Annotated in this window: 49 protein-coding genes (1 of these 49 running past the window's edge); 37 read left to right on the top strand and 12 right to left on the bottom strand. The window is 67.2% G+C overall.

Features of this window, described 5'->3' with window-relative positions:
• On the bottom strand, window positions 1-394 hold the 5' portion of the coding sequence (locus GQ57_RS14285) for a YciI family protein (RefSeq protein ID WP_031399910.1). The gene continues 38 nt to the left of window position 1, outside the view; the window shows 394 of its 432 coding nt (coding positions 1-394); the start codon lies at window positions 392-394; its stop codon lies beyond the left edge, outside the window.
• 205 nt (window positions 395-599) lie between these two features.
• Between GQ57_RS14285 and GQ57_RS14280 the strand changes: the two genes are divergently transcribed.
• On the top strand, window positions 600-830 hold the full coding sequence (locus GQ57_RS14280) for a hypothetical protein (RefSeq protein WP_031399909.1): 231 nt from the start codon (window positions 600-602) through the stop codon (window positions 828-830).
• Window positions 831-871: 41 nt separating this feature from the next.
• Here the strand turns inward: GQ57_RS14280 and GQ57_RS14275 are convergent, their stop codons facing one another.
• The 4 genes from GQ57_RS14275 to GQ57_RS14260 all read right to left on the bottom strand — a co-directional run bounded on the left by GQ57_RS14275 (window position 872) and on the right by GQ57_RS14260 (window position 5,044).
• Window positions 872-1,570, bottom strand: a complete 699-nt coding sequence (locus GQ57_RS14275; protein ID WP_031399908.1) for an MBL fold metallo-hydrolase — start codon at window positions 1,568-1,570, stop codon at window positions 872-874.
• A gap of 192 nt (window positions 1,571-1,762) precedes the next feature.
• Entirely contained in the window at window positions 1,763-3,181 is a 1,419-nt protein-coding gene (locus GQ57_RS14270; RefSeq protein ID WP_031399907.1) for an MFS transporter, read from the bottom strand.
• A 150-nt stretch (window positions 3,182-3,331) separates the two neighbouring features.
• On the bottom strand, window positions 3,332-4,093 hold the full coding sequence (locus GQ57_RS14265; RefSeq protein ID WP_021160316.1) for an ABC transporter permease: 762 nt from the start codon (window positions 4,091-4,093) through the stop codon (window positions 3,332-3,334).
• A gap of 3 nt (window positions 4,094-4,096) precedes the next feature.
• Window positions 4,097-5,044 carry an ABC transporter ATP-binding protein gene (locus GQ57_RS14260; protein WP_034198185.1) on the bottom strand — a complete coding sequence of 316 codons (948 nt, stop codon included), beginning with the start codon at window positions 5,042-5,044 and terminating at the stop codon, window positions 4,097-4,099.
• Between the two features lie 434 nt (window positions 5,045-5,478).
• Between GQ57_RS14260 and GQ57_RS14255 the strand changes: the two genes are divergently transcribed.
• The 11 genes from GQ57_RS14255 to GQ57_RS14210 all read left to right on the top strand — a co-directional run bounded on the left by GQ57_RS14255 (window position 5,479) and on the right by GQ57_RS14210 (window position 15,525).
• On the top strand, window positions 5,479-5,775 hold the full coding sequence (locus tag GQ57_RS14255) for a cupin domain-containing protein (protein WP_031399905.1): 297 nt from the start codon (window positions 5,479-5,481) through the stop codon (window positions 5,773-5,775).
• A gap of 617 nt (window positions 5,776-6,392) precedes the next feature.
• Window positions 6,393-8,006, top strand: coding sequence for a DUF2957 domain-containing protein (locus GQ57_RS14250; RefSeq protein WP_034198184.1), 1,614 nt, complete (start codon window positions 6,393-6,395; stop codon window positions 8,004-8,006).
• 71 nt (window positions 8,007-8,077) lie between these two features.
• Window positions 8,078-9,331 carry a DUF2957 domain-containing protein gene (locus GQ57_RS14245; protein WP_031399903.1) on the top strand — a complete coding sequence of 418 codons (1,254 nt, stop codon included), beginning with the start codon at window positions 8,078-8,080 and terminating at the stop codon, window positions 9,329-9,331.
• A gap of 74 nt (window positions 9,332-9,405) precedes the next feature.
• Window positions 9,406-10,230 carry an OmpW/AlkL family protein gene (locus GQ57_RS14240; RefSeq protein ID WP_031399902.1) on the top strand — a complete coding sequence of 275 codons (825 nt, stop codon included), beginning with the start codon at window positions 9,406-9,408 and terminating at the stop codon, window positions 10,228-10,230.
• Window positions 10,231-10,351: 121 nt separating this feature from the next.
• On the top strand, window positions 10,352-10,855 hold the full coding sequence (locus tag GQ57_RS14235) for a hypothetical protein (RefSeq protein ID WP_031399901.1): 504 nt from the start codon (window positions 10,352-10,354) through the stop codon (window positions 10,853-10,855).
• A gap of 181 nt (window positions 10,856-11,036) precedes the next feature.
• Window positions 11,037-11,540, top strand: a complete 504-nt coding sequence (locus tag GQ57_RS43055; RefSeq protein WP_031399900.1) for a hypothetical protein — start codon at window positions 11,037-11,039, stop codon at window positions 11,538-11,540.
• Window positions 11,541-11,773: 233 nt separating this feature from the next.
• Window positions 11,774-12,865 carry a hypothetical protein gene (locus tag GQ57_RS14225; protein ID WP_034198183.1) on the top strand — a complete coding sequence of 364 codons (1,092 nt, stop codon included), beginning with the start codon at window positions 11,774-11,776 and terminating at the stop codon, window positions 12,863-12,865.
• A gap of 73 nt (window positions 12,866-12,938) precedes the next feature.
• A complete protein-coding gene (locus GQ57_RS41630) occupies window positions 12,939-13,214 on the top strand; it encodes a hypothetical protein (protein ID WP_152603251.1) in 276 nt (91 codons plus the stop codon).
• A 79-nt stretch (window positions 13,215-13,293) separates the two neighbouring features.
• Window positions 13,294-14,436, top strand: coding sequence for an MGDG synthase family glycosyltransferase (locus GQ57_RS14220; RefSeq protein WP_031399898.1), 1,143 nt, complete (start codon window positions 13,294-13,296; stop codon window positions 14,434-14,436).
• Window positions 14,433-14,927: a hypothetical protein gene (locus GQ57_RS14215; protein WP_031399897.1), complete on the top strand. Its 495-nt coding sequence runs from the start codon at window positions 14,433-14,435 to the stop codon at window positions 14,925-14,927. The genes GQ57_RS14220 and GQ57_RS14215 overlap by 4 nt, the downstream gene beginning before the upstream one ends.
• Before the next feature lie 13 nt (window positions 14,928-14,940).
• Window positions 14,941-15,525: a dual specificity protein phosphatase family protein gene (locus tag GQ57_RS14210; protein WP_052001316.1), complete on the top strand. Its 585-nt coding sequence runs from the start codon at window positions 14,941-14,943 to the stop codon at window positions 15,523-15,525.
• Window positions 15,526-16,160: 635 nt separating this feature from the next.
• Here GQ57_RS14210 and betA read toward each other — a convergent pair.
• From betA to betI, 3 genes are read right to left on the bottom strand one after another with little or no spacing between them, the layout of a single operon-like run.
• Complete coding sequence (betA, locus tag GQ57_RS14205; protein WP_034198182.1) at window positions 16,161-17,861, bottom strand: choline dehydrogenase; 1,701 nt, start codon at window positions 17,859-17,861, stop codon at window positions 16,161-16,163.
• Window positions 17,862-17,886: 25 nt separating this feature from the next.
• Window positions 17,887-19,356, bottom strand: coding sequence for a betaine-aldehyde dehydrogenase (gene betB, locus GQ57_RS14200; RefSeq protein WP_034198181.1), 1,470 nt, complete (start codon window positions 19,354-19,356; stop codon window positions 17,887-17,889).
• 32 nt (window positions 19,357-19,388) lie between these two features.
• A complete protein-coding gene (gene betI / locus GQ57_RS14195; RefSeq protein WP_031399893.1) occupies window positions 19,389-19,973 on the bottom strand; it encodes a transcriptional regulator BetI in 585 nt (194 codons plus the stop codon).
• 721 nt (window positions 19,974-20,694) lie between these two features.
• On the opposite strand from betI, the gene GQ57_RS14190 reads away from it, so the two are divergent.
• The 8 genes from GQ57_RS14190 (at window position 20,695) to fdhA (ending at window position 30,550) form a co-directional block, all read left to right on the top strand.
• Window positions 20,695-21,600 (top strand): alpha/beta fold hydrolase, encoded by a 906-nt coding sequence (locus tag GQ57_RS14190; protein ID WP_031399892.1) that lies wholly within the window; start codon window positions 20,695-20,697, stop codon window positions 21,598-21,600.
• 76 nt (window positions 21,601-21,676) lie between these two features.
• Window positions 21,677-22,246 (top strand): methyltransferase family protein, encoded by a 570-nt coding sequence (locus tag GQ57_RS14185; RefSeq protein ID WP_034198180.1) that lies wholly within the window; start codon window positions 21,677-21,679, stop codon window positions 22,244-22,246.
• Between the two features lie 16 nt (window positions 22,247-22,262).
• On the top strand, window positions 22,263-23,546 hold the full coding sequence (locus GQ57_RS14180; RefSeq protein ID WP_034198179.1) for a glycosyltransferase: 1,284 nt from the start codon (window positions 22,263-22,265) through the stop codon (window positions 23,544-23,546).
• Window positions 23,543-25,138, top strand: a complete 1,596-nt coding sequence (locus GQ57_RS14175; RefSeq protein WP_034198178.1) for a DHA2 family efflux MFS transporter permease subunit — start codon at window positions 23,543-23,545, stop codon at window positions 25,136-25,138. The genes GQ57_RS14180 and GQ57_RS14175 overlap by 4 nt, the downstream gene beginning before the upstream one ends.
• 10 nt (window positions 25,139-25,148) lie before the next feature.
• The gene (locus GQ57_RS14170) at window positions 25,149-26,087 is read left to right on the top strand and encodes a glycosyltransferase family 2 protein (RefSeq protein WP_034198177.1); all 939 of its coding nucleotides are present in this window, start codon (window positions 25,149-25,151) and stop codon (window positions 26,085-26,087) included.
• Window positions 26,088-26,095: 8 nt separating this feature from the next.
• A complete protein-coding gene (locus GQ57_RS14165) occupies window positions 26,096-27,922 on the top strand; it encodes an efflux transporter outer membrane subunit (RefSeq protein ID WP_034198176.1) in 1,827 nt (608 codons plus the stop codon).
• A complete protein-coding gene (locus GQ57_RS14160) occupies window positions 27,922-29,112 on the top strand; it encodes an HlyD family secretion protein (RefSeq protein WP_034198175.1) in 1,191 nt (396 codons plus the stop codon). Before GQ57_RS14165 ends, GQ57_RS14160 begins: the two co-directional genes overlap by 1 nt.
• A 241-nt stretch (window positions 29,113-29,353) precedes the next feature.
• On the top strand, window positions 29,354-30,550 hold the full coding sequence (gene fdhA / locus GQ57_RS14155; protein WP_034198174.1) for a formaldehyde dehydrogenase, glutathione-independent: 1,197 nt from the start codon (window positions 29,354-29,356) through the stop codon (window positions 30,548-30,550).
• 374 nt (window positions 30,551-30,924) lie between these two features.
• On the opposite strand, the gene GQ57_RS14150 is transcribed toward fdhA, so the two are convergent.
• Window positions 30,925-31,950: a GlxA family transcriptional regulator gene (locus tag GQ57_RS14150; RefSeq protein WP_031399884.1), complete on the bottom strand. Its 1,026-nt coding sequence runs from the start codon at window positions 31,948-31,950 to the stop codon at window positions 30,925-30,927.
• 448 nt (window positions 31,951-32,398) lie between these two features.
• Between GQ57_RS14150 and GQ57_RS14145 the strand changes: the two genes are divergently transcribed.
• From GQ57_RS14145 to GQ57_RS14085, 13 genes are all read left to right on the top strand, one after another.
• Window positions 32,399-33,673 carry a serine hydroxymethyltransferase gene (locus GQ57_RS14145; protein ID WP_031399883.1) on the top strand — a complete coding sequence of 425 codons (1,275 nt, stop codon included), beginning with the start codon at window positions 32,399-32,401 and terminating at the stop codon, window positions 33,671-33,673.
• Between the two features lie 31 nt (window positions 33,674-33,704).
• Complete coding sequence (locus GQ57_RS14140; RefSeq protein ID WP_031399882.1) at window positions 33,705-34,676, top strand: dipeptidase; 972 nt, start codon at window positions 33,705-33,707, stop codon at window positions 34,674-34,676.
• A gap of 141 nt (window positions 34,677-34,817) precedes the next feature.
• A complete protein-coding gene (locus tag GQ57_RS14135) occupies window positions 34,818-35,351 on the top strand; it encodes a DUF5943 domain-containing protein (RefSeq protein WP_031399881.1) in 534 nt (177 codons plus the stop codon).
• Window positions 35,352-35,418: 67 nt separating this feature from the next.
• Window positions 35,419-37,482: an NADH:flavin oxidoreductase gene (locus tag GQ57_RS14130; RefSeq protein WP_031399880.1), complete on the top strand. Its 2,064-nt coding sequence runs from the start codon at window positions 35,419-35,421 to the stop codon at window positions 37,480-37,482.
• A gap of 3 nt (window positions 37,483-37,485) precedes the next feature.
• Window positions 37,486-39,411: a (Fe-S)-binding protein gene (locus tag GQ57_RS14125; protein WP_034198173.1), complete on the top strand. Its 1,926-nt coding sequence runs from the start codon at window positions 37,486-37,488 to the stop codon at window positions 39,409-39,411.
• Window positions 39,412-39,420: 9 nt separating this feature from the next.
• Entirely contained in the window at window positions 39,421-40,590 is a 1,170-nt protein-coding gene (locus tag GQ57_RS14120; protein WP_034198172.1) for an electron transfer flavoprotein subunit alpha/FixB family protein, read from the top strand.
• The gene (locus GQ57_RS14115; protein ID WP_034198171.1) at window positions 40,587-41,372 is read left to right on the top strand and encodes a drug:proton antiporter; all 786 of its coding nucleotides are present in this window, start codon (window positions 40,587-40,589) and stop codon (window positions 41,370-41,372) included. The genes GQ57_RS14120 and GQ57_RS14115 overlap by 4 nt, the downstream gene beginning before the upstream one ends.
• Before the next feature lie 52 nt (window positions 41,373-41,424).
• The gene (locus tag GQ57_RS14110) at window positions 41,425-42,681 is read left to right on the top strand and encodes an aromatic ring-hydroxylating oxygenase subunit alpha (RefSeq protein WP_034198170.1); all 1,257 of its coding nucleotides are present in this window, start codon (window positions 41,425-41,427) and stop codon (window positions 42,679-42,681) included.
• Window positions 42,682-42,713: 32 nt separating this feature from the next.
• Window positions 42,714-43,862: a hybrid-cluster NAD(P)-dependent oxidoreductase gene (locus GQ57_RS14105; RefSeq protein ID WP_034198169.1), complete on the top strand. Its 1,149-nt coding sequence runs from the start codon at window positions 42,714-42,716 to the stop codon at window positions 43,860-43,862.
• Between the two features lie 134 nt (window positions 43,863-43,996).
• The gene (locus GQ57_RS14100; RefSeq protein ID WP_031399874.1) at window positions 43,997-44,860 is read left to right on the top strand and encodes a glycine betaine ABC transporter substrate-binding protein; all 864 of its coding nucleotides are present in this window, start codon (window positions 43,997-43,999) and stop codon (window positions 44,858-44,860) included.
• 225 nt (window positions 44,861-45,085) lie between these two features.
• Window positions 45,086-46,741: an APC family permease gene (locus GQ57_RS14095; protein WP_034198168.1), complete on the top strand. Its 1,656-nt coding sequence runs from the start codon at window positions 45,086-45,088 to the stop codon at window positions 46,739-46,741.
• A 207-nt stretch (window positions 46,742-46,948) separates the two neighbouring features.
• On the top strand, window positions 46,949-47,560 hold the full coding sequence (locus tag GQ57_RS14090; RefSeq protein ID WP_034198167.1) for a TetR/AcrR family transcriptional regulator: 612 nt from the start codon (window positions 46,949-46,951) through the stop codon (window positions 47,558-47,560).
• A 167-nt stretch (window positions 47,561-47,727) separates the two neighbouring features.
• Window positions 47,728-48,720 carry a DMT family transporter gene (locus tag GQ57_RS14085; RefSeq protein ID WP_034198166.1) on the top strand — a complete coding sequence of 331 codons (993 nt, stop codon included), beginning with the start codon at window positions 47,728-47,730 and terminating at the stop codon, window positions 48,718-48,720.
• Window positions 48,721-48,753: 33 nt separating this feature from the next.
• On the opposite strand, the gene purU is transcribed toward GQ57_RS14085, so the two are convergent.
• Entirely contained in the window at window positions 48,754-49,638 is an 885-nt protein-coding gene (gene purU, locus GQ57_RS14080) for a formyltetrahydrofolate deformylase (protein WP_034198165.1), read from the bottom strand.
• A 170-nt stretch (window positions 49,639-49,808) separates the two neighbouring features.
• Window positions 49,809-50,714, bottom strand: coding sequence for a choline sulfate utilization transcriptional regulator (locus tag GQ57_RS14075; protein WP_031399869.1), 906 nt, complete (start codon window positions 50,712-50,714; stop codon window positions 49,809-49,811).
• A 239-nt stretch (window positions 50,715-50,953) separates the two neighbouring features.
• Between GQ57_RS14075 and betC the strand changes: the two genes are divergently transcribed.
• The 4 genes from betC (at window position 50,954) to cysS (ending at window position 56,696) form a co-directional block, all read left to right on the top strand.
• A complete protein-coding gene (betC, locus tag GQ57_RS14070) occupies window positions 50,954-52,489 on the top strand; it encodes a choline-sulfatase (protein WP_034198164.1) in 1,536 nt (511 codons plus the stop codon).
• A 47-nt stretch (window positions 52,490-52,536) separates the two neighbouring features.
• The gene (gene choX / locus GQ57_RS14065) at window positions 52,537-53,502 is read left to right on the top strand and encodes a choline ABC transporter substrate-binding protein (RefSeq protein ID WP_034198163.1); all 966 of its coding nucleotides are present in this window, start codon (window positions 52,537-52,539) and stop codon (window positions 53,500-53,502) included.
• 258 nt (window positions 53,503-53,760) lie between these two features.
• Window positions 53,761-54,900 (top strand): porin, encoded by a 1,140-nt coding sequence (locus GQ57_RS14060; protein ID WP_031399866.1) that lies wholly within the window; start codon window positions 53,761-53,763, stop codon window positions 54,898-54,900.
• A 383-nt stretch (window positions 54,901-55,283) separates the two neighbouring features.
• Window positions 55,284-56,696: a cysteine--tRNA ligase gene (gene cysS / locus GQ57_RS14055; protein ID WP_034198162.1), complete on the top strand. Its 1,413-nt coding sequence runs from the start codon at window positions 55,284-55,286 to the stop codon at window positions 56,694-56,696.
• Window positions 56,697-56,714: 18 nt separating this feature from the next.
• On the opposite strand, the gene GQ57_RS14050 is transcribed toward cysS, so the two are convergent.
• Window positions 56,715-57,671, bottom strand: a 957-nt coding sequence (locus GQ57_RS14050; protein ID WP_034198161.1) for an inorganic phosphate transporter, incomplete at its 5' end; no start/stop codon positions are given.

Below are 57,671 nucleotides of genomic sequence, written 5' to 3'. Positions count from 1 at the left end.
GCGCTTTCAGCGCCTGCAGTTCGTCCGTGAATGCCGGGCTGAAGTCCTCGGCTTCCAACAGCGGGCGGATCTCGATGTCGGAGTCGCCGGGCATCGGGTTCGGGCAGCGCCTGACCCATTCCACGGCCTCTTCCATCGATTTCACCTGCCATAGCCAGAAGCCGGCGACGAGTTCCTTCGTCTCGGCGAACGGGCCGTCGACGACGGTGCGGCCGTTGCCGGCGAAGTGCACGCGCTTGCCGAGCCGGCTCGGGTGCAACCCGTCGGCGGCGAGCAGGATGCCGGCGTGCGCCAGTTCCTCGTTGAACCGGCTCATCGCGGCGATCTTGTCGGGGTCGGGCATCCGGCCGGACTCGGAATCGGCGGTGGCCTTGACGATTACCAGGACGCGCATGGTCGTATCTCCTTGAACGGAAGGGGGCGCCGCGGGCCGCGCCGCGGCGAAGCGTACGGCTACGACGACACGACGGTCGAGGGTGGCGCGAATCGACATCGGCCGGCGAATGACGTTCGACGGCGGGCGCGGCGGCCGGCCTCGCTGCGGAACGGGCGGTCAAAACTGGTATGCTGGTCCTCACCACGTTCACGCGGAGGGTGCCATGGCTGCCAAGGAAGTCTCGAAGAAGAAATACCTGAAAATCCTGAACAAGCGCTTGCGTGCCGAGCCGACGGCGCCGGCCGGCGCGTCGTTCGTGTTTTTCCCGCTGGGTGCGAAGGCCAAGCACGCGACGGGTGTCGTGTCCGGCGACACGCTCAGCAAGCGCGAACTGGCGGTGATGGCCGCCGTTCAGCGCAAGGCCGCCGAAGAGTTCGTCGTCGCCGGCGCCTGACCGGGCCCGGCTGCACCGCCGTCGAGGGCCGCCCGCGCGGCTCAGGCGGCGGCCTCGCAATGCGCGATCGCGCCGGCCAGCACGCGCGGGATGTCGTGCGTGATGGCCGGGCCGTGCATCGGCAGGATCAGGTCGAGATCGAGCGCCTGGATCCGGCGCAGCGCGCTCGCCATATGGGCGAGCGACGGCAGGTAGTCCGAGCGCCGGATCGAATCGAGGATGGCCGGCAGCGGGTCGTCCGCCGGGTCGTCGCCGAAGCGCATCAGGATGTCCGACGACAGCAGCGTCCGGTACGCCGGCAGGTACACGACCAGCGCGTCCCACTGATGCACGTGCTTGGTGAAGATCGGCACGATGTCGACGCCGCCGATCGTCGTCGGCTCGCCGTCCTTCAGCGGCTTCGCGCGCACGCCGAAGATGTCGGCCAGCCCGTGCGTGCAGATCGGATGCGCATACGCGACGAGCGCCGGATTGGCCGCGAGGAAATCGGGCAGCGCGCCCATTTCGTCGACCTCGAAATGCGGCACGATCACGCTGCTCACCATCGACGGCGAGAGGCCGACGGTCGCGAGGCTCGCGCTCAGTTGCGGAAAATTGGAACGCGTGCCGGTTTCGATGCAGACGACGTCGCCGTTCGGCGAGCGGACGAAGAACTGGCTGAAGCCGAGCTTCAGCTTGTCGATGTAGGTCGTGGCGCGAAACAGGCCGCTGCGGATTTCTTCGATACGGGCGTGGTCCATCGATGCGGTCCTTGCGCGGGCAGTGGGGAAAGGCACCGACGTCGCGCGATCGCCGCGGCGCACCGGGGGTGCGCGTCGCGGTGCCTCCGCGCAGTCTAGCAGCGCCGGTCCGGGCGCGAATCCTGTCAGTTCCCGCAGCAGCCGGGCAGCGCACGCCGTCCCGGCCGCACTGCCCCGCGCCCGGCGCGGCGCTCAGGACATTTTGTCCGCGGCCGCGTACCGGCCGCCGCCGCCCGTCTCGTCACCCGCCGCGAGCTGTTCCAGTGCGAGGCCCTTGGTCTCGATCCCGAGCGTCCACACGGCGAGCGCGGCCGCGACGAACGACAGCGCGCCGAGCGTGAACACGCCGCCCTGGCCGAACACGGGCAGCACGACGCCGACCGCGTAAGGCCCGATCAGCGAGCCGACCCGCCCGATCGCCGACGCGAAGCCCGAGCCCGTCGCGCGCGCGCCGGTGCCGTACAGCTCGGGCGTGTACGTGTACAGCGCGGCCCACATCCCGAACAGGAAGAACTGCATCGCGAGGCCGGTGCCGATCAGCAGCGCCATGCTGCCGCCGTACAGCGCGCTCTGGCCGTACGCGTACGCCATCGCGCCGCCGCCGATCAGCGACGCGATGCAGGTCGGCTTGCGGCCCCAGCGTTCGACGAGCCATGCCGCGCACAGGAAGCCCGGCACGCCGCCGAGCGAGATCAGCACCGTGTAGAACACCGACTTCGTCACTTCGAAGCCGGCCTGCTGCAGCAGCGCGCCGAGCCACGACGTGAGGCCGTAGAAGCCGAGCAGCGCGAAGAACCACAGCAGCCAGACCATCACCGTGCGGCGGCGGTACGCGCCGCTCCAGATTTCACGCAGCGCGCCGCGGCCGCGCGCGGCGGCCGGCTCGGCGAGCCGCGACGGCGGCGGCAGCGTCGTGACGCCGGCCGAGCGCATCACCTTCGCCTCGATCACGTGCATGACGGTGTCGGCTTCCGCGTGCCGGCCCGCATGCTCGAGCCAGCGCGGCGATTCCGGCACGATGCGGCGCACGACCAGGACGAACACGGCGGGAATCGCGAGCAGCGCGAACACCGTGCGCCAGCCGAACTGCGGCAGCACGAAATACGCGACGATGCCGGCGGTGATGAAGCCGAGCGGCCAGAAGCCGTCCATCAGCGCGATCAGGCGGCCGCGCTTCTCGGTCGGCACGAATTCGGACAGCAACGTCTGCGCGACGGGGAATTCCATCCCCATCCCGATGCCGAGCAGCACGCGGTAGACGATCAGCGCGTCGACGCTCTGCGCGGTCGAGCACAGGTAGGAGGCCGCGCCCCACAGCACCATGCTCCACTGGAACACCGGCCGGCGGCCGAAGCGGTCGGCGAGCAGGCCGGCCACGGCCGCGCCGAGCACCATCCCGAAGAAGCTCGCGCTCGCGACGAGGCCGGCGGCCGCGGTCGACAGCCCGAACTCCTTGCGGATCGAGCCGAGCACGAAGGTCATCGTGCCGAGGTCGACCGAATCGAAGAAGAACGCGATCGCGATGATGAAGAAGATCCGCTTGTGATAGCCGGAGAACGGCAGGCGTTCGAGCCGGGCGGCGGCGGAGGCGGGAGCGGTGGCGGCGGGCATGGCGTCCTCTGAAATGAAAAGGGGCCTCGCAGCGCATGCTCCAAGGCCCCGATGCTTCGGTATTCAGTAGACGCGACCACAAACTGCCGCATCAGAGGAAAAGCGCCGCCTGCTTGCGCAAATGCGCCATGGGCGGCGGCGCGCGCCGCCTCAATTCTTCAGCTTGTAGCCGGTGCGGAACATCCACGCGACGATCGCCAGCAGGATCACGAGGAACAACCCGGTCGCGGCGAGGCTGATCCACACGTGCACGTCGGCGAGCCCGTAGAACGACCAGCGGAAGCCGCTGACCAGGTACACGATCGGGTTGAACAGCGTGATGACGCGCCATGCGGGCGGCAGCATGTCGACCGAGTAGAAGCTGCCGCCGAGGAACGTGAGCGGCGTGATGATCAGCAGCGGCACGAGCTGCAGCTTCTCGAAGCTGTCGGCCCAGATGCCGATCACGAAGCCGAACAGGCTGAACGTGACCGCCGTCAGCACGAGGAACAGCACCATCCAGAACGGATGCAGGATGTGCAGCGGCACGAACAGGCCGGCCGTGGCGAGGATGATCACGCCGAGCAGGATCGACTTCGACGCGGCCGCGCCCACATACGCGATCACGATCTCCCAGTACGACACCGGCGCGGACAGGATCTCGTAGATCGTGCCCGTGAAGCGCGGGAAGTAGATGCCGAACGACGCGTTCGAGATGCTCTGCGACAGCAGCGACAGCATCACGAGCCCCGGCACGATGAACGAGCCGTAGCCGATGCCGTTCACGTCGCTGATGCGCGAGCCGATCGCGGAGCCGAAGACGACGAAGTACAGCGACGTCGAGATCACCGGCGCGATGATGCTCTGCATCAGCGTGCGGCGCGTGCGGGCCATTTCTGCGCGGTAGATCGCGCGGATTCCATGCAGGTTCATGCGTCAGGCTCCTTGCTGCACGCCGTTGCGGCGGTTGTCGATCAGGCTGACGAAGATGTCCTCGAGCGAGCTTTGCGTCGTATGCAGGTCGCGGAAGCCGATGCCGGCCGAGCCGAGCGCGTTGATCAGCTTCGCGATGCTCGCGTCGTCGCGCTGCGAGTCGTAGGTGTAGACGAGCGCGGCGCCGTCGTCCGCGCGTTCGAGGCCGAACGGCGCGAGCGCGGGCGGCATGTCCGCGAGCGGGTGCTCGAGCTGCACGGTGAGCTGCTTCTTGCCGAGCTTGCGCATCAGCTCGTGCTTCTCCTCGACCAGCACGAGTTCGCCGCCGAGGATGATGCCGATCCGGTCGGCCATTTCCTCGGCTTCCTCGATGTAGTGCGTGGTCAGCAGGATCGTCACGCCGCTTTCGCGCAGCGAATCGACGAGCTTCCACATGTCGCGGCGCAGCTCGACGTCGACGCCGGCCGTCGGTTCGTCGAGGAACAGGATGCGCGGCTCGTGCGACAGCGCCTTCGCGATCATCACGCGGCGCTTCATGCCGCCCGACAGCGTCATCAGCTTGTTGTCGCGTTTGTCCCACAGCGACAGCGCCTTCAGCGTCTTCTCGATGTACGCGGGATCGGGCGCCTTGCCGAACAGGCCGCGGCTGAACGACACGGTCGCCCAGACGGTCTCGAACGCGTCGGTCGTCAGTTCCTGCGGCACGAGGCCGATCATTTCGCGGGCTGCGCGGTATTGGTCGCGGATGTCGTGGCCGCCGACCGTCACGCGGCCGCCGGTCGGCGTGACGATGCCGCAGATCGAGCCGATCAGCGTCGTCTTGCCGGCGCCGTTCGGCCCGAGCAACGCGAAGATCTCGCCGGGGCGGATGTCGAGGGTGACGTGCTTCAGCGCCTGGAAGCCGGACGCGTAAGTCTTGGAGAGGTCGGAGACGGACAGGATCGGTTGCATGCTCACGGATGGCATGGCCGGCCGGCGCGACGGCGTGTGCCGCGCGTGCCCGGCGTCGCCGCCGCTGCGAAGCGGCCGGGACCGGGGACGGCATGGCGAACGGGCGTCATGTCGAACGGCGTTGTGGTGCGGGATCGCGGGATCGCCATATTAGCAATCGGTAGATGGAAATGCATTGTTGTGGATAGGGCGCGCGTTGCCGGTGCCGGATTGGCGCGAATTGACGGGGCATCGTGCAATAACGCGGCGCTTTATTTGTCGAGAACGAACAATTGGCGCCGTTTTCGGCGAACCGGGCCACGAGCGCGTTTTCGCTCGGCGGCGGCGTGGCCGGCCGGCCCACTGTGCCGCCCGAAGGCCGTCGCGCCGTACCGGGACGGCGTGTGCCGCGCTCGCGATAATGCGTTCCTTTCATCGTTCACGGAGCGGAGTGCATGTCTTTGATCGATTTCAAATCCGTGGCGGCGGCACAGGCCGTCGCATGGAAATCCACGATCGTCGGCGAGGTCGGGCCGGCCAGGATCAAGGTGCTGCGCATGGATGCGCAGGCTTACGAAGCGGAAGTGCACGACTACAACGAGGGGCTGCTGGTGCTCGACGGCCGGATGCTGCTCGAGGTCGGGGGCGAGACGATCGTCGTCGAGGCCGGGCAGATGTATTTGGCGCTTGCCGGCACGCCTCACGCGGTGCTGCCGGGCAGCCACGGCACGCTCGCGATCGTCGACGTGTAAGGTTGCGCCGCAGCATGCGCGCGACCGGCGCAGGCCCGCCTGGCTTGGCTCGGCGCGGGTCGGGTGCCATCGTTCAAACGCGTGTTGCACCGCCCGGGTATTTGTCTGAGCAAATAAATTGAAGGCTGTTTGAAAATCTGTCAAATCCCCTGCACCCGCTAGGATTGCGCGGTTTCGGCCGTTTGGAACTCTGCATCCATTTACTTGTAGGTATCGTCCGATCATAGTCTCGACAAACGACGCATCACGATAACGAATCAAGCGTACGGATGGAGACCAATTCATGAGACGCCTATCCGCGGGGCCAGCCGGACTGCCGTTTCCCGTTTTTTCGCTGAACGCAGGCGCGATGCAGATCGCGTACCTGCGTCGTCATATCGCCGTGTAGCGGCGAACCACTTCCCGTTTCGATCGTTCTCACGGCGCCGTGCCGCATGACGGCGCCGCGGGAGAGCGCTCGTCTGCCGCCGCGGCGCGTGCCGCATTTGCCTGACCGGCATCGCGGCGGCCTTGCGCGTACTGTCATGCGCCACGCGTCCATGCGGCGGCGCGATACCAACCGGCGGGCCATGCAGCCTGTCCGGACGAGACTTGTCGTACCTCAAAAGGAGGGGTTGATGATTTGCATTCCTGAATGGCGGAAAGCGATCCTGTCGTGCGCGGTAATCGCTTTGCCGTTCGTCGCCGGTTGCGGCGGCGGCGACGATCCGGGGCCGATCAACGTGCCGCAGTGCTCGGGGAGCGCATGCGGGCCGAGCGGTTCGGAAACGACGCAGCCGGTCGTGACGAAGCTGTGTCCCGATGCGCTCGACTACACGACGACGTATACGGGCGGCGCCGGCAGCGGTGAGTACATCAAGGTGAAGTTCGACTCGACGAAGATGACCTACCAGATGCAGTTCATCGAATCGTCGGTGCCGACATCGGCAGGGCAGGTCAACAACACGCGCGCAGGCCTGACGATCAGCGGCGCGTTCCATCATCCGACCAATCTCCCGACCGCCGAGCAGAACCGCTGCGCGGCCGTGCTCGACAGCGGCGCGACGAGCGACGGTACGTATGCGGTGACGATCAACCGCGCGGATCCGCCGATGCTGTTCATCGGCAATGGCGTGGTGGGGGGCGGGATTCCGGGGGCGACGATCGGGTTCGCGGGCCTCAACCTCGGGGGCATGGCGATCGGCTATGTGCCGTCGCGCACGTTTGATTTCTATCCGTTCATCGGCTTCATCGCCACGGAAACCGACTTTTCGAAGGTGGCGGGCAATTACAACGAGGTCGGCATCCATCTGTCACCGCTTGGCGGAGCGGGGCAGAGCCCGGCCGGACCGGTCGGTTGGGAGCCGGATGTCGTCAACTGGAACCAGACGTTCAACGCGGACGGTACGTGTACGATCACGCAAGGCAGCGACTACTCGTGCCAGACGACTGGAGCCCCCTGGACGCTGCGCAAGAATGCGGACGGGTCGGCCGACAACGTGTTCGTGAGCAACGGGTTGCCGAACGCGTTTGGCGTGCTCTCGTATCCGATGGCGGGGCAGGCGACGTCGCTCATCCTCCTCGCGTCGAGTCAGGCCAAAGGCATCATGATCGTTGGCAAGCTGAACGGCGTACGGATACCGGTCGTGATTCGTGTCGGCTATACGAATGTCGATGCGGCCAATCCGCTCATGTCGGTCGCCGACGCTGAAGTCGGGATCTCGATGCTGTCGTCGGCCACCGCGATTGGCGCGAATTCCCTGAAGGGCGGTTACATCGGCGCGACCAGCGCATCCGCGTGCGGCATCGTGACGTCTCCCGGCGTGACGCCCTTCAACCAGACGCCGGCGGGCCCGAGCTTCAATCCAAACGTACCGCACCCGGAACTGCCTGGTGAGTTCATCAATAACACCTTCAATTCGATAGCGGGCAGTTGCAACGACGGTACTGCTGTCTCGACGATGGCCGCGAACTACACGTCGACGCTGTTCCAGGGCAGTACCGCGGCGTTCATCGATCCGCAGACCTCGGGGGTGACCTCGCAGTTCGGGCTCGACTATACACAGGCGACGCCCGGCAAGATCAAGGTCACGGCCACGCAGGACTTCAACGCGAAGGGCGCGAGCGGCAACGTGGCGATCTTCAAGAAGGGCGATACGGGCTGGCTCGTGACGGCCGGCAACGTCTACGCGATGGTCGTCAACAACAGCCAGGTCAACCCGTTCTTCACCGTCGGCGCGTTCGTCCAGTAACCCTGCATTGAACACGTAACACCGGCGGCGCATGCGTCGCCGCCGGCGAATCGAATTTCAAGAGGATTCCTATGAATTTGAAGAAATGGATGGCCGCGGCGTCGCTCGCGCCCGTGCTGGCTGCGTGCGGCGGAGACGGCGACCCGCCGCCCGCGCCGGTGGTCCGGCTGTGCCCGCAGACGATCGACTACAACACGGTGTTCATCGGCGGGTCGGGCTCGGGCGAACTGGTGAAGGTGCAGCTCGACACGACGAAGATGACGTACCGGATGACCTATCTCGCGTCGCCGGTGCCGACCACCACCGGCACCGTTCAACCGACCCGCGACACGGCGCCCGCGAACGTGGTCGACGGCACGCTGGCCGACGAAACGGGGCTGCCGACGGTCAAGCTGAACCAGTGCACGTTCCGGATGCAGAACGCGAGCCTCGACCCGAGCCGGCCCGCGCGGCTGTTCCTCGGCGAAGGCGTGCTCGGCGGCGCGATTCCCGGCGCGACGATCCAGTTCAACGGCGTGATCGGCGTGGGCAAGATTCCGCAGACGACGTTCCCGTACTACCCGTTCATCAGCTTCTCGTCGGTGGAAACCGACCTGACGAAGATCGCCGGCAAGTACAACCAGCTCGGTTATCACCAGGTGCCGTCGCAAAGCTTCCAGCCGGTCGCACTCGACCAGCAGGTGACGATCAACGCGGATGGCAGCTACGTCGAGACCGACAACTTCGGCAAGAAGAACGGCGGGCAGCCGCTCGCGTCGAGCGCGACCGTGAACCAGCCGTTCACGCTGCGGTCCGATGCGCCGGCATTCCAGTCGCTCAACTACCTGCCGCAGATTCCGCCGACGCTCGCGGCGGTCGATCCGGCGAAGGCCGGCAAGGGGATCCTGATCGTCGGCAAGCTGCGCAACCAGCTCGTGCCGATCTTCATTCGCACCGGCGCGGCGAATGCAGACCTGACGCAGGGTTCGCCGAGCGCGGACGACGAATCGGGCATCTCGATCCTGAGCCCGCAGACGGCAATCGCGCAGGGTTCGCAGAACGGCGAGTACACGGGTGTCGACAGCGCGTTCAACTACCGGGCCACCGCACTTATCGGCGCGCAGGCCACGCTGCTCGATCCGTTCAACGCGTCGCAGGCCGCGCTCGCCCGCGCGCTGAACCTCGATTTCACGCAGAAGGTGCCGGGTGTCGTCACGACCGTGCATGCGGATGCGGCGTCGGGGCCCGCGACCGGCAAGTTCGTGTTCACCGGCGGCGTGTTCGGGTTCCTCGACATGAACGATACGAGCAATCCGTACTTCACGGTCGGCGCATTCGTGCAGTAACGCAAGCCTGGATGGAGACACGGCGGCGCCGCGCGAAAGCGCGCGGCGCCCGGACAGAATGAGAAGGAGACTTCATGAAGAAGCTGATTGTCGCGGGTGTCGTCGCAGGCGTATCGACGCTCGCATCGGCCCAGCAGGCGGGCGACAACGTCGCGACGCTGGGCTGGTTGCACATCATGCCGCAGGATTCGACCAACGGGCTCACGACGAATCTCGCCAGCATGCCGATCAACGGGCCGCTGCGCCTGCCCGGGTCGTTCACGTCGCCGGGCACGAGCCTGACCGTCAACAACGCCGATACGGTTGGCCTGACGCTCACGCACTTCTTTACCGACCACATCGCGGTGACGTCGGTGCTCGGCGTGCCGCCCGAGTTCACGCTGACCGGGCACGGCACGATCAAGCCGCCCGGCCCGGCCGGCGCGCTCGGCAGCGTCAACATGGACGATCCGGCGAACCAGCCGGCCGTGAAGAACGCACGGCAGTGGAGCCCCACGATCATTCTGCAGTACTACTTCAATTCGTCGACGGCGCGGTTCCGGCCGTTCGTCGGGATCGGCGTGGCCTACAGCTGGTTCAGCAACATCGAACTGAACGGCAACTTCGCGAGAGACATCAACCAGAACCTCGGCAGCGTGCTTGCGGCCGGCGCCGGCAAGCCGGGGCCGACTTCGGTCGAGGGCAAGGCGTCGTCGTCGTTCACGCCGGTCTACAACGTCGGCGCGAGCTACGCGATCGACAAGCACTGGGGGCTGACGGCGACGCTGACCTACATGCCGCTGAAAACCTATTCGTCGCTCGTGATCAAGGCGGCCGACGGCTCGACGCTCGCCACCACGCGCACAAAGCTGAAGGCCGATCCGCTGATCACGTTCGTCGGGATTTCCTACAAGTTCTGAGCCGTCCGGTTCGCATGATGCGCACCGGCGGCTTCCTGCGACCGTCGGGCCGGAATATTCCGGCCGGGAGGTCGCGTTCCTGGCGGCATGCCGCCATTTGTGAAGAGAGGGGGCAGTTCAAATGAGCATTCGCAAAATCGTATCGCTTGTTGCTGCAGTGGCTTTCACCGCGGTTTCGGCCGCGCCTGCTTTCGCAGTGACCGTTTCGCGGGCCGACGGCCAGCCGATGAACCCGAATGGCGAACCGTTCTCGGCGACCGGGCTGACAGCCCTTTCCAAGGGGGCGATCAGCGCGAACTGCAACGCGACGTTCAACGGCACGATCACGTCGACCGGCATCGTCAACATCACGTCGACCACGTTCTCGGGCGGCGCGACGTGCGGCCTGATCAACGGTAGCGCGAGCAGCGCATCGCCGTGGACGGGGCAGGCCGATAGCACGACGCAACTGTCGATCAACAACGTGAAGGTGAACGTCACGCTGCTCGGCACCTGCGGGCCGAGCAAGGTCGTCACGACGTGGAGCGATCCGAACTCGTCGCTGACGTTCAACAACTCCACGCTGACGCCGGACTGCACGGTGGGCGGCACGGTCGCGACGTCGCCGAAGTTCCACGTGCAGTAAGCGCCGCGGATCGAAGCGGGTACCCGCCGTGCACGAGGGCCGTGCGGTAGGTGCGGCGGGTATTTGCGGTTTCGATGGGTTCGTGCCGTCGCGTGTATGGGCGCGACGGCCGGATTCATTCGGCAGAGCGGTCGTGTTTCTCGTGGAAGGCCGCCATAAATCAAGAGAGAGGGCCGGACAGATGAAAATTCGTCAAATTGCATCGCTTGTTGCTGCAGTGATATTGACTGCGGTTTCGGCCGCACCCGCATTGGCGGTGACCGTGTCACGCGTGGACGGCCAGCCGATGAATCCGAATGGCGAGCCGTTTTCTGCAACGGGGGTCACGGCGCTCGGCAAAAAGTCGATCAACGCCAATTGCACCGTCACGTTCAACGGGACGATTACCCCGACGGGCATCGTCAATATCACGTCGGCCCAGCTCAACGGGGGCGGCTGGTGCCCACTGATCAGCGCTTCAGCGAGCGGTGTTTCGCCGTGGACAGGACAGTTGGATAGCGCGACCCAGCTTTCGATCAACAATGCGCAGGCGACCTTCATGGTGCTTGGCCCTTGCGGGCCGAGCAAGCTCGTGGCGACGTGGAATGATTCGAATTCGTCATTGACGTTCAACGATACCGACTGGGCGCCGGATTGCAGGTTGTTCGGCACGTTCATGGCGTCGCCGAAGCTTCACGTGCAATAAGTGTCGCAGAACAACGCCGGGTGCCTGCCGCGTGCGAGGGCCGTGCGGCACGCGCGGGTATTTCCGCTTTCTCGTTGCACTCGTGTCGTCGCGCGTATCGGCGCGACGGCCGGCTGACCGCCCGTGTCGCGATCCGATCCGGGCGGACAGGCAGGACTGGCGCGGCGTGCCGCGCTGTCCGATTTGGTTGAAACAACACCATTCCAATTGGCCAGAACTATCCCGGAAGACCCATGCTTACCGATCCAGCAAAGTATGGAGATGCCCGCGGCGCGACGCCTGACCGGCTGCGCACCGCCGCGTGGCTGCAGTACCTGATCGAACATCTCGACGCCGCCGCTTGCGTAGCGATGGCGGCCGACACGGGCGACACGACCGTCGCCGCGTCGCAGGCGATACGTATGCGGACAGGCGCGAACCTGTCTCGTGACGCAGCGGCCGATCTTCAAGGACTCGCGCCGTGGATTGAATCGGACGGCGGCGCCTGCGCATGCGACCTGACCGATCCGCGCGGCGCGTGCTCGCATGTGCCTTCGATGCAGCAACTCGCCGAAGCCGAACGCCGCTGCCCCGGTTCGCGTGCCGCGTTCGACACCGCGCACGGCGTGATCGAGGCATGCGCGTTCGACGACCCCGATGTCGGCTGGGCCGCACTCGAGCGGATTGCCGGCGGTGCCGAATACAGCCGGAGCGATGCCGGCGGAAGCCTCGCAGATGAGACGGGCGCGCAGGGCGACACGGCGCCTGCGAAGAACCCGGAAGACAGGCTTGCCGTCGCCGCGGCGGCGAGTGGAGCAACGTCGGCCATGCCTGGCGCCGTCATCGATGCGATCGTGCTGCGCGTGTGCGGGCCGCGCGACGATGCATCGCGCATCGACGAGATGACTGCGCTCGTGACGTTCTCGGCCGTGCTCGCTGCCGGCAACGGGACCTCCATGGCCGCGTATGGCGGTCAGCACAACCTCGTCGCGCGGGCGATCCGCACGCGTCGCGCCGATCTCGCGTCGGTGGACGGGCTGCTCGCGGCGCTATCCGTGTGCAGGCTCGATCGACTCGTCGGTGCGGGCAGCTTCTGGGCTTACTACGTGCTGGCGGGCATCGTGATCGAAGCACCGGACGTCGTGCGCGAAATCGGTCGCCGCTTTCACGGCGACGAGTGGCAGGCGTGGCTCGACCACGTGCTCGCGTGGCCGGCGGTCAGCCGCTTCGGGCCGACAGAGGACGTCGCATTCGATCACCTGCGAGGCGCAATGAGCCTGACGTCGCGATGGAATCCGATCGTGCGCGGGAAGCGGATGCGGAAGCGGGGCGTCGTAGCGCCCTGATTCGGCGAGCAAGGGGACAAGGCCGGCAGACGAGCCGGCTTTGCGGAAGCCTCTTCCGAAGTAATCAGAAAGGATGCCGAACGATTCGCTCACGCGCATCCTGATTCGCGCCGCCATGCCGGGTCCCGGTCGCTCACGCAAACTGGCATCGGGCGAAAGCGGGCCGAGCCGTCATGACGTCACCGTCCACACTGGCCACACGCCACACGCCACCCCATCCATCCTGTCTACGCGCCGCCCGATTCGATCGCCATCGACCGAACGCAGTATGATGCCGCAGACGATGCCGGCGATTGCTTCGATGTCACTGCCCGCCCGCACCGCCGAAGATCTGCCAAGCTTGTTGTAAGCCGGACGCAAACAGCCGCCGCGTGAGAGTGCGGCCGCGAACCTGCCTCCGGACCCTCTTCATCGAAACGGTCAGTCAGATGTCAAAGCAACACAAGAAGATCCTCCTCCTGAGCGTCAGCGCCGGCGCCGGCCATACCCGGGCGGCGGAAGCGATCCGCGCGTTCGCCGACCACCATCCCGCCGGCATCGAAGCCACCCACCTGGACGTGATGGATTTCGTGTCCACCGGCTTCCGCAAGCTGTACACCGATCTCTACATCAAGCTCGTCAGCAGCCAGCCGGCGCTGTGGGGCTACCTGTACCAGAAGACCGACGAAGTCGATCCCGCCGCGCCGTCGCAGAAGATCCGGCGCGCGATCGAGCGGCTCAATTGCCGGAAGTTGCTCGCGGAGATCGAACGGCAGCGCCCGGACGCGATCATCTGCACGCACTTCCTGCCGGCCGAACTGTTGTCGCGCGAGATCCGCAAGGCGCGCGTCGATACGCCGGTGTGGGTGCAGGTCACCGATTTCGACCTGCACAGCATGTGGGTCGTGCCGAACATGCGCGGCTACTTCGCGGCCAACGACGAGATCGCGTGGCGCATGCATGCCCGCGGCATGGCGCCCGAGACGGTGCACGTCAGCGGCATCCCGATCATGCCGGCGTTCGGCCAGCCGCTTGATCGCGCGGCCTGCGCGGCCGAGTTCGGCCTCGATCCCGCACGGCCGACGTTCCTGATGATGTCCGGCGGCGCGGGCCTCGGCGGGCTCGACGTGCTGGCGGCGCGGCTGCTGGCGATGGATGCCGACTTCCAGCTGATCGCGCTGGCCGGCAAGAACAAGGCGATGCTGGCGTCGTTGCAGGCATTGGCCGCGCAGCATCCGGGCCGGCTGTTTCCGCAGGGCTTCACGCAGCAGGTCGAACGCCTGATGGCCTGCGCCGACCTCGTCATCACGAAGCCGGGCGGCCTGACGACGTCCGAATGTCTCGCGATGCAGTTGCCGATGATCGTCAACTCGCCGATTCCGGGCCAGGAGGAGCGCAATGCGGATTTCCTGCTCGAACAGGGTGTCGCGCTGAAGGCGATCGACGACGATGCGCTCGTCTACCGGATCCGCGCGCTGCTGCAGGCGCCGGAGCGTCTCGCCGACATGCGCCGCCGTCTCGCGCCGCTCGGCCGGCCGCTCGCCGGCCGCTTCGTGCTCGATCGCGTGCTGGGCCTGGAGCCCGCCGCATGAGCGTCGCGCGCTTTGTGCCGACGCGCCATACGTTGTTCGTCGTCGCGTGGGTCGTGTTGCTCGCGTATTTCTTCGCGAACGTGGAGATCCAGATCGAAGGCAGCGCGGGCTGGGCGGCCAACCTGCCGACGTGGCGCATCGAGCATCACTGGCTGCTCGACCTGTTCTGGGGCGGGCGGCCGATGACCGGCTACCACGCATGGGTGTTCCCGTTCGTCGCGCTGTTCTTTCACTTGCCGGCCGTGTTCAACGGACGGTGGTCGTGGCGCATCGAAGGGCGGACCATCGCGTGCATCATGGTGTTCTGGCTGACCGAGGATTTCCTGTGGTTCGTGCTGAATCCGGCCTACGGCCTCGCCCGCTTCAATCCGGCCAACGTGCCGTGGCATATCCACTGGCTGGGTGTGGCCCCGACCGACTACTGGACGATGAGTGCCGCCGCGATCGTGCTGTTCATGCTTTCCCGCGAGCGCAAGCGCGCATTCCATTGACCCCTGAACCGACATGAGAGTCGCCTTCATTGCAGCGCTTGCCGTCACGCTTGCCGGGCTCGTGCAGCCGGCGCATGCGGACCCGGCCTCCGCGGTGTCCGCCCGGCCGATCAAATGGGCGCAGAGCGTGACCGATGCGCATGTGAACAACCTGCATCGCATCACGCCGATGCTGTACCGCAGCGCCCAGCTGTCGCGCGCGGATGTGCCGGAACTGCAGAAGCTCGGCATTCGCAAGGTCATCAGCTTCCGCTCGTTTCACGCGGACGACACCATCCTGGCCGGCACGCAGATCGAGATGCAGCGCATCCGGATCAACACATGGGACATCCGCGACGAAGACATGGTCGCGGCGCTGAAGGCGCTGCGTACGGCCGACCGGGATGGCCCGGTGCTGATCCACTGCCAGCACGGCGCCGATCGCACGGGGCTCGTGTCGGCGTTGTACCGGATCGTGTACCAGGGCTGGACGCGCGAGCAGGCGCTCGACGAACTGCAGCACGGCGGCTACGGGTTCCATCCGGTCTGGCAGAACATCACGAATTACCTGAAGCGCGTGGACGTCGAGCGGCTGCGTCAAGAGGTCAACAACGGCTGAGCCGGACCCGGGAGGACTACCTCCCGGCGTCACCGTAGCGCTCAGCGCTCGTCTGCGCGGCAGCAGCAGAATCCCGACTTTTCTGGCATGTAGCAGGTTCTTCACCTGACGAGCTGCAGCAAAGTCCAAGCAGCCAGTCGGCTCCACCACGATCTTCGACGAGGCGCAAACAAGGTCGCGTGCTCGTGCAACACGGGATCCGGCCTCCGTACTGCCCCGGATAGTTCGCGTAGCCCCGAGGCGGTCTGATCGACCGCATCTTTGACGCGAAGCTACTTAACTCCAATATATTGTGGCTAAGTGGGTATTTTTGCCGATAAGACACAGAATTAAGGAGTTAAGCTCCTTGAGCCAAGGCGTTCGCCCGGTAGCGCGTACTGCACCCGCTGGTACAGCGGCAGCACTGTGGCGTGTCCTGCCAGGTGCGGAAACACGTACATGACCGGATCGGGATTGGGCAGCCGATGGAACGGGTGGTCGATCTCGTTCTGCGCAGCACGGATGCAGGCGCTGCTGTCGATCGGTGGGCCCTGAAGTGAACAGCGGTTGACGAAGGCACGTAAAAACGCCGCCGACAATCCCTGTCGGCGGCGTTTCGTCAGTACATGGATGAGTGGGCAGCACGCCCGCCGTCGTCAAACCGTTTCCGGTTGCCTCACCGCCTTCGCGACATTCCGCGCCATCGCCCCGTTCGCGACGAAATAAGGCACGTCCACGCGCGCGAGCGGCTTGCGGCCGCGAATCCTGTCCGCGATCTTCTCGGCGATCATGATCGTCGGCGCATTGAGGTTGCCGGTCGTGATGATCGGCATGATCGACGCATCGACGACGCGCAGCCCTTCCAGCCCGTGTACGCGGCCTTCTTCATCGACCACGGCCATGTCGTCATAACCCATCTTGCACGAGCACGACGGATGGAACGCCGTCTCCGCGCGAGCCCGCACGAACGCGTCGAGTTCCTTGTCGCTCCTGCAGTCGGCGCCCGGGTTCAGCTCGCGGCCGCGATAGCGGTCGAGCGCAGGCTGCCGCATGATTTCGCGCGTCGCGCGGATCGCATCGCGGAACTCGCGCCAGTCGAGCGCCTCGGCCATGTAGTTGAACAGGATGCTCGGGTGATCGTTCGGATCGCGCGAGCGCAGCTTCACGCGGCCGCGGCTCGGCGAGCGCATCGAGCCCACGTGCGCCTGGAAGCCGTGCATCTCGATCGCGTTCGAGCCGTTGTAGTTGATCGCCACCGGCAGGAAGTGATACTGGATGTTCGGCCACAGGTCGTCGTCGCGCGTGCGGATGAAGCCGCCCGCCTCGAAGTGGTTGCTCGCGCCGAGGCCGGTGCCGTTCAGCATCCATTCTAGGCCGATCTTCGGCTGGTTCCACCACTTCAGCGCCGGATACAGCGAGACGGGCTCCTTGCACTCGTACTGGATGTACATCTCCAGGTGATCCTGCAGGTTCTGGCCGACGCCGGGCAGGTCGAGCACGACCGGAATGTCGAGTTCCTTCAGCCACGCGCCGGGGCCGACGCCCGAGCGCTGCAGCAGTTGCGGCGACGCGATCGCGCCGCTGCACACGAGCACCTCGCGGCGTGCATGCACGGTCGCGCGTTCGCTGCCGCGCAAGTACGTGACACCCGATGCGCGCTTGCCGTCGAACAGGATGCGATCGGCGAGCGCATGCGTGACGATCTCGAGGTTCGGCCGCACCTTCGCCTGGTCGAGATAGCCGCGCGCGGTACTGGCGCGGCGGCCCTTCGGCGTGACGGTGCGGTCCATCGGGCCGAAGCCTTCCTGCTGATAGCCGTTCAGGTCGTCGGTGCGCGGATAGCCGGCCTGCACGCCCGCGTCGACCATCGCCTCGAACAGCGGGTTCGCGCCCGGCTTGCTGGTCGTGACCGATACGGGGCCGTTGCCGCCGTGATAGTCGTTCGGGCCCACGTCGCGCGTCTCGGCTTTCTTGAAGTACGGCAGGCAGTCGAGATACGTCCAGTTCTCGAGCCCCTGGTGCGTCGACCAGTTGTCGTAATCGAGCGCGTTGCCGCGGATGTAGCACATCCCGTTGATCAGCGACGAGCCGCCGAGCCCCTTGCCGCGGCCGCACTCCATGCGGCGGTTGTCCATGTGCGGCTCGGGGTCGGTTTCGTATGCCCAGTTGTAGCGGCGGCCCTGCAGCGGATAGGCCAGCGCCGCCGGCATCTGCGTGCGGAAGTCGAAGCGGTAGTCGGGGCCGCCCGCCTCGAGCAGCAGCACCGTCACATCCGGATCTTCCGTCAGGCGCGTTGCGAGCACGTTGCCCGCGGAACCTGCGCCGCAGATGATGTAGTCGTATTCGCGTGTCGTCATGACGGTCAATCTCCTTGTCTGATTCTCAAAACACCGGGTTGTAGCGGCCGAGCTCGACCTGCACCGACTTGATCCGAGTGTAGTGCTCGAGCGTCGTGATGCCGTTCTCGCGTCCGACACCGGATTGCTTGTATCCGCCAACCGGCATTTCGGCCGGCGATTCGCCCCACGTGTTGATCCAGCAGATGCCGGCTTCGAGGCGATGGATCGTGCGGTGCGCGCGCGACAGGTTCTCGGTCACGACGCCGGCTGCCAGGCCGTAGTGCGTGTCGTTCGCGCGGGCGATCACTTCGTCCTCCGATTCGAATTCGAGGAGGCTCATCACCGGCCCGAAGATTTCCTCGCGGACGATCTTCATGTCGTCGCGGCAATCGCCGAACACGGTCGGCGCGACGTACTGGCCGCCGCCGAAATGGCCGTCGGTCAGGCGCGTGCCGCCCGCGAGCAGCTTCGCGCCTTCGGCCTTGCCGCTCTCGATGAAGCCGAGCACCTTGTCGAGCTGCGCGGCCGACACGAGCGGGCCGAAGTTGGTATCGGCATCGGTCGGCTTGCCCACGCGGATGCGCTTCACGCGTTCGAGCACCTTCTGCGTGAACGCGTCCTTGACCGAGCGGTGCACGAACACGCGCGTGCCGTTGGTGCAGACCTGGCCCGAGCTGAAGAAGTTGGCGGTCACGGCGATATCGGCCGCGCGGTCGAGATCCGCATCGTCGAACACGATCAGCGGCGACTTGCCGCCGAGTTCCATCGTCACTTCCTTCAGCGACGATGCGCCGGCCAGCGACATCACTTTCTTGCCCGTTTCGACGCCGCCCGTGAACGACACCTTCGCGATGTCCGGGTGGCCGGTGAGCAGCGCGCCGACCGAGCCGTCGCCCTGCACGACGTTGAACACGCCGGCCGGCACGCCGGCTTCCGTATAGATTTCCGCGAGCTTCAGCGCGGTGAGCGGCGTGACTTCGCTCGGCTTGAACACCATCGCGTTGCCGGCCGCGAGCGCGGGCGCCGTCTTCCAGCACGCGATCTGGATCGGGTAGTTCCATGCGCCGATGCCCGCGCACACGCCGAGCGGCTCGCGGCGCGTATAGACGAACGACTCGGCGCGCAGCGGCACCTGCAGCCCTTCGATGGCGGTGGCGAGGCCTGCGTAGTACTCGATCACGTCCGCGCCGGTGACGATGTCGACCGCGAGCGTCTCGGCGATCGGCTTGCCGGTGTCGCGCGTTTCCAGCGCCGCGAGCTCGTCGTTGCGCTCGCGCAGCAGGTCGACCGCGCGGCGCAGGATGCGCGAGCGCTGCATCGCGGTCATCGCCGCCCATTCGCGCTGGCCTTCGCGGGCGGACGCGACCGCACGGTCGACGTCGGCCGCGCTCGCCTGCTGCACCTGCGCGAGCAGTTCGCCGGTGGCGGGATCGAAGGTGTCGAAAGTCTTGCCGCTCGTGGCGTCGACGTAACCGCCGTCGATGTAGAGGCGCTGCAAACCGAATACGGACATGAGGATCTCCTTGAGGGCGACTGCGCGACGCGTCAGGCGGACGCGAGCAGCAGGTCGATGTAATCGTGGGCGAGCTTCAATGCAGCCCGGGTGTCGATCGGGCTGCCGGCGAGCGCGCCGCGCAGCCACAGGCCGTCGATCAGCGCGGCGAGGCCGCCGGCGGCTTCACGCGCCTTCGTGCGCGGCAGCGCCTTCGCGAATTCGGCGCACAGGTTCGAATGGAGGCGCCGCGTGTTGACGTGCTGCAGGCGCTTGAGCATCGGGTCGTGCATGCTCTGCGACCAGAACGCGAGCCACGTCTTCATCACGGGCGCGCTGACCTGCGTATCGTCGAAGTTCGCGGCGGCGATCGCACGCAGCCGCGAGCGCGGATCCTTGCGCGCCGCCGCGCGACGGCGCGTGGTGGCCTGCCACAGATCGCGCAGCACGTGCCGCATCGTCGCTTCGAGCAGGCCGTCCTTGTCGCCGAAGTAATGGCTGACGATGCCCGTCGAGATCTTCGCGCGCTGCGCGACCGACGCGAGCGTCGTGCCGGACAGCCCCGCCTCGTCGATCGAACGCAGCGTGGCGTCGATCAACTGCGCGCGGCGAATCTCCCGCATTCCGACTTTCGGCATCGCGACTCCCTTCGCCCGGACGGGCCGTCCATGGAAGTCGAGAGCTTAGCGGTTTTTTATTGATCGTTCAATCAACAAAAAATCGGGGTCGGAGGTTGGAGGCCAACATTCGACGCGTGACGACGGCACTTTTCAGCGTGTTGTGCAGGTGCGGAAAAATAATTGAAAGATGATTAAAAATGCTGGAGTTTGTTTGAAACGCATTTTGAAGCGGGCAATCAATCGGGTTAATCGTTGCAGGCTCCGAAGCGATTACCGAATGAAAGAGTATTGAGCAATGTGAGATTCGGTGAAGCGTTGAAATCGATCCGCGAAACTGCGTCACGATTCATTCATGAAAATTCGTTTGAATCGGGTGGTGTAACTTTCTCAAGTCATTGATTTTATGTGTATTTGTTGAAAAAAAACGGGGGCTCATCAGCGGCTGGCAAACGATTGCGGGCACCCTCGAACGGATTCCGCCTACCATAAAAAATACGGAAATTATCTGAATTTCCCCTGTTCCCTGACAGAGTAGAGGGCATCGTTGGGATGACTTGAGTGAGTAATATTGTCCGTATTAGTATGGCCCCGCACAACGAGGAATGAATCGGTGCCGCAGTTATTGCCGCGGTGCATTGGCCAAACCGCGCGATTCGGATTGCGCGCGAAAACCGGCGCAGTCATTGCGCACCTGCAGCATGCCGCGACGTCGATACGCCGCGCCCACCGGAGAACGACGATGCTGACCGAAAAACACGTGGTTTCGCTGCCGAATGGTCTGAAGGTCTACGTCGAACGAAACGTGTTCGACCCGTCGTTCGACACGGCGATGCTCGTCAACGGTGCGCTCGCGACGACCGCGTCGTTCGGGCAGACCGTCCAGTATCTCGGCGAGCGAATCAACACGATCTGCTTCGACCTGCCGTACGCGGGGCAGTCGCGCCAGCACAACCCGGGCTGCTTCATCCTGACGAAGGACGATGAGGCCGCGATCCTGCAGTACCTGGTCGAGCGCTTCGCGCCCGCGTACCTCGTCTCGGTGTCGTGGGGCGGCGTCGCGTCGCTGTTCGCGCTCGCGCGCGGCTGCCCGAGCGTGCGGCGCGCGGCGATCTGCTCGTTCTCGCCGTTCCTGAACGACGCGATGGTCGACTACGTGACGCGCGCCCGCGACCACATCGCGGCCGGCGAGAACCTGAAGGCCGCGCAACTCCTGAATGACACCGTCGGCCGCTACCTGCCGCGCATCATGAAGCTGTACAACTACCGGTATCTCACGCGCCTGCCGCGCGACGAGCAGGACCAGGTCGCGTTCCACGTCGACCAGATCCTGTCGCTGCAGCCCGAGCGCTATTTCAGCGAGTTCTCGAACATCGGCTGCGAGCTGCTGTTCCTGAACGGCGAGCGCGACGAATACACGACGCCCGCCGACGTGCGCCAGCTCGGCGCGCACGTGCCGCGCGCGCGCTTCGCGACGGTGCCGGACGCCGGGCATTTCCTCGACATCGAAGGCCGCGCGCAGCGCGAATGCACCCGTGCGGCGCTGCTCGACTTTTTCTGCGACGGGTCGCCGGCCGCGGCCGGCATTGCCTTCGCCGCCGCCGCGCAGGCGTGCGCGCCCGCGGCGCTGCCCATGCTGTCGTCGTGACGCCGCGTGCCGCGCGTCCGGCATGGCCCGCGCGCGCGGCGCATCCGAATTCCCATCCACACGAGGCAGGCCAGCCGTGAATATCGTTCAGACCATCGCCATCGTCGTTCCGTGGGCCGCGTGGCTCGCCTACTGGATCGCCACTTCGCAGGGCGTGAAGGCAACCGTGCGCAAGGAGGCGTCGCGCTCGCGCACGCTGCAGTCGATTCCGCTGATCGTCGGCGGCGCGCTGATCATCCTGCCCGATCCGTCGTGGCAGGCGCTCGTGCCCGACTGGCAGCGCTTCGGGCTGCAGACGCAGTGCGGGCTTGCGGTGCTGGTGGCCGGCCTGCTGTTCTCGGTGTGGGCGCGGTTGCATCTCGGCGCGAACTGGAGCGTGTCGGTCACGCTGAAGGACGACCATGAGCTCATCCGCACCGGGCCCTACGCGCTCGTGCGGCATCCGATCTACACCGGCTGCCTGATCGCGCTGGTCGGCGCCGCGCTGATCGGCGCCGAATGGCGCGGCGCGCTCGGCGTGCTGCTCGTGTTCGCGTCGCTCGCCTACAAGGTGCGCGTCGAGGAGAGCTGGCTGACCGGGCACTTCGGGCCGGCGTACACGCAGTACCGCCGCGAGGTCGCGGCGCTGATTCCCGGCTTCTACTGATTCCGCGAGGCGCGCGATGGCGAAGATGATCGTGACCGCGATCGGCTCGGCGGGCGACGTGCATCCGTTGCTCGGCGTCGCGCGCACGCTCGCGGCGCGCGGTCACGACGTCGTGTTCTGCACGCACGCGCCGTTCGAGGCGACCGTGCGCCGTGGCGGCTTCGCCTTCGTGCCGATCGGCACCGCGGCCGAATACGAGGCCGCGATGGCGAATCCCGCGCTGTGGGATCCGCGCACGTCGTTCCGCACGCTGTGGCAGGTGATCGCGCCGACGCTGCGGCCGCATTACGACGCGCTGCGCGCGCTGACCGACGGCGATACGGTGCTGGTCGGCACGCTGTGGGCGTTCTCCGCGCGCTTCATGCAGGAGCTGCACGGCACGCCGTACGTGTCGGTGCAGGTGTCGCCGTCGACGCTGCTGTCCGCCCATGCGCCGCCCACGCACCCGCGCCTGACGATTCCCGCACGCTGGCCGCTGCCCGTGAAGGCGGCGCTGATGACGCTGATCGAGCGGCAGGTGCTCGATCGCGCGTGCGGCCCCGCGCTCAACGCGGTGCGCCGCGATCTCGGGCTCGCTCCTGCGCGGCGCGTGCTCGGCCGCTGGCTGCATTCGACCGACGGCGTGCTGTGCCTGTTTCCCGGCTGGTTCGCGCCGCCGCAGCCGGACTGGCCGCGCAATCATCTGCAAAGCGGTTTTCCGTTGTTCAACGACATCGCGACGCCCGACGAAGATGCCGCGCTCGATGCGTTTCTCGCGGCGGGCGAGCCGCCGGTCGTGCTGACGGCCGGTTCGACGCACATCGATCACGCGGCGTATGCGCGCGCGGTGGCCGACGCGTTGCGCGCGACCGGCGCGCGCGGAATCCTGCTGACGCCGCACGACGCGGCGGCGCAGGACGACCGGTTGCTCGTGCGCCGCTTCCTGCCGATGCGCGCGCTGCTGCCGCGTTGCCGCGCGCTCGTGCATCACGGCGGGATCGGCACCGCGTCGCTCGCGTTCGAGGCCGGCGTCGTGCAGGTTGTCACGCCGTTCGCGCACGACCAGTTCGACAATGCGCAACGCGTCGCCGCGAGCGGCTGCGGGTTGCGCGTCGACGGCCCGGTGGACGGCGCGCGGCTCGGCGCGGCGCTCGCACGCGTGCTCGGCGAATCCGCATTCACGATGCACGCGGCACGCGTGCGCGCACTGCTCGCGGCCGAACGGGACGGTTGCGATACAGCCGCCGATTTCATCGAGCGCTTCGTGCCGGCGCGCGGTCAGGCGGCCGCGCGGCCCGCCGCCGCGGTGGCGGGCGCATGAGCACCGCGTCGCCGCTTCGCGACGGGCCCGCCGCGCCGTCCGCGTTCGACCCGCCGGCGCCCGCGCCGGCCGCGCAACCGGTGCGCGGCATCCGGCTCGCGCTGCTGACGTTCGCGCTGTCGCTCGCGACCTTCATCGAGGTGCTCGACTCGACCGTGACGAACGTCGCGGTGCCGGCGATCTCCGGCAGTCTCGGCGTATCGAACAGCCAGGGCACCTGGGTGATCAGCTCGTACTCGGTCGCGGCCGCGATCGCGGTGCCGCTGACGGGCTGGCTCGCGCGCCGCGTCGGCGAGTTGCGGCTGTTCGTCGGCGCGGTGCTGCTGTTCACGCTCACGTCGCTGCTGTGCGGGCTCGCGCGCGACCTGCACGTGCTGGTGATCTGCCGCGCGCTGCAGGGGCTGTTTTCGGGGCCGATGGTGCCGCTGTCGCAGACGATCCTGCTGCGCACGTTTCCGCCCGACAAGCGCACGATCGCGCTCGCGCTGTGGGCGATGACGGTGCTGCTCGCGCCGATCTTCGGGCCGGTGGTCGGCGGCTGGATCGTCGACAACTTCTCGTGGCCATGGATCTTCCTGATCAACCTGCCGATCGGGCTGTTCACGTTCGCGGTTTGCACCGCGATGCTGCGCCCCGATGCGCAACGCGGCGCCGCCGGCTCCATCGACGTGCCGGGCATCGTGCTGCTCGTGATCGGCGTCGGGTCGCTGCAGGCGATGCTCGACCTCGGCCACGATCGCGGCTGGTTCGATTCGCCGCTGATCGTCACGCTCGCGGTGGTCGCGGGGCTCTCGATCGTGTCGCTGCTGATCTGGGAGGCGGGCGAGGCGCACCCCGTCGTCGATCTCGGCCTGTTCCGGGACCGCACGTTCTCGTTCTGCGTGCTGATCATCTCGCTGGGGATGATGAGCTTCTCGGTGGTCGGCGTCGTGTTCCCGCTGTGGATGCAGGCCGTGATGGGCTACAACGCGTTTCACGCGGGGCTCGCGACCGCGTCGCTCGGCGTGCTCGCGCTGGTGTTCTCGATCCTCGTCGGGCTGCATGCGCACCGCTTCGATGCGCGCGTGCTCGCGACGTTCGGGTTCCTCGTGTTCGCGGCCGTGCTCGCGTGGGACGCGCATTTCACGCTGAAGATGACCTTCGCGCAGATTGCCGCGCCGGGGCTGATCCAGGGCATCGGGCTGCCGTGCTTCTTCATTCCGCTGACCGCCGCGACGCTGTCGCGGATTCCGGACGACCGGCTCGCCGCCGCGTCGAGCCTGTCGAACTTCCTGCGCACGCTGTCGGCCGCGTTCGGCACCGCGATGAGCGTGACGCTGTGGGAGAACCGCGCGACCTATCACTACGACGTCGTGTCGCAATCGGTCACGCATGCATCGGCGAACACGCAGCGCTTCGTGCACACGCTGAACGCAATGGGCGTGGACGGCGTGCGCGAGCTGACGACGCTGCACCAGGTCGTGATGCAGCAGGCCTACATGATGGCGACCAACGACATGTTCTGGATGGCGAGCATGACGTGTCTCGCGCTCGCGGCCATGATGTGGCTGACGCGGCCGAAGCGCGGCGCGGCGGCGTCGTTCGGGCATTGAGGAGAGGAACATGGCGACACTCGGCGCACTCGTGATCCTGTATTACCCGAGCGATGCACAGCTCGACGCACTGCGTGCGTGGCGGCACGCGAGCGACGCGCTGCTCGTCGTCGACAACACGCCGCAGCCCGACGCGCGCGCGAGCGGGCTGTGCGCGCGCGAAGGCATCGCGCTGCTGCATCACGGCAATCGCGGTGGAATCGCGGGCGCGTACAACGCGGGGCTCGCGGCGCTGTTTCGCGACCGCATCGACGCCGTCGCGCTGTTCGACCAGGATTCGACGGTGCCGGCCGCATATTTCCCGGCGATGCGCGATGTCTGCGCGCGGCTCGCCGGGCGTGCGTTCCTGGCCGGCCCGCGCATCTTCGACGAGAACGCGCGCAGCTTCCTGCCAGAGCTCTCGACCAACGGGATCGGGCTGCGCCGCCTGCGCATCGAGCCGGGCGCGCCGCTGCAGCGCTGCGCGTTCCTGATCTCGTCGGGCTGTGTCGTGTCGCGCGACGCGTTCGGCGTGCTCGGCCGCTTCGACGAGACGCTGTTCATCGATCACGTCGACACCGAATACAGCTTCCGCGCGTTGTCGCGCAACGTGCCGCTCTATGTCGTGCCGTCGCTGGTGCTGTCGCACCGGATCGGCGCGAAGCAGCGCCACGCGATCGGCCCTTTTGAAATGACGTCGATGAATCACTCGTGGCAACGGCGCTACTACAGCGCGCGCAACGCGGTGCAGCTCGGGATGCAGTACGGGCTGCGCTTTCCGGTGGCGATCGTGCCGAACCTGCTGACGCTGTGGCAGATCGTGCAGATCGCGCTCGTCGAACGGGACAAGCGCGCGAAGCTCGCCGGCATCCTGTTCGGTGTCGCGGACGGCCTGTTCGGCCGGCTCGGCCCGCTCGAGCGCACAAGGCCGCGTCTGGCCGCGCGCGCGCAGCGCATTCAGCAGGGGTGAGGGGCGCGATGCGGCGTGTGAAGAAAACGGCGGGGCCGGCGCGTGGCGGGAAGGGCGGTCCGATGATCGCCGTAGCGGCGGCGTTGCTGGCGCTGGGCGGATGCGTGCCGTCGGGTTTCCTGCCTTCGGCGGCGCTGCGCGCGCCGGCCGCCGATGCGCTCGCGCACACGGCCGGCCCCACGGCGAACGGCACCTGGCCCGCGCCCGACTGGGTGAAGCAGCTCCAGGATCCCCAGCTCGATACGCTGGTGGCCGAGGCGGCGCGGAACAACCCGGACCTGCAGGTCGCGCAGGCGCGGCTGCGGATCGCGCAGGCGCAGCTCCAGCAGTTCGATTCGCTGACGGGGCTGACGGGCACCGCCGGCGCGACGGTCAGCCGCGCGCGGATGCCGAAGCCGGGCGACGACGTCGCCAACGTGTCGGTCGGCGGCTATCGCGTGCCGGTCGAGATCTTCGGCGATCCGAACGTATCGCCGTCGTCGGTGTTCGTCGGGCTGAACTACCAGCTCGACCTGTGGGGCAAGAACCGCGCCGCGACGAAGAGCCTGATGTCGCTGCGCGAGGCGGCGCGGGTCGAAGCCGAGCAGGTGCGGCTCACGCTGGCGGTCGCGATCGTCACCGTGTATTGCCAGCTCGACCAGGCGTATGCGACGCAGGATCTGCTGCAGCAGAAGCTGACGGTCAGCCAGCGCGTGACGACCGTGCTGCGCGAGCGCACCGCGCGCGGGCTCGACAACGCGTACGACGCCAGCGACGCGTCGATCAGGCGCAGCAAGCTGCTCGCGCAGATCGCGCTGACCGACGAACAGATCAAGCTCGCGCAACTGCAGCTCGGCGTGCTGTCGGGCCGCGGCCCCGAGCGCGGGCTTGCGCTGCAGCGGCCGCGCGTCGGCGCGTTCGCGGGCGGCGGGCTGCCCGCGCGGCTGCCGGCCGGCCTGCTCGGCCGCCGGCCCGACATCGTCGCGGCGCGGCTGCGCGTCGAAGCCGCCTTCGCGAATGCTGACTCGACGCGTGCGCAGTTCTATCCGGACGTGAATCTCGTCGCGCTCGGCGGCGTGTTCGCATTGACGCCCGCGTCGTTGTTCTCGCGCGATGCACTCGCCGGTTCGGTCGGCCCGGCGATCTCGCTGCCGGTATTCGACCGGGGCCGGCTGAAGGCGAAGCTCGGCGCGGACGTCGCGCAGGCCGACGTGGCGATCGGGATGTACAACAAGACCGTCGACGACGCGCTCGGGCAGGTCGCGCAGCTCGTCACGTCGCTGCGGACGTCGCAGACGCTCGTCGCGCAGCAGCAAGAGGCGGTTGCCGCCGCGCAGAAGATCGTGGAGATCGCGACCGACCGTCACCGGCGCGGCGTGCTGATGCAGAAGGATGTGGACGTCGCGGATCTCACGCTGATCGACGAGCGTGCGCAGATGATCGCGTTGCTCGGCCGGCAGCGGACGCTGCGGGTCGGGCTGATCGGCGCGCTGGGCGGCGGGTTCGATGCGGGCGCGACGGTTGCGCAGGCGCCGGCCGCGCATCGGGCGCGCAGCGGGGCGGCCGCGCGTGGCGCGGCGACCGGCGCACCCGAACCGGCCGCGACGTTGGCCGCGCGTGAGCCGACGGCCGCGACCGCGAGCCGGCCGCCGGTGGAGCCGCCGGCCGTGGCTGCCGCGAGCGTCGGATCCGTGCGGCGCGACGCCACCGCAAGCGCGCCGGTTCCCGGCACGTCGCCTCGCGGCACCCCCGTTCTCGCCCGCACGGCGGCCGCGATTCCGGTGCCGAGCCAGTCGGTCATACCGCCGATTCCATTGTTCCAGCACGATCGTCTGATCGTTACGCAAAGCGACTGATGCACCACGACAACCTTCATACCGTTGCGCCGCCGGCCGCGCTGAACGACCCCGCACTCGACGCGCGCCGGGCGACCCGCCGCAAGCGCTTCACCGTGTTCCTCGCGGTCGTGCTGCTGGCCGCGCTCGCGTGGATCGCCTACTGGTTTCTGAGCGACCGCTACTACGAGGACACCGACGATGCGTACGTCGCGGGCAGCATCGTGCAGGTCGCCGCGCAGATCCCGGGCGCCGTGACCGACGTGGTGGTCGCCGATACGCAGGCCGTGCGCGCCGGGCAGACGCTCGTGAAGCTCGACGACACCGAGGCGTCCGTCGCGTTCGCGCAGGCGAAGGCGCAGCTCGCGCAGGCCGTGCGGCAGGTCGCGAACGCGAGGATATCGAACGCGATGTATGTCGCGGCCGTGAACGCGCGGCAAGCCGACCTGTCGCTGGCGCAGCGCGCGCTCGCCGCACGCTCGGGCGCATCGGTCGAGATCGTCGCGCCCGAGGAACTGGCCAGGGCGCGCGCGGCGGTCGTCGGCGCACAGGCGAATCTCGCGGCCGCGCAGGCGCAGCTCGACGCGGCGCGCGCGCTCGGCAGCAAGCTGCCCGTCGCCGAAAGCCCGGCCGTCGTGCAGGCCGCCGCGCAGTTCAGGCTCGCGTACCGGAACCTGAAGCGCACGACGATCGTTGCGCCGGTCGACGGCACGATTGGTCAGCGCTCGGTGCAGGCCGGCCAGCAGGTCGGGCCCGGCGTGCCGCTGATGTCGATCGTGCAGCTCGACCGGCTGTGGATCGAGGCGAATTTCAAGGAAGGGCAGATCCGCCACATGCGCATCGGGCAGCCGGTCGAGGTCGCATCGGATCTTTACGGCTCGCGCGTGACCTATCGCGGCCGCGTGCAGGGCTTCTCGGCCGGCACCGGCAGCGCGTTCTCGATGCTGCCGTCGCAGAATGCGGCTGGCAACTGGATCAAGGTCGTGCAGCGCGTGCCGGTGGTGATCGCGATCGATCCGCGCGATCTCGCCGCGCATCCGTTGCGCGTCGGGCTGTCGATGCGAGCGACGGTCGACACGCACGACCGCAACGGCCACGCGCTCGACAGCGAGGCGCCGACGCCGGCCGTCAGCACGCGCGTGCATGACGGGGTGGCGAGCGAAGCGGAAGCGGCGGCTGCCGCGGTCATTCGCGAGAATCAGGGCGGGTGACATCCACCGGAACGGGGGCAGGGCCGGCAAGTCCGGCGATGCGTGCCCGCCTTTCAGTCTGCCCGCCGCCGCCCACCCGACTTTCTCATTCCCGCCATCGATGTCGGCGCCGTTCAAGCGCGTGTCGCGTTTGAGACATCGGCGCCCCCGCCTCCCGGACTACTCTCGAACAGCACGTTGCGTGTGCGCCGCATGGGCCGGCGCACCGCCGCGCGATCCAACGAGACATGGAGACAATACGATGAGCAGCAATCGAGGTGTCGTCTATCTTGGGCCGGGCCAGGTCGAAGTCCAGAAAATCGATTATCCGAAGATGGTCGACCCGAGCGGCCGCGCGATCGGCCACGGCGTGATCCTGAAAGTGGTGAGCACGAACATCTGCGGGTCGGACCAGCACATGGTGCGCGGCCGCACGACCGCGCCGGTCGGCCTCGTGCTCGGTCACGAGATCACCGGCGAAGTGGTCGAGATCGGCCGCGACGTCGAGACGCTGAAGCTCGGCGATCTCGTGTCGGTGCCGTTCAACGTCGCGTGCGGTCGCTGCGCGATGTGCAAGGACACGCATACCGGCGTGTGCCTGAACGTGAACCCGGCACGCGCGGGCGGCGCATACGGTTACGTCGACATGGGCGGCTGGATCGGCGGTCAGGCCGAGTACGTGCTCGTGCCGTATGCGGATTTCAACCTGCTGAAATTCCCGGACCGCGACCAGGCCATGGCGAAGATCCGCGACCTGACCTGCCTGTCCGACATCCTGCCGACCGGCTATCACGGTGCGGTGAGCGCGGGCGTGAAGCCGGGCTCGACGGTCTATATCGCGGGCGCGGGCCCGGTCGGGATGGCGGCGGCCGCGTCGGCGCGCCTGCTCGGCGCGGCCGTGACGATCGTCGGCGACATGAACGCCGAACGCCTCGCGCATGCGAAGGCGATGGGCTTCGAGACGGTCGACCTGTCGAAGGATGCGTCGCTCGGCGAACAGATCGAGCAGATCCTCGGCGTGCCCGAGATCGACTGCGCGGTCGACTGCGTCGGCTTCGAGGCGCACGGCCACGGTTCGTCGGGCCACGCGGAGGAGGCGCCCGCCACGGTGCTGAACTCGCTGATGGAAATCACGCGGCCGGCCGGCGCGATCGGCATCCCGGGCCTGTACGTGACGGACGATCCGGGCGCGAAGGACAAGGCCGCGCAGCACGGCAGCCTGAGCATCCGCTTCGGCCTCGGCTGGGCGAAGTCGCATTCGTTCTTCACGGGCCAGACGCCGGTGCTGAAGTACAACCGCAACCTGATGCAGGCGATCCTGTTCGACCGGCTGCCGATCGCGAAGATCGTCAACGTCGAGGTGATCTCGCTCGACCAGGCGCCCGAGGGCTACAAGAAGTTCGACGGCGGCGCGCCGCGCAAGTTCGTCATCGACCCGCACGGGTTGCTGGCAGCGTGATGCGCTAGCGTTCGATACGCAAGATGCAGGACGGGCGGCGCCGGAAACGGGCCGCCCGTTTTCGTTGCTGCGCCGGATCAACTCGTCGCTTGCCGCGAACGCATCGGCGAATGCGGATCAGGACAAGCAGCGAACGACTTCCACCGGAATCCAGCCGTCAGAGCCGGACGAACGGAATGAACGCGCCGAAGAGTCGGGCATGCACGCCGGCGACGGCAGCACGGCACGCGATCGCTACGTGCCGCGCGACGAAGTCCGGTCTGGAAAAATGAATCGCCCAGGGCGGGTGCCTGCGAGAAAGTCTCGGCAATCCATCGCCCACGCAAAAAAAGCGACCCGGCAGGTCGCTTTCTCACGAGAGCACGAATTGCGCTTCACGCATGGATCGCCAGTGCTGGATACGACGGGCTGCTGCTCGCCGCGCCCTGCGCCAGCGGCGCGACCTGCTTGCGGCGTTCGCGGGTCGGCGCGACGCCGAACGCGTCGCGATAGCTCTTGCTGAAGTGGCACGCCGACTGGAAGCCGCACGCCATCGTGATGTGCATGATCGACATGTCGGTCTGCAGCAGCAGTTCGCGCGCGCGGCGCAGCCGCAGCGTCAGGTAGTAGTGCGTCGGCGTCATCCCCAGATGCTCGCGGAACAGGCGCTGCAGTTGCCGCTGCGACATGTTCGCGAGCCGTGCGAGTTCCTCGCGCGACAGCGGCTCCTCGATGTTGTTCTCCATCAGCGAGATCACTTCGAACAGCGACTTGTTCGCCGAGCCGAGGCGCGCGACCAGCGGCATGCGTTGCTGCGCGCTCGTGTCGCGCACGTGTTCGACGATGAACTGCTCGGCGATCTGCGTGACGCGCGCGGTGCCCACCCGCGCGGCGATCAGGTTCAGCATCATGTCGAGCGGTGCGACGCCCCCCGTGCACGTGATGCGGTCGCGGTCGATCACGAACAGTTCCTTCAGGAAGCGCGTGTCGGGAAACTCCTCCTTCAGCGCCGACATGTTTTCCCAGTGGATCGCGCACGCGTAGCCCGCGAGCAGCCCCGATTTCGCGAGTGCATAGGTGCCCGTGCACAGGCTGCCGAGCGGGATGCCCGCACGCGCGAAGCGACGCAGCGTCGACAGGTGGGCCGGCGTGGTCGCGCGCTGCACGTCGACGCCGCCGCACACGAACACGATGTCCGGCTGCCCCACGCATTCCGCCGGGCCCGTGTCGACCGTCAGGCCGTTGCTCGCCGTGACCGGTCCGCCCTCCGGGCTGATGATCGACCAGCGGTAGAGCGGCTGGCCGCTCAGGTAGTTCGCCATCCGAAGCACCTCGATCGCATTGGTGAACGCGATCATCGTGAAATTCGGCAACGGCATGAACGCGAAGTGGGACAGCGACGCTGTGCGGTCGGGCGACATGGGGAGCGTTCCTAGAATCTCTAATAGCTTTACGCCCGGGAGGCACGGATCGGGCAGCGGTATTGTGTGAGCCAGCGCAACAAGCGTGCCATACGGCTAAACCCTAGCTCCATACGTTGTCTGGCCGAAAGCCGCATGCTGCGCTGCACCGTATTCGTGACGCGCTGCACCCCGAGCGGGCGGCAGCCGCACCGCCGGCGTGCCTGTTCACGGATGAACCGGCGGCGGCGGGGTGCCCGGTCGTCCGGAAAAGCACGACCGGTCACTTGTATAAAACGGACGCGCATGGCGGAAAAGGCAAAGAACGCGTCTAAATTCATCAATCCGCCGAAAATCCGAACGACAAGAATAGAGCCGTCGGCAGCCTTGCACGGGACGTACGGAAACCCCAGGCAGGGCGGGCCTCGAGCTTCGGTTGCAGCCCTTTATTCTTCGTCACGGACGCCCTATGTCGAACACCCAGCCTTTCTTCTCGCAGCCCCTTGCCGAGCGTGACGCGCCGGTACGCAGCGCCATCCTGAAGGAACTCGAGCGTCAGCAGTCGCAGGTCGAGCTGATCGCGTCGGAAAACATCGTGTCGCGCGCCGTGCTCGAGGCGCAGGGCTCGGTGCTGACCAACAAGTATGCGGAAGGCTATCCCGGCAAGCGCTACTACGGCGGCTGCGAATTCGCCGACGAAGTCGAGGCGCTCGCGATCGACCGCGTAAAGCAGATCTTCAACGCCGGCTACGCGAACGTGCAGCCGCACTCGGGCGCGCAGGCGAACGGCGCGGTGATGCTCGCGCTGGCGAAGCCGGGCGACACGGTGCTCGGCATGTCGCTCGATGCGGGCGGCCACCTGACGCACGGCGCGAAGCCGGCGCTGTCGGGCAAGTGGTTCAACGCGGTCCAGTACGGCGTGAACCGCGACACGCTGCTGATCGACTACGACCAGGTCGAGGAACTCGCGCACCAGCACAAGCCGAACCTGATCATCGCCGGCTTCTCGGCATACCCGCGCGCGCTCGATTTCGCGCGCTTCCGCAAGATTGCCGACAGCGTCGGCGCGAAGCTGATGGTCGACATGGCGCACATCGCCGGCGTGATCGCCGCGGGCCGCCACGCGAACCCGGTCGACCATGCGCACGTCGTCACGTCGACCACCCACAAGACGCTGCGCGGCCCGCGCGGCGGCTTCGTGCTGACCAACGACGAGGAGATCGCGAAGAAGATCAACTCGGCCGTGTTCCCCGGCTTGCAGGGCGGCCCGCTGATGCACGTGATCGCCGGCAAGGCCGTCGCGTTCGGCGAGGTGCTGCATGCGGACTTCAAGACCTACATCGACAACGTGCTCGCGAACGCGCAGGCGCTCGGCGAAGTGCTGAAGGCCGGCGGCGTCGATCTCGTCACGGGCGGCACCGACAACCACCTGCTGCTGGTCGACCTGCGCCCGAAGGGCCTGAAGGGCGCGCCGGTCGAGCAGGCGCTGGAGCGCGCGGGCATCACCTGCAACAAGAACGGCATTCCGTTCGACACCGAGAAGCCGACCGTCACGTCCGGCATCCGCCTCGGTACGCCGGCCGGCACGACGCGCGGCTTCGGCGTGGCGGAATTCCGCGAAGTGGGCCGCCTGATCCTGGAAGTGTTCGACGCGCTGCGCGCGAACCCGGAAGGCGACCACGCGACGGAGCAGCGCGTGCGCCGGGAAATCTTCGCGTTGTGCGAACGCTTCCCGATCTATTGATCCGACCGACCCGACAATACTGGAGCACCCCATGAGCACGCTGCATCAAGACAGCATCATCATCGACGGCCTGAACATCTCGAAGTTCGAGAAACCCGTGTTCGAGGACATGCGACTCGGCGGCATCACGGCCGCGAACTGCACGGTGTCGGTGTGGGAGAACTTCACCAAGACCGTCGACAACATCGGCGTGATGAAGAAGAAGATCCGCGACAACGGCGAGCTGCTGACGCTGGTACGCACGACGGAAGACATCTTCCGCGCGAAGAAGGAAGGCAGGACCGGGATCATCCTCGGCTTCCAGAACGCGCACGCGTTCGAGGACAACCTCGGCTACATCGAAGCGTTCGCCGACATGGGCGTGCGCGTCGTGCAGCTCTGCTACAACACGCAGAACCTGGTCGGCACCGGCTGCTACGAACGCGACGGCGGGCTGTCGGACTTCGGCCGCGAAGTGATCACCGAGATGAACCGCGTCGGCATCATGGTCGACCTGTCGCACGTGGGCGGCAATACGTCGTCGGAAGCGATCGCGTTCTCGAAGAAGCCGGTGTGCTATTCGCACTGCCTGCCGTCGGGCCTGAAGGAGCACCCGCGCAACAAGAGCGACGAACAGCTGAAGGAGATCGCCGATGCGGGCGGCTTCGTCGGCGTGACGATGTTCGCGCCGTTCCTGAAGCGTGGGATCGAGGCGAATATCGACGACTACATCGAGGCGATCGACTACGTCGTGAACCTGATCGGCGAGGACGCGGTCGGCATCGGCACCGACTTCACGCAGGATTTCGCGAAGGAATTCTTCGACATGCTGACGCACGACAAGGGCCGCTATCGCCAACTGACGAACTTCGGCAAGGTGATCAACCCGGACGGCATCCGCACGATCGGCGAATTCCCGAACCTGACCGCCGCGATGGAGCGCCACGGCTGGAAGGAGTCGCGCATCCGCAAAATCATGGGCGAGAACTGGGTGCGCGTGTTCAAGGACGTGTGGGGCGCGTAAGCGTCGCATCCGCCAACCGCTTCACCGCCAGCGATTCGACACAAGAAAAATCGGACGTGCCCGCGCCAGCCGCGCGGGCGCGCGGACGATGTCGCGCCTGCGCCCGAGCCGCGCGGCCAATTTCCTCACGGAGTCACCACGATGCAACCGCAACTGCCGATCAACGTCGATCCCGATACCGGCGTCTGGACCACCGACGCGCTGCCGATGCTGTACGTGCCGCGCCACTTCTTCACGAACAACCACGTCGCCGTCGAGGAGGCGCTCGGCGTCGACGCGTATGCCGACATTCTCTACAAGGCCGGCTACAAGTCCGCGTACCACTGGTGCGACAAGGAAGCGAAGTTGCACGGCCTGACCGGCATGGCCGTGTTCGAGCACTACCTGAAGCGCCTGTCGCAGCGCGGCTGGGGCCTGTTCTCGATCATCGAGGCCGATCCGGCCGGTGCGCGCGCGAAGATCGAGCTGCGCCACTCGTCGTTCGTGCTGCAGCAGCCGGGCAAGGAAGGCAAGCTCTGCTACATGTTCGCCGGCTGGTTCGCGGGCGCGATGGACTGGGTCAACGACACGACGCCGGAAGGCAAGGGCGCGCCGCGCGCGCAATCGAGGGAAGTGCAGTGCGCGGCCGAGCATCACGACCACTGCGTCTTCGAAGTGTCGCCGATCGCCCACTGACGCACCGATACGCCGACACGACACACACCCGCAACACGAGACATTCGAACGCCAGAGGTCGCCAGCGATGCGTTATCCCCACCTGTTCAAACCCATGCAGCTGAACCAGCTGACGCTGCGCAACCGGATCGTCAGCACCGCGCACGCGGAGGTGTATGCCGAGCCGGGCGGCCTGCCGGGCGACCGTTACATCCGCTACTACGAAGAGAAGGCGAAAGGCGGCGTCGGCCTGGCGATCTGCGGCGGCTCGAGCCCGGTGTCGATCGACAGCCCGCAAGGCTGGTGGAAATCGGTGAACCTGTCGACCGACAAGATCATCGATCCGCTCACGCGCCTGGCCGACACGATGCACCGGCACGGCGCGAAGATCATGATCCAGGCGACGCACATGGGCCGCCGCTCGTCGTTCCACGGCGAGCACTGGCCGCACCTGATGTCGCCGTCGGGCGTGCGCGAACCGGTGCACCGCGGCAATGCGAAGATCATCGAGATCGAGGAGATCCGCCGCATCATCGGCGATTTCGCGGCGGCCGCGAAGCGCGTGAAGGCGGCCGGCATGGACGGCATCGAAATCTCGGCCGCCCACCAGCACCTGATCGACCAGTTCTGGAGCAAGCGCTCGAACCACCGGACCGACGAATGGGGCGGCAGCCTGCAGAACCGCCTGCGCTTCGGCATCGAGGTGCTGACGGCCGTGCGCGAGGCGGTCGGCGCGGATTTCTGCGTCGGCCTGCGCATGTGCGGCGACGAATTCCACGAGGACGGCCTCGATCACGACGCGCTGAAGGAAATCGCGCAGGCGATGTCGGAGACGGGCCTGATCGACTACCTGAGCGTGGTCGGTTCGGGCGGCGATACGCACAACACGATCGCCAACTGCATGCCGCCGATGGCGCTGCCGCCGGAGCCGTTCGTGCACCTCGCGGCCGGCATCAAGTCGGTCGTCAAGATTCCGGTGATGCACGCGCAGAGCATCCGCGACGCGGGCCAGGCCGAGCGCCTGCTCGCCAACGGGATGATCGACCTGGTCGGCATGACGCGCGCGCAGATCGCCGATCCGCACATGGTGATCAAGATCCGCGACGGCCGCGAGGACGAGATCAAGCAGTGCGTCGGCGCGAACTACTGTATCGACCGCCAGTACAACGGCCTCGACGTGCTGTGCATCCAGAACGCCGCGACGTCGCGCGAAGCGACGATGCCGCACATCATCGAGAAGTCGCGCGGCCCGAAGCGCAAGGTCGTGGTGGTCGGCGCGGGCCCGGCGGGCCTCGAGGCGGCGCGCGTCGCGAAGCTGCGCGGCCACGACGTCGTGCTGTTCGAGAAGAACGCGGAAGTGGGCGGGCAGGTGATGATCGCCGCGAAGGCGCCGCAGCGCGAACAGATGTCGGGGATCATCCGCTGGTTCGACATGGAGACGAAGCGCCTGGGCGTCGACCGGCGCCTCGGCGTCGCCGCCGACGAGAAGATGATCATGGCCGAGAAGCCGGACATCGTCGTGCTTGCAACGGGCGGGTCGAGCTTCACGTGGCAGGTGCCGGGCTGGGGCGTGGCCGAGGGCCTGGCCGTCAGCTCGTGGGACATCCTGACCGGCAAGGTCGAGCCGAAGCAGAACGTGCTGCTGTTCGACGGCGTGAGCACCCATGCCGGCGCGGGCGTGGCCGATTTCATGGCGAGCCGCGGCTCGAAGGTCGAGGTCGTCACGCCGGACGTGAAGGTGGCCGACGATTGCGGCGGCACGACGTTCCCGATCTTCTATCGCCGCCTGTACGCGTTCGGCGTGATCCCGACGCCGAACACGATGCTCGATCGCGTCTATGAAGAGGACGGCAAGAAGATCGCCGTGCTGCGCAACGAATACACGGAAGAACTGGAGGAGCGCGCCGTCGACCAGGTGGTGATCGAGAACGGTTCGTCGCCGAACGACGCGCTGTACTGGAAGCTCAAGCCGGAATCGCTGAACCGCGGCCAGATCGATCCGCATACGCTGTTCGCGGCCGAGCCGCAGCCGTGCCTGTCCGAGGAGCTCGGCAACGGCCGCTTCCTGCTGTTCCGTGTCGGCGACTGCATCTCGATGCACAACGTCCACGGGGCGATCTACGATTCGCTGCGTCTCGTCAAGGACTTCTGAACGATGAATCCGTCCCTCCTCATTACCGCGTTGTTGTGGCTGTCGGTGGCGGGGCTCGCGTTTGCGGTCGCGAAGCGCTCGTCGTACTGGCGGCTCGGCCGGGCCACCGCGCCCGGCGCGTTCGGCGTCGCGAACCTGTTCGCGATTCCGAAGCGTTACTTCGTCGACCTGCACCACGTGGTCGCCCGCGATCCTTACATCGCGAAGACGCACGTCGCAACGGCCGGCGGCGCGATCGGCGCGCTCGCGCTGGTGTTCGTCAACTACGGCCTCGCGATCTACTCGCCGTGGCTCGACAAGCTGATCTTCCTCGCGGCGCTCGCGATGCTGGTCGGCGCGGTGTTCGTGTGGCGCCGGCGCGCGGCGAAGGACGTGCCGGCCCGCCTGTCGCGCGGCCCGTGGAATACGCTGCCCTGGCTGCTCGGTTCGTTCGCGCTCGGTCTCGTGCTGTTCATGCTGGTGCCGGCCGGCGCGATGTCGGGCGCGTTCGCGGTGCTCTGCGCGCTGCTGATCGGCGTCGGCGCGTTCACGATGACGGTCGGCGCCGCGAAGGGCGGGCCGATGAAGCACGCGATCGCCGGCCTGCTGCACCTTGCGTTCCACCCGCGCCAGGAACGTTTCGCGGCCACGCGCGACGCGTTCACCGGCAACGGCACGGCCACGCCGCCGACCGCGCTGAAGCTGCCGGACATCGAGCACCAGGAATACGGCGTCGCGAAGCCGGTCGAATTCCGCTGGAACCAGTTGCTGAGCTTCGACGCGTGCGTGCAGTGCGGCAAGTGCGAAGCCGCGTGCCCCGCGTTCGCGTCGGGCCAGCCGCTGAACCCGAAGAAGCTGATCCAGGATCTCGTCGTCGGGATGGCCGGCGGCACCGATGCGGCGTACGCGGGCAGCCCGACGCCGGGCCTCGCGGTCGGCCGCCACGGCGGCGAGCCGAACGGCCCGATCGTGTCGGGTCTCATCGAGGAACAGACGCTGTGGTCGTGCACGACCTGCCGCGCGTGCGTGCAGGAATGCCCGATGCTGATCGAGCACGTCGACGCGATCGTCGACATGCGCCGCAACCGCACGCTCGTGCACGGCACGGTGCCGGGCAAGGGCCAGGAAGTGCTCGCGAACCTGCGCGAGACGGGCACGATGGGCGGCTACGACACGGCCGCGCGCTACGACTGGTCGGTCGACCTGAGCGCCCCCATCGCGCAGCCCGGCAAGCCGGTCGACGTGCTGTTCGTGGCGGGCGAAGGCGCGTTCGACATGCGCTACCAGCGCACGCTGCGCGCATTCGTCAAGGTGCTGAACAAGGCGGGCGTCGACTACGCGGTGCTCGGCTCGACCGAAACCGATACGGGCGACGTCGCGCGCCGGCTCGGCGACGAGGCGACGTTCCAGCAGATGGCGAGGCGCCTGATCGGCACGCTCGACACGCTGTCGTACCGGCAGATCGTGACGGCCGACCCGCACGTGATGCACAGCCTGCGCAACGAATACCGCGCACTCGGGCTGCGGGTGACGGTCAAGCACCACACGACCTATCTCGCCGAGCTGGCCGACAGCGGCAAGATCGCACCGAAGGCCGTCGAGACGCTGCGGGAGAAGCGCACCACGTATCACGACCCGTGCTATCTCGGCCGCTACAACGGCGAGACGGAAGCGCCGCGCAAGCTGCTGAAGACGATCGGCATCCAGGTGGTCGAGATGGAGCGCAACGGCATGCGCGGCCGCTGCTGCGGCGGTGGCGGCGGTGCGCCGCTGACCGACATTCCCGGCAAGCAGCGCATTCCCGACATCCGCATCGCCGACGCGCGCACGATCGGCGCCGACGTGGTCGCGGTGGCCTGTCCGAACTGCACGGCGATGCTCGAAGGCGTCGTGGGCCCGCGCCCCGACGTGCTCGACGTGGCCGAACTCGTTGCCGCCTCGCTGGAGTGAAGTGAATCGATGAACACGATCAAACGAATCGATCCGCGCCGGCCGTTCGTCATCACGGCCGCGGGCCTGAAGCGCATCACGCTCGGCGAGGCAGGCAGCGCCGATGCGAGCGCCGCGCACTGGTCTGCGCACGGTCATGGCGCGGCGGCCGCGAAGCCGCGCCGCGCGCTGCAGGCGCCGAAGCACGTGATGCTGGCGGTCGCGCACGCAGAACGCGGCGCGCTCGACGATCCCGCGCGACAGGCGATCGCCGCCGCGGCCATCCTCGCCGACGCGCAGACCGAAGTCGCGCTGCTCGTCTTCGGCGAACTGAAGGACGACGTGGCCGAACTCGGCGTCGACAAGCTGGTGGAACTGGCCGGCTTCGAGCGCCGCGCGTTCGATCCAGACAGCGAACTGCAAGCGTTGCAGGCCTGCGTCGCCGCGCTCGCGCCGAAGCACGTGTTCGTGCCCGACAACGCGACCGGTGACGGCGATCTCGGCCGGCGTTACGCGGCGGCGGCCGGCGCGAGCGTCGCGACGCACATCGTCGAAATCGACGCGCGGCATGTCGGCGCGTATGCGCAGGCCGGCCGCGCGTTCGCGACGCGCGCGCTGCCCGACGTGATCCTGCTCGCACCGAACGCGGTCGAGGCGAAGCTGCCGTTCGTCGGCGCGGGCGAGCGCCTGGCCGCCGATTTCATCCGCCCGGCCCGCGACGCCGCGCAGCCGTATCGCGATCTCGGCCTCGACGAGATCGACGCGGCGCAGGTCGCGCTCGAGGAAGCCGATTTCATCGTGTCGGCCGGCAACGGCGTGTCCGACATCGGCGCGTTCGAGCGGCTCGCCGGCGCGTTCGGCGCGGCGATCGGCGCGAGCCGGGTCGCGGTCGACAACGGCCATTTCACGCGCGACAAGCAGGTCGGCGCGACCGGCAAGACGGTCGAGGCGAGCGTGTACATCGCGTTCGGCATCTCGGGCGCGGTGCAGCACCTGCAGGGGATCAAGGACTGCCGCCACGTGATCGCGGTGAACCTCGACGGCAGCGCGCCGATCGCAAAGCGCGCGAACCTGACGGTGGTCGGCGACGCGCAGGCAACGATCGCCGCGCTGATCGAACAGGTGCAGACCGCGCGCGCCGCGCGCGGACAATCGCCGGCAGCGGTCGGCGCCCGTGAACCCGAAGGAGTCGCCGCATGAACGCCCCCCGTCCGTTGCAACGCATCGCGGTGCTCGTGTCCGTCGGCCGGCACCCGGTCAGCGGCGTCGCGCGTTACAGCCGCAACGATGCGGCCGCGCTGGAAACCGGCCGCCAGCTCGCGGAGCGGCATCGCGCGACGCTCGACGTGATCCACGCAGGCGACCCCGCGAACGCGGCGCTTGCCGAATATCTCGCGCTCGGTGCGCGGGAGGTCGAGGTGCTGGCCTGCCGCGAAGGCGACGATGCCGTGCACGCGCTCGTCGCGCGCATCGCCGGCTACGACCTCGTGCTGACCGGCACGCGCGCCGAGGGCGCGTACGACACCGGGATGCTGCCGTACCGCGTCGCCGCCGCGCTCGGCTACCCGCTGGTCGGCTCGGCCGTCGACGTGTCGGTCGAGGGCGGCCGCGCGGCGGTGCGGCAATTCTTGCCGAAAGGGCTGCGGCGGCGCGTCGATGCCGCGCTGCCGGCCGTCGTCGCCGTCCATCCGCTCGCCGCAGTCGAGCCGCGCTACGCGTATGCGCGGCTGCGCGCCGGCGCGATCCGGCCGGCGCTCGCCGCGCCCGGCACGGACGCCGACGCGACGGCCTGGACGGTCGGCCCGGTCGAGCGCAAGCCCGTCAGGCTGGTGGCGGCCGAGAAGCGCTCCGGGCATGCCCGGATGCTGTCCGCGACGACGACCGAAAGCCGTGGCGGCAACGTCGTAAATGAAGGGAGTTCGGTCGAAAAAGCACAAGTGATCCTCGCATATTTGCGCGAGCATCAGCTCATCGACTACTGATTTTGATGCCTGTCGGCAAGAACCCAGGGACGCAAGGAATCCGGAGCAAAAGATGAAAGTATCGGCAGACATTCGTGCACTGATCGAACGCCGCAAGGAAGGCTACAGCCTGGAAGCGCCGTTCTACACGAGCGAGGACATCTTTGCGCTCGACATGGAGGCGATTTTCCGCAAGCACTGGATCCAGGTGGCGATCGAGCCCGATATCCCCGAGCCGGGCGATTACGTGACGGTGGAACTGGGGAGCGATTCGATCCTGATCGTGCGCGACGACGACATGGCGATCCGCGCGTTCCACAACGTGTGCCGTCACCGCGGCGCGCGCCTGTGCAACGAGGACAAGGGCTCGGTCGGCAACATCGTGTGCCCGTACCACAGCTGGACCTACAACCTGACGGGCCAGCTGATGTTCGCCGAGCACATGGGCGAGAAGTTCGACCGCTGCAAGCACAGCCTGAAGTCGGTCCACGTCGAGAACCTCGCGGGCCTGATCTTCATCTGCCTCGCCGACGAGCCGCCGGCCGATTTCGCGCAGCTGCGCGCCGAGATGGAGCCGTACCTGCTGCCGCACGACCTGCCGAACACGAAGATCGCCGCGCAGATCGACATCATCGAGGAAGGCAACTGGAAGCTCACGATGGAGAACAACCGCGAGTGCTATCACTGCGTCGCGAACCATCCGGAGCTCACGATCTCGCTGTACGAATACGGTTTCGGCTATCAGCGCTCCGACGCCAATGCCGAGGGCATGGATGCGTTCGCGGAAACCTGCGTGCGGCGCGGCAAGGAGTGGGCCGAGATGGGCCTGCCGTCCGCCGAGATCGAGAAGCTGCTCGACGTGACGGGTTTCCGCACGCAGCGCCTGCCGCTCGATCGCCACGGCGAATCGCAGACGCTCGATGCGAAGGTTGCGTCGAAGAAGCTGCTCGGCGGCTTCGACAAGGCCGACCTGGGCGGGCTGTCGTTCTGGACGCAGCCGAACTCGTGGCATCACTTCATGAGCGATCACATCGTGACGTTCTCGGTAATCCCGCTGTCGGCCGGCAAGACGCTCGTGCGCACCAAGTGGCTCGTGCACCGCGACGCGAAGGAAGGCATCGACTACGACGTGAAGAACCTCACGGCCGTGTGGAACGCGACCAACGACCAGGATCGCGCGCTCGTCGAATTCTCGCAGCGCGGCGCGACCAGCAGCGCGTACGAGCCGGGCCCGTATTCGCCGTACACCGAAGGTCTCGTCGAAAAATTCTCGGCCTGGTACATCGGCCGGCTCGCCGAAAAAACCGGCGAGCGGCACCCGGCAGCGTAACAGGACCTAGCAGCATAGAAGCGGAGTCAGACATGATGCGAGATGCGGCCCAATTCGAGCCGACGGACAGCCGGGTCACGCGCCCGGCGTTCTGGAACGCCCTTCCCGAGCGCTGGACGAGCGACGTCGAGGAAACGCTGGTGTGCTGCCACGTGCGGCAGGAAACGCACGACGTGAAGAGTTTCTTCTTCCGTTCGCCGCAAGGCCGCTCGTTCTCGTTCGAGCCCGGGCAGTTCCTCACGCTCGAGCTCGACATCGACGGCGAGACGATCAACCGCTGCTACACGATCTCGTCGTCGCCGGCGCGGCCGCACACGGTGTCGATCACGGTGAAGCGCGTGCCGGGCGGCAAGGTGTCGAACTGGCTGCACGACAACCTGCGGCCGGGCGCGGCGGTGCGCGTGCTCGGCCCGGCCGGCGAATTCACGTGCGCGCGGCATCCGGCGCGCAAGTACCTGTTCCTGTCGGCCGGCTCGGGCGTCACGCCGCTGATGTCGATGAGCCGCGCGCACCACGATCTCGCCGAGGATCGCGACATCCTGTTCGTGCACAGCGCGCGTACGCCGGACGACATCATCTTCGCGCGCGAGCTCGACCTGATCGCGTCGAATCACACGAATTTCCGCACGTCGTTCGTCGTCGAGCGCGTGGGTGCGCGCACGAACTGGCCGGGCGTCACGGGCTTCCTGACGCTGCCGCTGCTGAAGCTGATCGCGCCGGATTTCATGGAGCGCGAGATCTTCACGTGCGGCCCCGCGCCGTACATGAAGGCCGTGCGCGACCTGCTCGACGAAGCCGGGTTCGACCGCCGTCAGTATCACGAGGAGAGCTTCTCGTTCGAGACGCTCGCGCAGACCGCGAGCGACGAACTGCTCGCCGAGCTCGCGCCGCCGGCCGAGGCCGGCGACGCCGGCACGAAGCAGTACGCGGTCAGCTTCGCGAAGAGCAACCGCGAGATCGCGTGCGGCTCCGGGCAGCACGTGCTCGACGCGGCGCGCCAGTCGGGCGTGCGGCTGCCGGCGTCGTGCACGCAGGGCATGTGCGGCACGTGCAAGGTGAAGCTCGTGTCGGGGCAGGTCGAGATGAAGCACAACGGCGGCATCCGCCAGCGCGAGATCGACCAGGGCATGGTGCTGCTGTGCTGCAGCAAGCCGCTGTCGGATCTCGTGATCGACAAGTAACCGGCTCTACGCCATCGGCTGTCCGGGCGCGTCGCGTCCGGACAAGCATCCGTCGGAAAACAACGATACCGCGGATTTGTGGTTGAGGAACCTTGAGAGACCACGCGCGCAGGCGCACATCACGGAGATCGACCATGAAGCTGTTCGGAAAACTGTTGTGGACCGGCGCACTGTCGGCAATGGTGGCGCTCAGCGCGTCGGCGCTCGCGGACACGAAGCCCACGCTGAAGATCGGCTACGTCGAAGGCTGGGACGACAGCGTCGCGACGACGAACGTCGCGGCCCGCATCATCGAGAAGAAGTTCGGCTACCAGGTCCAGCTCGTGCCGGTCGCGGCCGGCGTGATGTGGCAGGGCGTCGCGCGCGGCGATCTCGACGCGACGCTGTCCGCGTGGCTGCCGGTCACGCAGGGCGCGTACTGGGACCAGTTCAAGACGAAGGTCGTCAATCTCGGCACGAACTTCCCCGACGCGAAGATCGGCCTGATCGTGCCGGCCTACGTGAAGGCGAAGAGCATCGGCGACCTGAACGCGGAGAAGGGCGACTTCGGCGGCCGCATCGTCGGCATCGACGCGGGGGCGGGCGTGATGCGCAAGACCGACGACGCGATCAAGAACTACGGCCTCAACTACACGCTGATGCCGAGCTCGGGCAGCGCGATGACGGCCGAGCTCGCACGCTCCGTCAATGCGAACAAGCCGGTCGTGATCACCGGCTGGGCGCCGCACTGGATGTTCGCGAAGTGGAAGCTGCGCTTCCTTGAGGATCCGAAGAAGGTGTACGGCGACGCCGAGCATGTCGACAGCGTCGCGAACCCGGCGCTCGAAACGAAGGCGAAGCCGGTGGTTGCGTTCCTGAAGAAATTCCAGTGGAAGCCGGGCGAGATCGACAGCGTGATGCTCGCGATCCAGAACGGCTCGAAGCCCGACGCGGCCGCCGATGCATGGATCGCCGCGCATGCGGATCGCGTGAACGCGTGGACGGAAGGCGCGCAGTAAACCGCGACGATTCGCCGCGATAAAAACACCGGGAGACGGTCCGGGAATGATTGCTAGGAATGCGAAATAATCGCACTGCGATGCGGTCATATCCCGGAATTATTTTTTGGATCCTGCAAAAGATCCCGTAAATTGTTACACTACGGCCCTTGTGCGGAGTCATCTGTTTTGTATCGGACCAGGGTAAGCGCTGATGCGCTCACGCTGATCGAGAGGAGGAATTGGATGAGTCAGGCAGGACTGCGTGCGAATCGCACCAGTGATGTTGAGGCAACCATCTCACATGATTCGACGGGCCACACGCTGCATCGTGGCCTCACTTGGAAAGACGCATTCTGGGTAACGAGCGGCGTGCCGGCTGGCGTGCTGTTCACGATCGGCGGCGTATGCGCGACGATCGGCCAGCCCGCGTGGGCGATCTGGATCGCCGCGATCACGATGGGGCTGGTTCAAAGCGCGACTTATGCGGAAATATCGGGGCTATTTCCCCATAAATCGGGCGGCGCGTCCGTGTATGGCGCGATCGGCTGGGTTCGCTACAGCAAGCTGATTGCCCCGGTTTCCGTGTGGTGCAACTGGCTCGCGTGGTCGCCGATGCTTGCACTCGGCTGCGGCCTCGCGGCGAGCTACGCGCTCACGAGTCTCTTTCCCGCCGACGCGGCGGTGCTGCACTGGCAGCTCAAGGTTGCGGATCTCGGATTCATCAAGCCGGGTCTGTCCCTGCGGATCAACGCGACGTTCATCATCGCCACGATCCTGCTTCTCATCACCTTCAAGCTTCAACACAGCGGCGCATCGAAAGCCGCGCGCACGCAGCGCATTCTCGGCATTGCGTCGCTCACGCCGCTGCTGATCGTCGGCATCGTGCCGTTCGTCACCGGCGACGTGCCGATGTCGAACCTGCTCCCGCTGCTGCCGCTCGGTCACGATGCGCAGGGCAACCTCACGGCGGCGACGTTCGGCACGTGGAACGGGCAGGGCGTCACGATGGCGCTCGGCGCGATGTTCATGGCCGGCTGGGCGTCCTACGGTTTCGAAACGGCCGTCTGCTACACGCGTGAATTCCGCGATCCGCGCCGCGACACCGCGAAGGCGATCTTCTGGTCGGGCGCGCTGTGCCTCGTCGTGATGACGCTCGTGCCGATGGCGTTCCAGGGCGCGCTCGGCACGCAGGCGATGCTCGATCCGTCGATCGGCGACGGCACCGGCGTGGCGGCCGCGATGGCGAAGATCGTCGGCGGCGGCGCGTGGGTCGCGAACGCGGTCGTCGTGATGCTGATGCTGTCGATCCTGCTGATCGTGATGACGTCGATGATGGGCTCGTCGCGCACGCTGTACCAGGCGTCGGTCGACGGCTGGCTGCCGAAGTACCTGTCGCACGTGAACGAGCACGGCTCGCCCACGCGCGCGATGTGGACCGATCTCGGCTTCAACCTCGTGTTGCTGATGATGTCGGATTACATGACGGTGCTGTCGATCTCGAACGTCTGCTACATGCTGTTCGTCTTCCTGAATCTCCAGTCGGGCTGGATCCACCGGATGGATCGCGGCAACTGGGACCGGCCGTTCCGCTGCCCGACCTGGCTGCTCGCCGCCGGCGCGATCTGCGGCTACGCGAACCTCGTCTACGTTGGCGCGGGCGCGAACCTGCAGGGCGAGGGCACGCTGCGCAACGGGCTGATCGCGATGCTGCTGATCGTGCCGGTGTTTCTCTATCGTCACTACTGGCAGGACCGCGGCCGGTTCCCCGCGCAGATGCAGCGCGACATGGAGCTCGAGGTGCCGAAGCGCGCGGCATGGCTGAACCTGATGCCGTATGCGGCGCTGATCGGCGCGGCGCTGACGATCGGGGTGTCGTACTACCTCGCGTGGGTGAAGTAACGCGTTCGGCCGCGTGACGACGCGCACCGCCCGGAAACCGCACACGGGCGCTGCGATCGATCCCGCGGCACGCCACGCAAGCCCGACCGGCTGGCACGCGGTCGGGCTTTCGTCGTTGATGGCCGGCCGCGTTGCCGGCCAGCACGGCGCAGGCACGCGATCGGGATCGCTTGATTTTGGGAACGATCGGTTCTAATATCCGGACTCATGAGCCCGACTTCTCCCGGCTCCCGCGACAGGGGGCGTCCACGCGAATTCGACACCGACGAGGTGATCGACGAGGCTGCGCGCGTGTTCTGGGAGCTGGGGTATCACGCAACGTCGATCGACGCGCTGTGCGACGCGACCGGCGTCTTTCGCGGCAGCCTGTACCGGACGTTCGGCGACAAGCACGGGTTGCTGGTGGCGGCGTTCGACCGTTACGCGGAAGGCGCGATCGCGCGGCTCAAGGAGCGTCTCGCGGCCGATCTGCCGCCGCGCCAGGCGCTCAGGAACGCGCTGCTGTACTACACGGAAATCGGTGTGCGGCTGTCGGAGCGTCGCGGCTGCCTGATCACGAATTCGGCCGTCGAGCTGCTGCCCGGCGACGACGTGTTGCGCCCGCATATCGAAGCGACGCTGCTGCGCATCGGCACGCAATTCAGCCTTGCGGTGGCGCGCGGCCAGCAGTCGGGCGATTTCGACCGGACCCTCGATCCGGAACAGGTCGGCCGTTTCCTGCTGTGCCTGATCCAGGGCATGCGCGTGCTGGGCAAGTCGAGCACGCCGGAGGCGGAGCTGGCGTCGGTCGTCGATGTCGCGATGCGGGCGCTGACCTGATTTTTTTTGATTATATTGAGAATGAACGGTTTCAAATTGCACGCATGCATCGTGCGGCCGTCGAGACCGTGAAATACAGGCGGGTCCTGCAAGGAAGTTGACAACACCCTGCCGCCGCGTGCAGCCGCACCGGCGTTTGAGTTCAACCAATTTGGGAACGATCAGTCATGAATAGCATCAAGATCGCAGTACCCGCCGCGAGCGCGTACGGGAAAGGCATCGTGGCCTGTGTCTGCGCGACGATCCTGATAGGCGTGATGTTTCCGGTGATGACCGATGCGTTGCGATACATCGATCCGTTTACGTTCACGTCGCTGCGCTACCTGATCGCGGGGATCGCGTTCGTGGTGTTGCTGCGGGCCGTCGAAGGGCCCGCCGCGTTCCGGCGGGCCGGCGAGTCGCTGCCGCTTGCGTGGCTGCTCGGCTCGATCGGCTTCTGCGGGTTCGGGTCGTTCGTGTTCCTGGGCCAGCAACTGGCCGGCGAGGAAGGGGCGCTGACCGCGTCGATCATGATGGCGACGCAGCCGATGATGGGGCTCCTGCTCAACGCGCTGGTGCGGCGCGTCCCGCCCGCGCCGGTGTCGGTGCTGTTCGTCGTGCTGTCCTTCACCGGCGTCGCGCTCGTCATCACGCACGGCGACCTGATCGCCGCGCTGCGCGCGCCGCAGCATTACGCGGCGAACGCGCTGATCGTCGTCGGCGCGCTGTGCTGGGTCGTCTATACGTTCGGCGCGGCGCACTTCACCGGCTGGTCGGCGTTGAAGTACACGACCTTCACGACATGGCTCGGGCTGACCACCAACGTCGCGGCCAATCTGCTGCTGATCGCGACGCATCGCATCGCGACGCCGACGTGGGCCGCCGTGCACGCGGTGCTGCCGCATCTCGCCTACATGGGGCCGGTGGCCGGCTTCGGCGCGATCCTGCTGTGGATGACGGGCAACCGGAACCTGGGCCCGATGAACGGCGTGCTGTTCATGGACATCGTGCCCATCACCGCATTCATCGTGTCCGCGTTCGCGGGCGTGGTGCCCAACCGTGCGCAGATCGCGGGCGTCGCCCTGACGGGTGCAGCGCTGATCCTCAACAACCTGTATCTGCGGCGGCGGGCGCGGCTGATCGGCACGGCGCCCGCGCGCGTGCCGTCGGCTTCCGCGTGACGCGGCGGTCGAGCTCGCCGCGGCGCGTTCGCGTTACGGGAACACCACCGTCCGGTCGCCGTTCAGGAACACCCGCCGCTCGATGAACGCCTTCACCGCGCGCGCGAGCGTGATGCATTCGACGTCGCGTCCGACCGCAAGCAGCTGCTCGGGCCGCAGCGCATGATCGACGCGCTCGACCACCTGCTCGATGATCGGGCCTTCGTCGAGATCGTCGGTGACGAAGTGCGCGGTGGCGCCGATCAGCTTCACGCCGCGCGCGTGCGCCTGGTGATACGGCTTCGCCCCCTTGAAGCCGGGCAGGAACGAATGATGGATGTTGATCGCGCGGTTCGCGAGCTTCGCGCTGGTTTCCTGCGACAGCACCTGCATGTAGCGCGCGAGGATCACGAGTTCGGCGCCGCTCGACTCGAGGAAGTCGAGCCACTGCGCTTCTTGCTGCGCCTTGGTCTCGGCCGCGATCGGGAAGTGCCGGAACGGCAGCCCGTGCTGCGCGGCGAGCGGCTCGAAATCGGGATGGTTCGACACGATGCCGGCGATGTCCATCTTCAGCTCGCCCATCCGCCAGCGGAACAGCAGGTCCGCGAGGCAGTGCTCCAGCTTCGACACCATGATCAGCACCCTGGGCCGCGCGTTCACGTCGTGGATCGCCCACTGCATGTCGCCCTGCTGGCCGCCGAGCCCCGCCGCGATCGGCCCGAACTCCTGGCGCAGCGCGTCGATCTGCAGCGTTTCATCCGTCGGATGAAAGACGCAGCGCACGAAGAAGCGGTTGCTGAGATCGTCGTCGAACACGTTCAGCGCGTCGACATAGCAGCGATGGCGATCGAGAAAGCCGACGACGGCGGCGACCTGGCCGGCCGCGCTCGGGCACGACAGCGTCAGGACGAATTGATCGGGGCGGTGCTCGGCGGTCATGAGGCTCCTCGGATGGCATGGGGCGCACGGCCGTGCGGCGGCGCACGACAGCGCCGCGCCGCACGGGTAGCGGGAGGCTCAAGTAAATCAGGACGATTTCGGGGAGGATAGAACCAACGCGCCGTGTGGCTGGTATCGGCGCGCCAGCGGGGGGCGGCCGGCCGCGTCCGTCATGCGCTCGCGCACGCGTCGAGCAGCCAGCGCCGGAATACATGCGTCGCATCCGGCTCGGGCCGCTGCGGCGGCCGCACCAGGAAGTAGCCGCGCGACGTGACGACGGGCGCGTCGACGAGCTTCACGAGCTGGCCGGACGCGACGAGTTCGTCGACGAGCGGCGACCAGCCGAGCGCGACGCCTTCGCCGAGCAGCGCCGCATGGATCACGAGCGCGTAGCTGTTGAAGGTCACGCCGCGCGCGGCGGCCGGCGCATCGAAGCCGTGCGCGTCGAACCAGCCGGACCACGACAGCCAGCGTTCGGGGCGCGTGGGCTGCACGTGCAGCAGCGGCAACGCGAGCAGGTGGTCGGCCCGTGCGACCTCGGGGTGCGCGTCGCGGAAGGCCGGCGAGCACACGGGCGTGACGGATTCCGGAAACAGCCGCGCGGCCGTGCACGTCGGCCAGTGGCCGTCGCCGAACAGGATCGCGATGTCGGCGTGGTCGCGCTGCGCGTCGTAATCCTGTGACGTGACGACGCGGACGTCGACGTCCGGCATCACGCGCTTCAGCCCGGCCAGGCGCGGCATCAGCCAGTAGGTCGCGAAACCGAAGTCGGTGACGATCGTGAGTGCGCCGTGCTCGCGGCGCGCGCGCAGCGTCGCGGTGGCGCCGCGCAGCGTGTCGAGGCTCAGCCGCACCGCTTCGTACAGGCACTGGCCGTCCGCCGTCAGCGTGACGCCGCGCGGGCTGCGCTCGAACAGCGGCACGCCGAGCTCCGCTTCGAGCTGGTACACCTGCTGGCTCACGGCCGGCTGGGTCGAGCCGAGCTCGCGCGCGGCCGCCGTGAAGCTCGCGAGCCGGGCGGCCGATTCGAACGCGCGCAGCGCCTGCATCGACGGTAACGCTTCGGGTTTCGACATAAGTCTCTCTAATGGCCCCATAAGGGCCGGACGCCTACCCGCGCGAATTCGGGCGGGCGATAGTGCATCGGACGGCACGGCACCGGCGCCGCACGGCCGCCGTGCAGCGCATGCCGCGATTCTAGCCAGCGCGGTGCGCCCGCGCGGCGCTTTCTTCGGTCCGCCGCCGTCATGCCGGACGTCCCGCCGCTGGAGCGGCGGGGCGCTCCGTTCGAACACCCCTTTCCCCCCGACCGCCGATGACGAACCCGACACCCGACATCCTGATCCTGATGGCCGACCAGCTCACGCCGTTCGCGCTGCCGGCATACGGCAACCGCGTCGCCCGCACGCCGACGCTCGACCGGCTCGCCGCGCAAGGCGTGGTGTTCGACGCCGCGTACTGCGCGAGCCCGCTGTGCGCGCCGTCGCGCTTCTCGCTGCTGACGGGCAAGCTGCCGTCCGGGATCGGCGCCTACGATAACGCCGCCGAATTGCCGGCGCAAACGCTGACGTTCGCGCACTATCTGCGCGCGGGCGGCTACCGGACGATGCTGTCCGGCAAGATGCACTTCTGCGGGCCCGACCAGCTGCACGGCTTCGAGGAGCGCCTCACGACCGACATCTATCCGGCCGATTTCGGCTGGGTGCCCGACTGGGACCGCCCGGCCGAGCGGCCGAGCTGGTACCACAACATGAGTTCGGTGCTCGACGCGGGGCCGTGCGTGCGCACGAACCAGCTCGATTTCGACGACGAGGTCACGTTCGCCGCGAAGCAGAAGCTGTACGACGTCGCGCGCGAGCGGGCAGCCGGGCACGATGCGCGGCCGTTCTGCATGGTCGTGTCGCTGACCCATCCGCACGATCCGTATGCGATCACGCGCGAATACTGGGATCGCTACCGCGACGACGAGATCGACCTGCCGGCCGTGCGGCTCGACGCGGCGGGCAGCGACCCGCATTCGCGGCGGCTGCGCTTCGTCTGCGAGAACGACCGCACGCCGCCCGACGACGCGCAGATCCGCGCCGCCCGCCGCGCGTACTACGGCGCGACGTCCTACGTCGACGCGCAGTTCGGCAGCGTGCTGGCCACGCTCGAGCAGTGCGGATTCGCCAACGACACGATCGTGATCGTCACGTCCGACCACGGCGACATGCTCGGCGAGCGCGGGCTCTGGTACAAGATGACGTTCTTCGAAGGCGGCTGCCGCGTGCCGCTGATCGTGCATGCGCCGGGCCGCTTCGACGCCGCCCGCGTGCGCGGGCCCGTGTCGCACGTCGACCTGCTGCCGACGCTCGTCGAGCTGGCCGGCGCCGCGCCCGCCGGCGGCTGGCCCGATCCCGTCGACGGCGCGAGCCTCGTGCCGCACCTGCACGGCGCGCCGGCGCACGACGTCGCGCTCGGCGAATACCTCGCGGAAGGCGCGATCGCGCCGATCGTGATGATCCGCCGCGGCGACTGGAAATACGTGCATTGCCCGGCCGATCCCGACCAGCTCTACAACCTGTCGGACGACCCGCGCGAGCTGGCGAACCTGGCGGGCGTGCCGGCCGCCGCCGACGTGCTCGCCGCGTTCCGCGCGCAGGCCGCGCAGCGCTGGAACCTGCCCGAGCTGGACCGGCAGGTGCGCGCGAGCCAGCGGCGCCGGCGCTTCCATTACGCGGCGACGACGCAGGGCCGCATTCAGGCATGGGACTGGCAGCCGTTCACCGACGCGAGCCAGCGTTACATGCGCAATCACATCGAACTCGACACGCTCGAGGCGATGGCGCGCTTTCCGCGCGTCGGGCGCTGAGTGCGTCCCGCAGCGCGATCACTGACGAACGACGGAGGAAGCGGACGATGAAACGGCAACGCAATGCAGCAATCCGGATCGGCGCGGCGCTCGTCGCGGCCGCCTGCGTGATGACGACGCAGGCCGCGCGCGCGGCCGACCCGCAGACATGCGGCGACGTGAAGATGGCGGCGCCCGGCTGGACCGACATCGATGCGACGAACGCGATGGCGGGCGTCGTGCTGAAGGCGCTCGGCTACCGGCAGGACGTGGCGAACCTGTCGGTGCCGATCACGTACCAGGGGCTCAGGAAAGGGCAGGTCGACGTGTTCCTCGGCAACTGGATGCCCGCGCAGGCGCCGCTCGTGAAGCCGTTCGTCGACGACAGGTCGATCGACGTGCTGCACGCGAACCTGAGCGGCGCGAAGTTCACGCTTGCGGTGCCCGATTACGTCGCGGCCGCCGGCGTGCACACGTTCGCCGATCTCGCGCGCTATGCCGACCGCTTCGGCGGCAAGATCTACGGGATCGAGCCCGGCGCGCCCGCGAACCAGAACATCAAGCGGATGCTGTCCGATCACGCGCTCGGGCCGGCGAACTGGTCGCTGGTCGAATCGAGCGAGACGGGCATGCTCACGCAGGTCGAGCGCGCGGTGCGCGACAAGCGCTGGATCGTGTTCCTCGCGTGGGAGCCGCACCTGATGAACACGAAGTTCCACCTGGCCTACCTGTCCGGCGGCGACGCGTATTTCGGCCCCGACTACGGCGGCGCGACGGTCAACACGGTCACGCGCGCCGGGTTCGCGGGCCAGTGCGCGAACCTTGCGCGGCTGTTCCGGCAGATGACGTTTTCCGTCGCCGTCGAGAACCGCATGATCGCCGACATGCTCGACAACAAGACTCCGCCCGCGCTCGCGGCGCAGCATGCGCTGAAGGCCGACCCGGCGCTGGTCGCCGGCTGGCTGGACGGCGTGACGACGGCCGCCGGCGCGCCGGGCCTGCCGGCCGTGCGCGCGGCCCTCGACGGCCGTTGATTCCCTCCTCCCGGGCGGCCGGTTTGTGCCGGCCGACCGTCTACGTGTTTTCCCGATGGGTCGCATCGTGACTAGTTGGCGTCGCCTTCAGACGGGTGACGAGAAATATGGGTTTGTATTTTTCGGCAATGGCTGCGTTATTGCGGAAAACGAAATGCCGAAGCCAGCGGGCGGTATGAATTCGAATCCACCGGCGCATCGCGGCACGCGCCGGAACGCGATTCTTTCCATCGAAGGGTTCAGGGAGGGTGGTCGACAATGAAGCACACGAAAGTTGCCGTAGCCGCCGCGCTTGCATGCGCGGCCTGCATGCCCGCGGTCGGGCATGCGCAGAGCAGCGTCACGCTGTACGGGATTCTCGACGCGGGCATCACGTACGTGAACAACACGGGCGGCTCGCACGTGGTCAAATTCGACGATGGCGTCTCGTACGGCAACCGCTTCGGCCTGAAGGGCACGGAAGACCTCGGCGGCGGCCTGAAGGCCGTGTTCACCCTCGAGAGCGGCTTCCACCTCGGCACCGGGCAGCTCGGCTTCGGCGGGGCCGAGTTCGGCCGGCAGGCGTATGTCGGCCTGCAGAACGACTGGGGCACGCTGTCGTTCGGCAACCAGCTCGACATCACGAACGAACTCGTGTCGATCTACAACATCTCGGCGTGGGGCAGCGGCTATGCGATCCACCAGGGCGACTTCGACCGCTTCAACGGCGACCGCCTGCCGAACTCGGTGAAATTCCTGTCGAACGACCTGCACGGCTTCAAGTTCGGCGCGATGTACTCGTTCGGCAACGTCGCCGGCGACTTCCACCGCAACAGCGCATGGAGCGCGGGCGCGAGCTACACGCAGGGCGATTTCTCGATCGGCACCGCGTACACGCGCCTGAACAACCCGAGCGGCATCTACGCATTCGATCCGTACGCGATGCTCGGCACGCACACGTTCCTCGGCCAGCAGACGGTCACCGTCGACCCGACGACCGGCGCGCGCACCGACCTGTACGCGAACACCCCGATGAACATCGACAGCCAGGGCACGTTCGGCATCGGTTCGAGCTATGCGATCGGCAAGCTCACGCTCGACGCGAACTTCTCGTACACGACGATCAAGGGCTTCGGCCAGTCGTCGCACATGCAGGTGTACGAAGGCGGCGGCTCGTACCAGTTCACGCCGGCGCTGAGCCTGATCGCGGGCTACCAGCACACGCGCTTCGAAGGCCATCACTGGAACCAGGGCACGGCGGGCCTGCACTACCTGCTGTCGAAGCGCACCGACGTGTACATCTCCGGCGATTACCTGCGCGCGTCGCAAGGCGTCGATGCGGTGATCGGCTACAGCTTCACGCCGTCGACGACGCAGACGCAGGCCGACGTGCGGATCGGGATGCGCCATTCGTTCTGAGCGGGACGGGTGGAGCAGCAACGTCTTCAGCGAGGTCTCTCTTGGGCGCGAACCGTGGTTCGCGCTTTTTTTTGAAGGGTGTGAGCGGGCATGAAATGCGCCCGGTCGGTGCCGGCCGCGTGGCCGGCGCTCCGGGGTCCTCGCCGGGATCGGCCGCGCGAGGGTATTGACCCGTGCCGTCTATAGACGCTACGATCGTCCGCATGCTGAATCGCACCCATTCCCTCTCCTCGCTGATCCGCGCATGTTGTCAGAACGTGCCAGGGGGAATTTGCGTCTAGCGAACTCGCTAAACTTTCAAGCAATCGCCTTCCGGCCGCCTGTGATGCAAACCAGGCGGCCTTTTTGCTTTTGGGCCGACACTTTCGGGACGGAGAAATTCGATGCCGCTTGCGCTGTATGACACCTGGTCGCGTACCGTACGCCCGTTCACGCCAATCCGGGCCGGGCAGGTCGGCATGTACTGCTGCGGCCCCACGGTCTACGACCACGCCCACATCGGCAACCTGAGAACCTACGTATTCGAGGATCTCCTGCGCCGCGTATTGGTGCGCAACGGCTACGAGGTCAGGCATGTCGTCAATATCACCGACGTTGGCCACCTGACGTCGGATGCGGACGAGGGCGAAGACAAGATGGAAAAGGGCAGCCGCCGGACCGGCGAATCGGCGTGGGCCATCGCCCGCCGCTACACCGAGGCGTTCATCCGGGACTGGCGCGCGCTCCACCTGCTCGAGCCGGCGGTGTGGTGCCGCGCCACGGATCACATCGCCGAACAGATCGCGTTCATCGATACGCTCGAGCGGGCCGGCTACGTCTACCGGACGGACGACGGCCTCTACTTCGACACCAGCCGGCAGGACGACTACGGTTATCTCGCGCGGCTCGACCGCGCGGGATTGCAGGCGGGCAAACGGGTTGCGCTGGGCGAAAAGCGGAGCATCACGGATTTTGCGTTGTGGAAGTTCAGCCCGGCCGGCGTGATGCGGCAGATGGAATGGGACAGCCCGTGGGGGCGAGGCTTTCCGGGCTGGCATATCGAATGCTCGGCGATGTCGGCGAAGTATCTCGGGACGTTGTTCGATATCCATTGCGGCGGCGAGGATCACATCGCCGTGCACCACAGCAACGAGATCGCGCAGACTCGGGCGGCCCACGGCACGCACCTCGCGAATTACTGGATGCACGGGCACTTCCTGACGCTCGACGTCGATTCGAAGATGTCGAAGTCGAGCGGCGATTTCGTCCGTCTGCAGACGTTGCAGGACCGCCATATCGATCCGCTCGCGTACCGTTACCTGTGCCTGACGGCCCATTACCGAAGCAAGCTGCATTTCACGTGGGCGTCGCTCGATGCGGCACACACCGCGCTGAACCGGCTTCGTCACCTCCATGCCGGCTGGCCGGACGGCGGGCGCGTCGATACGGATTTCGCCGCGCGATTCGACGCCGAAGTAAACGAGGACCTGAATCTGCCCCGAGCGCTCGCGGTGCTCTGGGATCTGGTCAGGAGCAACCTGCCACCCGCGACCCTGAAAGCGACCGTGGACAGCTTCGACGACGTGCTCGGCCTCGGTTTGCACGCATGGAGGCCGGTTGCGTTCGACATTCCGGAACACGTCCGCGTGCTGCTCGGCGATCGGGAGCGCGCGAGGGCGGACAGGGACTGGGCGCAAGCCGACCGGATCCGGGAAGCGTTGAGCGCCCAGGGCTGGAGAGTCGAGGACACCCAGGACGGTCAACGCGTGTTCGGCATCGCCGCCGGCTCGGCCGATACGGGCGTCGCGCATCGGTGAAGCCGCGGGCTGCCCGTATCAGAAGATCCGGTGACCGAGCCACCACCCGCCGGCCGCGAACAGCGCGGCGGCGGGCAGCGTCAGCACCCACGCCCACACGATGTTGCCGGCCACGCCCCAGCGCACGGCCGACAGCTTCTGCGTCGCGCCGACGCCGACGATCGCGCCCGTGATCGTGTGCGTGGTCGACACCGGAATGCCGAGGAACGATGCGAGAAACAGCGTCATCGCGCCGCCGGTCTCCGCGCAGAAGCCGCCGACCGGCTTGAGCTTCGTGATCTTCTGGCCCATCGTGCGCACGATGCGCCAGCCGCCGAACAGCGTGCCGAGGCCCATCGACAGGTAGCACGCGCCGATCACCCATGCGGGCGGCGCATCGGCGGTCGCCGACGCATAGCCCGATGCGATCAGCAGCATCCAGATGATGCCGATCGTCTTCTGCGCGTCGTTGCCGCCGTGACCGAGGCTGTACAGCCCGGCCGACAGCAGCTGCAGCCGCCGGAAGCGCCGGTCGACCTTGCTGGGCGCGGTGCGGAAATACAGCCACGACACGCCGAGCATGAACAGCGAGCCGAGGATGAAGCCGAGCAGCGGCGAAATGAAGATGAACGCGACCGTCTTCAGCAGGCCGTCGATGTTCAGCGAGCTCCAGCCCGACTTCGCGAGCGCCGCGCCGACGAGGCCGCCGATCAGCGCATGCGACGAGCTAGACGGAATCCCGTAGTACCAGGTGATCACGTTCCAGCCGATCGCGCCGACCAGCGCGCCGAACACGACGTAGTGATCGACGATCTCGGGGTCGATCGTGCCTTTGCCGACGGTCTGCGCGACCTTCAGGTGAAAGATGAAGTACGCGATGACGTTGAACGCGGCCGCGAACACCACGGCCTGCTGGGGCTTCAGCACCCCGGTGGACACGACGGTGGCGATCGAGTTCGCCGCGTCGTGAAAACCGTTCATGAAGTCGAATACGAG

This window comes from Burkholderia sp. MSh2 (genome assembly GCF_000731655.1).
In the GTDB taxonomy this organism is placed as follows: Bacteria; Pseudomonadota; Gammaproteobacteria; order Burkholderiales; family Burkholderiaceae; genus Burkholderia; species Burkholderia paludis.
Note: the sequence above shows the minus strand (reverse complement) of the source record. Positions and strands in the feature narration are given on the sequence as shown.

What these genes read in the sequence shown, in the direction of transcription:
- GQ57_RS14280 (WP_031399909.1), top strand. Translation starts at nt 600, where the DNA reads ATGGCTGCCAAGGAAGTCTCGAAGAAGAAATACCTGAAAATCCTGAAC.
- GQ57_RS14275 (WP_031399908.1), bottom strand. Translation starts at nt 1,570, where the DNA reads ATGGACCACGCCCGTATCGAAGAAATCCGCAGCGGCCTGTTTCGCGCC.
- GQ57_RS14270 (WP_031399907.1), bottom strand. Translation starts at nt 3,181, where the DNA reads ATGCCCGCCGCCACCGCTCCCGCCTCCGCCGCCGCCCGGCTCGAACGC.
- GQ57_RS14265 (WP_021160316.1), bottom strand. Translation starts at nt 4,093, where the DNA reads ATGAACCTGCATGGAATCCGCGCGATCTACCGCGCAGAAATGGCCCGC.
- GQ57_RS14260 (WP_034198185.1), bottom strand. Translation starts at nt 5,044, where the DNA reads ATGCAACCGATCCTGTCCGTCTCCGACCTCTCCAAGACTTACGCGTCC.
- GQ57_RS14255 (WP_031399905.1), top strand. Translation starts at nt 5,479, where the DNA reads ATGTCTTTGATCGATTTCAAATCCGTGGCGGCGGCACAGGCCGTCGCA.
- GQ57_RS14250 (WP_034198184.1), top strand. Translation starts at nt 6,393, where the DNA reads ATGATTTGCATTCCTGAATGGCGGAAAGCGATCCTGTCGTGCGCGGTA.
- GQ57_RS14245 (WP_031399903.1), top strand. Translation starts at nt 8,078, where the DNA reads ATGAATTTGAAGAAATGGATGGCCGCGGCGTCGCTCGCGCCCGTGCTG.
- GQ57_RS14240 (WP_031399902.1), top strand. Translation starts at nt 9,406, where the DNA reads ATGAAGAAGCTGATTGTCGCGGGTGTCGTCGCAGGCGTATCGACGCTC.
- GQ57_RS14235 (WP_031399901.1), top strand. Translation starts at nt 10,352, where the DNA reads ATGAGCATTCGCAAAATCGTATCGCTTGTTGCTGCAGTGGCTTTCACC.
- GQ57_RS43055 (WP_031399900.1), top strand. Translation starts at nt 11,037, where the DNA reads ATGAAAATTCGTCAAATTGCATCGCTTGTTGCTGCAGTGATATTGACT.
- GQ57_RS14225 (WP_034198183.1), top strand. Translation starts at nt 11,774, where the DNA reads ATGCTTACCGATCCAGCAAAGTATGGAGATGCCCGCGGCGCGACGCCT.
- GQ57_RS41630 (WP_152603251.1), top strand. Translation starts at nt 12,939, where the DNA reads ATGCCGAACGATTCGCTCACGCGCATCCTGATTCGCGCCGCCATGCCG.
- GQ57_RS14220 (WP_031399898.1), top strand. Translation starts at nt 13,294, where the DNA reads ATGTCAAAGCAACACAAGAAGATCCTCCTCCTGAGCGTCAGCGCCGGC.
- GQ57_RS14215 (WP_031399897.1), top strand. Translation starts at nt 14,433, where the DNA reads ATGAGCGTCGCGCGCTTTGTGCCGACGCGCCATACGTTGTTCGTCGTC.
- GQ57_RS14210 (WP_052001316.1), top strand. Translation starts at nt 14,941, where the DNA reads ATGAGAGTCGCCTTCATTGCAGCGCTTGCCGTCACGCTTGCCGGGCTC.
- betA (WP_034198182.1), bottom strand. Translation starts at nt 17,861, where the DNA reads ATGACGACACGCGAATACGACTACATCATCTGCGGCGCAGGTTCCGCG.
- betB (WP_034198181.1), bottom strand. Translation starts at nt 19,356, where the DNA reads ATGTCCGTATTCGGTTTGCAGCGCCTCTACATCGACGGCGGTTACGTC.
- betI (WP_031399893.1), bottom strand. Translation starts at nt 19,973, where the DNA reads ATGCCGAAAGTCGGAATGCGGGAGATTCGCCGCGCGCAGTTGATCGAC.
- GQ57_RS14190 (WP_031399892.1), top strand. Translation starts at nt 20,695, where the DNA reads ATGCTGACCGAAAAACACGTGGTTTCGCTGCCGAATGGTCTGAAGGTC.
- GQ57_RS14180 (WP_034198179.1), top strand. Translation starts at nt 22,263, where the DNA reads ATGGCGAAGATGATCGTGACCGCGATCGGCTCGGCGGGCGACGTGCAT.
- GQ57_RS14175 (WP_034198178.1), top strand. Translation starts at nt 23,543, where the DNA reads ATGAGCACCGCGTCGCCGCTTCGCGACGGGCCCGCCGCGCCGTCCGCG.
- GQ57_RS14170 (WP_034198177.1), top strand. Translation starts at nt 25,149, where the DNA reads ATGGCGACACTCGGCGCACTCGTGATCCTGTATTACCCGAGCGATGCA.
- GQ57_RS14165 (WP_034198176.1), top strand. Translation starts at nt 26,096, where the DNA reads ATGCGGCGTGTGAAGAAAACGGCGGGGCCGGCGCGTGGCGGGAAGGGC.
- GQ57_RS14160 (WP_034198175.1), top strand. Translation starts at nt 27,922, where the DNA reads ATGCACCACGACAACCTTCATACCGTTGCGCCGCCGGCCGCGCTGAAC.
- fdhA (WP_034198174.1), top strand. Translation starts at nt 29,354, where the DNA reads ATGAGCAGCAATCGAGGTGTCGTCTATCTTGGGCCGGGCCAGGTCGAA.
- GQ57_RS14150 (WP_031399884.1), bottom strand. Translation starts at nt 31,950, where the DNA reads ATGTCGCCCGACCGCACAGCGTCGCTGTCCCACTTCGCGTTCATGCCG.
- GQ57_RS14145 (WP_031399883.1), top strand. Translation starts at nt 32,399, where the DNA reads ATGTCGAACACCCAGCCTTTCTTCTCGCAGCCCCTTGCCGAGCGTGAC.
- GQ57_RS14140 (WP_031399882.1), top strand. Translation starts at nt 33,705, where the DNA reads ATGAGCACGCTGCATCAAGACAGCATCATCATCGACGGCCTGAACATC.
- GQ57_RS14135 (WP_031399881.1), top strand. Translation starts at nt 34,818, where the DNA reads ATGCAACCGCAACTGCCGATCAACGTCGATCCCGATACCGGCGTCTGG.
- GQ57_RS14130 (WP_031399880.1), top strand. Translation starts at nt 35,419, where the DNA reads ATGCGTTATCCCCACCTGTTCAAACCCATGCAGCTGAACCAGCTGACG.
- GQ57_RS14125 (WP_034198173.1), top strand. Translation starts at nt 37,486, where the DNA reads ATGAATCCGTCCCTCCTCATTACCGCGTTGTTGTGGCTGTCGGTGGCG.
- GQ57_RS14120 (WP_034198172.1), top strand. Translation starts at nt 39,421, where the DNA reads ATGAACACGATCAAACGAATCGATCCGCGCCGGCCGTTCGTCATCACG.
- GQ57_RS14115 (WP_034198171.1), top strand. Translation starts at nt 40,587, where the DNA reads ATGAACGCCCCCCGTCCGTTGCAACGCATCGCGGTGCTCGTGTCCGTC.
- GQ57_RS14110 (WP_034198170.1), top strand. Translation starts at nt 41,425, where the DNA reads ATGAAAGTATCGGCAGACATTCGTGCACTGATCGAACGCCGCAAGGAA.
- GQ57_RS14105 (WP_034198169.1), top strand. Translation starts at nt 42,714, where the DNA reads ATGATGCGAGATGCGGCCCAATTCGAGCCGACGGACAGCCGGGTCACG.
- GQ57_RS14100 (WP_031399874.1), top strand. Translation starts at nt 43,997, where the DNA reads ATGAAGCTGTTCGGAAAACTGTTGTGGACCGGCGCACTGTCGGCAATG.
- GQ57_RS14095 (WP_034198168.1), top strand. Translation starts at nt 45,086, where the DNA reads ATGAGTCAGGCAGGACTGCGTGCGAATCGCACCAGTGATGTTGAGGCA.
- GQ57_RS14090 (WP_034198167.1), top strand. Translation starts at nt 46,949, where the DNA reads ATGAGCCCGACTTCTCCCGGCTCCCGCGACAGGGGGCGTCCACGCGAA.
- GQ57_RS14085 (WP_034198166.1), top strand. Translation starts at nt 47,728, where the DNA reads ATGAATAGCATCAAGATCGCAGTACCCGCCGCGAGCGCGTACGGGAAA.
- purU (WP_034198165.1), bottom strand. Translation starts at nt 49,638, where the DNA reads ATGACCGCCGAGCACCGCCCCGATCAATTCGTCCTGACGCTGTCGTGC.
- GQ57_RS14075 (WP_031399869.1), bottom strand. Translation starts at nt 50,714, where the DNA reads ATGTCGAAACCCGAAGCGTTACCGTCGATGCAGGCGCTGCGCGCGTTC.
- betC (WP_034198164.1), top strand. Translation starts at nt 50,954, where the DNA reads ATGACGAACCCGACACCCGACATCCTGATCCTGATGGCCGACCAGCTC.
- choX (WP_034198163.1), top strand. Translation starts at nt 52,537, where the DNA reads ATGAAACGGCAACGCAATGCAGCAATCCGGATCGGCGCGGCGCTCGTC.
- GQ57_RS14060 (WP_031399866.1), top strand. Translation starts at nt 53,761, where the DNA reads ATGAAGCACACGAAAGTTGCCGTAGCCGCCGCGCTTGCATGCGCGGCC.
- cysS (WP_034198162.1), top strand. Translation starts at nt 55,284, where the DNA reads ATGCCGCTTGCGCTGTATGACACCTGGTCGCGTACCGTACGCCCGTTC.